This window comes from Lysinibacillus sp. C5.1, assembly GCF_016350185.1.
In the GTDB taxonomy this organism is placed as follows: domain Bacteria; phylum Bacillota; class Bacilli; order Bacillales_A; family Planococcaceae; genus Lysinibacillus; species Lysinibacillus sphaericus.
In genome coordinates this window covers 4447289-4504959 of record NZ_CP066226.1, presented here as the reverse complement: position 1 = coordinate 4504959, position 57671 = coordinate 4447289, and the positions used below count along the sequence as shown (strand labels likewise).

The window sequence follows — 57671 nt, the reverse complement described above, 5'->3', positions numbered from 1 at the left end:
CGCATTCACATATTTCTATGCATTCGTACAAGTGAATCCAGAAAATGTGGCAGACAACTTGAAAAAACAAGGTGCTTACATTCCAGGTATTCGCCCGGGTGAAAACACTCAAACGTATTTAACAAGCGTGTTATATCGACTTACATTTGTTGGTGCGATATTCTTAACTGTAATTGCTGTAATGCCGATTATATTCATCAACCTTATGAATCTACCTGCCTCAGTGCAAATCGGTGGTACTAGTATTATTATCGTAGTCGGCGTAGCGCTAGAAACGATGAAACAGCTAGAATCACAACTTGTTAAACGTCACTACAAAGGCTTTATGAAATAATGTTGATTTTTAGGGAACGTTCTTCGTTTCCTGAAATCAGCAAACCTTTTGTGGGAGGACTATTTCCGATGAATATCGTTTTAATGGGTCTGCCAGGTGCTGGTAAAGGTACACAGGCAGATAAAATTGTAGAGAAGTACGCAATTCCTCATATTTCTACAGGAGATATGTTCCGTGCCGCTATTAAAGACGGTACAGAGCTAGGCTTACAGGCGAAATCGTTTATGGATCAAGGTGCTCTAGTACCTGATGAAGTAACGATTGGTATTGTTCGTGAGCGACTTGCTAAAGCTGATTGTGATAAGGGTTTCCTATTAGACGGATTCCCACGTACAGTTCCTCAAGCGGAAGCGTTAGACAGCATTTTAGCTGATCTTGGTAAAGCTATTGAACATACGTTAAACATTCAAGTTGAAAAAGATGAGCTAATTGCTCGTTTATCAGGTCGTCGTATTTGTAAAACTTGCGGTACATCATATCATTTAATTTTCAATCCACCAGCTGTGGAAGGTAAATGTGATAAAGATGGCGGCGAATTATACACACGTGCGGATGATAATCCTGAAACGGTTGCAAACCGTCTTGAAGTAAATATGAATCAAGCACAACCTTTATTGGACTTCTATGAAGCAAAAGGTGTGTTAACAAATATTGATGGACAGCAAGATATTAATAAAGTGTTTGCTGATCTTGATGCTCTTTTACAGGGCAGCCGCAGCTGATACCCGGCTCCGGGCGCAGAATACTGCTTCCGCGGGAGGCATGCGGGAGCAACACCGAAACATAATTTTTTTGAGAGTTGCAAAAGCATATTGTGCCCGGTATATATTTCTTTTAAAAAGTGCAACATGACTTTTGAGAGAGTATAATGGGTTTCGTGGAAGCATCTGTGTAACGGGTATGAATATCTCATCAAAGACATTTCCGGTATTCGTGTAAACATGGGAGATTCAGTGCCCATACTGGTCCTGTATATTCCGTGGATTGTGTGAAGCGAAACCAGACGAGCGTCTTTCAAACATCTCTCATACAATCCAAACATATGTTGAAACGAGGTTGCTTCTATAGTTGCAGCAGATATCCGTTTGATGTAACGATGAGAACTTTAATTTGCATATAGAGAGGAGAGACAGAGTAGATGGCGAAAGATGATGTAATTGAAGTCGAAGGGACAGTTGTTGAGACTTTGCCAAACGCGATGTTTAAGGTAGAATTAGAAAATGGACATGTGATTTTAGCACACGTTTCTGGTAAGATTCGTATGCACTTTATCCGTATTCTACCTGGAGATAAGGTTACTATCGAGTTATCTCCTTATGATTTAACTCGCGGTCGTATCACATACCGTTTTAAATAATCTTTTGCGCTCCGGACTATTAAGGAGGTTAGGTTAGATGAAAGTGAGACCATCTGTGAAACCGATCTGCGAAAAATGTAAAGTAATTCGCCGACGCGGTAAAGTAATGGTAATCTGTGAAAATCCTAAACACAAACAAAAACAAGGTTGATTCTAAAGGAGGTGCACAACGTACATGGCACGTATTGCTGGTGTTGACATTCCTCGCGACAAACGCGTGGTAATTTCATTAACTTACATTTACGGTATTGGTAAAACTACAGCTCAGAAAGTATTAGCTGGCGCAGGTATTTCAGAAGATACACGCGTACGCGACTTAACTGAAGATCAGTTAAACCTAATCCGTGAACAATTAGATTCTTACAAACTTGAAGGTGACTTACGTCGCGAAACTTCATTAAACATTAAACGTCTGATGGAAATCGGTTCATTCCGTGGTATCCGTCACCGTCGTGGTTTACCTGTTCGTGGTCAAAATACGAAGAACAATGCGCGTACGCGTAAAGGTCCTCGTAAAACAGTTGCGAACAAGAAAAAATAATACGTAAAGGAGGTTCCTTCTTAACATGGCTCGTAAACAACAAACTCGTAAACGTCGTGTGAAAAAGAATATCGAATCTGGTATTGCACACATTCGTTCTACATTTAACAATACAATTGTAACGATTACAGATATGCAAGGTAACGCTGTATCTTGGTCAAGTGCTGGTGCTCTTGGTTTCCGTGGTTCACGTAAATCTACACCATTCGCTGCTCAAATGGCTGCAGAAACTGCTGCTAAAACATCCCTTGAACATGGTCTGAAAACGTTGGAAGTAACTGTTAAAGGTCCTGGTGCTGGTCGTGAAGCTGCAATTCGTGCACTTCAAGCTGCTGGTTTAGAAGTAACTGCTATTAAAGACGTTACTCCAGTTCCTCACAATGGTTGCCGTCCGCCAAAACGTCGTCGCGTGTAATGGGTGCTTCTCATAGTGTATGAGAACATCATTTTTTGTACAGACTGTCTTGTGCAGATAATAAACGATACGTCAATGACGATCGAATCTATGATGGAAAGAACCTATACATTCGATGTTTTGAAGGAGGGTAAATGAAATGATCGAAATTGAAAAACCAAAGATTGAAACGGTGGAGATCAGCGAAGATTCCAAATATGGAAAGTTTGTTGTAGAACCGCTTGAACGCGGATATGGAAACACTTTGGGTAATTCTTTACGTCGTATCCTTCTGTCTTCATTACCAGGAGCTGCTGTCACTTCAATCCAAATTGATGGCGTTCTTCACGAATTCTCAACTGTAGAAGGCGTTGTGGAAGATGTAGCTTCAATTATTTTGAACGTGAAAAAGCTTGCTCTTAAAATCTACTCTGACGAAGAAAAAGTTATTGAGATTGATGTAAAGGGCGATGGAACAGTTACGGCTGCTGACATTACACATGACAGTGACGTAGAAATTTTAAACCCAGATCTATATATTGCAACAATCGCTAAAAACGGTCATTTACGTATGCGTATGTACGCTCAACGCGGCCGTGGTTACACTCCTGCTGATCAAAACAAACGTGAGGATCTTCCTATCGGCGTGATCCCGATCGACTCTATTTACACTCCAGTATCACGCGTCAATTTCCAAGTGGAAAATACTCGTGTAGGTCAGTCTTCTGACTACGACAAACTTTCTCTTGATGTGTGGACAGATGGTAGCATCGGTCCGAAAGAGGCGATTTCGCTCGGAGCAAAAATTTTAACCGAGCATCTAAACATCTTCGTTGGCATGACAGATGAGGCTCAAACTGCTGAAATCATGGTCGAAAAAGAAGAAGATCAAAAAGAAAAAGTTTTAGAGATGACTATCGAAGAACTTGATCTTTCTGTTCGTTCTTACAACTGCTTAAAACGCGCTGGTATTAATACAGTACTAGAACTTGCGAATAAGTCAGAAGACGATATGATGAAAGTTCGTAACCTTGGACGTAAGTCATTAGAAGAGGTAAAAGCGAAGTTAGAAGAGCTTGGTTTAGGGTTACGCAAAGAAGACTAAGCGATTTAAACAAAACTTATAAGATCAGATATTTTTTATAAAGGAGGGAAACATCCATGGGTTACAGAAAACTTGGTCGTACAAGTTCTCAACGTAAAGCGATGTTACGTGACTTAGCTACTGATTTAATCATCAACGAGCGTATCGAAACTACTGAGGCTCGCGCTAAAGAAGTACGTAAAGCTGTTGAAAAAATGATTACTTTAGGTAAACGCGGAGATTTACACGCACGCCGTCAAGCTGCTGCATTCATCCGTCGTGAACTAGTAACAACTACTGACGAAGAAGGTAACGAAACAACTTCATTTGCGCTACAAAAGCTATTTGATGATGTTGCACCACGTTACGCAGAACGTCAAGGTGGTTACACTCGTATTCTTAAAGTAGGTCCTCGTCGTGGTGACGGTGCACCTGTTGTTGTGATTGAATTAGTTTAATCATAAGAGAAAACAAGTGGTGAAGAGGGTGGAACCACCACCCTCTTTCTTTATAAACGATTTATACGACAAATAATTAAGCTGAGCGTTATGATGAGCGGACACTGTTGTGTGGCGTCTCGTTTAGCTCTCCGCACCTCATTCAAAAGAGGCAAGGGCTTGAGCACCCGTGTTTCTTGTAAATGTAACGACTAGCGCATTTCTATCGAATGAGGTGCGCGCTTTTTTATTATTTTAATGAACAACGAAACAGCGCCAATTGATGGTGCTTTTTTTAATATAAAAGAAAAAGCGCGTAGGCATTTTTCTTATACCGACATATTGATTGTAGTAGAATTCATACATAAAAAAGTGTAAGTTAGTTAGTATAGCTGAGCATGTAGAGAGGAGTGCTAGAAATGCCCGAAATTTTATCGTTAAATAATGTGACATTTTCATATACACCTGAAAATCAAGAGCTGCGAAATGCTGTTGAAAATGTAAGCTTTGCCGTCCAAGAAGGTGAGTGGATTGCCATCGTTGGCCATAATGGTTCTGGGAAATCGACGATCGCCAAATTAATGAATGGTTTATTATTCCCGCAACAAGGAGACGTTCGTATATTACGTGAAGTATTAAATGAAGACAACCTATGGGCATGTCGCTCACAGATGGGCATGGTGTTTCAAAATCCAGACAATCAATTTGTAGGGGCAACCGTACAAGATGATGTTGCCTTTGCGCTTGAAAATAACGGCATAGCGTTTGAAGAAATGGTAAAACGTGTACATTCCGCGTTGGAACAAGTGAAGATGAGTAACTTTGTGGATCATGAGCCACATCATTTATCGGGTGGACAGAAGCAACGTGTTGCGATTGCAGGGGCATTAGCACTGAAGCCAAAGTTGCTTATTTTAGATGAAGCCACATCTATGTTAGACCCACAAGGACGTGTTGAAGTATTACAAACTGTCCAAACATTACGTGCAGAAACAGGGTTAACGGTGATATCGATTACCCATGATTTAGAAGAGGCCATGTTGGCTGATCGTATACTATTTATGAACGATGGTAAAAAGTTTGCGGAAGGATCACCTGCTGAAATTTTTTCACTGGGGGACAAGTTAACGGAGCTAGGGCTTGATTTACCATTTGCCATGAAGTTATCAAAGCTATTGCAAAAGGAAGGTGTTCCGTTAATGGGACAACATATGACAGAAGAAGAGTTGGTGAATGATTTATGGACATCAAACTTCAACAAGTAAGCTATGCCTATTCTCAAGGCACACCTTTTGAAAAACGGGCATTATTCGATGTCAATTTTGAAATTCCATCCCATACGTACCAAGCAATTATTGGACATACGGGTTCCGGTAAATCGACCATTCTTCAACATTTTAATGCACTGTTAAAGCCAACAACGGGCATTGTGCAATTAGGCGATCGCATAGTGGAGGCAGGTAAAAAAGCAAAGGATTTAAAAGCAGTTCGCCAACGTGTGGGTATTGTATTTCAATTTCCAGAGCATCAGTTGTTTGAAGAAACGGTATTAAAGGATATTATGTTCGGGCCAATGAACTTTGGTGTATCTGCAACAGAGGCTGAGGCGCGTGCTAGAGAACTTGTCCGTCTAGTTGGCTTACCTGAAAATGTGCTGGAAAAGTCACCATTTGATTTATCTGGCGGACAAATGCGACGTGTGGCCATAGCGGGTGTTTTAGCAATGGAGCCAGAAGTTATTGTTTTAGATGAACCAACAGCTGGGCTAGACCCCCGTGGTCAAAAGGAAATTATGGATATGTTTTATACATTACATCAAGAGCGTAATTTAACAACAATTCTTGTGACACACAGTATGGAAGATGCAGCTCGTTATGCGGACAATCTTATCATTATGCATGAGGGCAAAAATGTACTGAGTGGAACACCGCGAGAGATTTTTAAGGATATTGAGACATTGAAACAATTTCGTTTAGAGCCGCCTCGGATTGTGCGCTTTCAACAAAAAGTTGAAAAGATGATTAATACATCTTTGGCAAAGGTCTGTTTAACTGAAGAGGAGCTAGCGATTGAAATGGCTCGATTATTGAGAGAGGAGCGTGCAGAGTCATGATGGAGAAAATGATATTCGGGCGCTTCCTGCCAGGAGATTCTCCTGTTCATAAGCTTGACCCACGTTCGAAACTCGTTTTCGTATTTGCATTTATCATTATCGTATTTTTAGCGAATAATACGATAACATATGCAATGCTCTTAGCTTTTACGTTATTCATTGTTTTAGTATCGCGTATACGCTTGTATTTTTTAATAAATGGACTAAAGCCGGTGCTGTTTTTAATGGCTTTTACATTTTTACTGCATATTTTTATGACCAAGGAAGGCGACCTACTATTTCATTGGAAGTTTATCTCCATCTATGAGGGCGGTGTTCGCCAAGGGATTTATATTTCCACACGTTTCCTTGTACTAGTGTTTATGACATCCATTTTAACGCTGACAACATCACCAATTTCCATTACAGATGGGATTGAAGTATTGCTCAATCCATTGAAAAAAATCAAGGTTCCTGTCCACGAGCTAGCATTAATGATGTCCATTTCACTGCGCTTTATTCCAACGTTGATGGATGAGACAGATAAAATTATGAAGGCGCAAATGGCGCGTGGTTCGGATTTATCTTCCGGCCCAATAAAAGACCGTATTAAAGCCGTTGTTCCATTGTTAGTACCGCTCTTTGTAAGTGCCTTTAAACGTGCAGAGGACTTAGCAACCGCGATGGAGGTACGAGGATATCGAGGCGGCGAAGGTCGTACGCGTTATCGTCAACTCAAGTGGGATATGGGCGATACATTTGCGCTTGCCTTACTGGCGGCAATGGCGGTTTTATTATTTTTCTATAGAAGTTAAAGGAGTAGCTTGATGCGACGATTAAAAGCAATTATTAGTTATGATGGAACGCAATTTTCTGGTTATCAAGTGCAACCAGGAGAGCGTACAGTACAAGCTGAAGTAGAGCGTGTACTTGCCGTTATGCATAAAGGTAACAAGGTCAAAGTAACAGCAAGTGGTCGCACGGACGCAAGAGTACATGCAACTGGACAAACACTGCATTTTGATACGCCGCTTACAATACCGGTAGAAAAATACATGAAAGCGTTAAATGTACAGCTTCCTAGAGATATTCGTGTCTTATCCATTGAGGAAGTGGCAGCTGACTTTCATGCGCGTTATAGTGTAACAGGAAAACGCTATCGCTATATATGGTCGTGTGAGCCTGTACAAAGCCCGTTTCGTCGATATTACGCAGTAGAGACCAATGGGGTTAAACCAGACGTTACAGCGATGCAGGAGGCGGCTAAGGCGATTATCGGGACACATGATTTCTCATGCTTCTGTGCAGCGAATACAAGTGTCCAAGATAAAGTGCGAACTGTTCATAAGCTCGATTTTGAATGGCATGGTGAAGAGCTACATATGGTCATTGAAGGTAGTGGCTTCTTATACAATATGGTACGCATTATTGCCGGAACTTTATGGGAAGTGGGCATAGGACGTCGAGAAGTGCAAAATGTCGAGCTAGTCGTTGCTTCAATGAATCGCGATAAGGCTGGCAAAACGGCGCCACCACAAGGTTTATACCTTGAAAAAGTGTTTTATTAAGGTCGATTGTTTAATAGAATACGGTATGTTTTATAGAAGCGGCAATTCGCTTTAAAGAGAAAAAATATTAGGTGGAAAGGGACAATGCAAATGCCAAACGTTACCCTGTACAACTTCACCAGGTGTTTAATGAAATTACTTGACTTTAAAAGTCATTCATTATATGATAACAGATGGTATTTTCATTACCACCACAAATAAGCCCCGAAACTTATAGTGTAGACTAATGAAAAATAACGGTAATCGAATCGATTAGGAGGATATATACATGCGTACAACATTCATGGCTAAAGGTCACGAAGTAGACCGTAAATGGTTAGTAGTTGATGCAGAAGGCCAAACTCTTGGACGTTTAGCTTCTGAAGTAGCTGCAATCTTACGTGGTAAACATAAACCAACATTCACACCAAACGTTGACACAGGTGATCACGTAATCATCATCAACGCTGACAAAATCCATTTAACTGGTAACAAATTAGAGGGTAAACTTTACCGTCACCACACTCAATTTGCGGGTGGTTTAAAAACTCGTACTGCTGGCGAAATGTTAGAAAAGTACCCAACACGTATGATCGAATTAGCTGTAAAAGGGATGCTTCCTAAAAACTCTTTAGGTCGTAAAATGTTCGGTAAACTTAACGTTTACACTGGAACTGAGCACCCACATGCTGCACAAAAACCAGAAGCATATGAGCTTCGCGGATAATATAAATTAAGAGGAGGATATTACTTTGGCACAAGTTCAATACATCGGCACTGGTCGCCGTAAAAGCTCTGTAGCTCGCGTACGTTTAGTACCAGGTACAGGTAAAATTGTTATCAACAAACGTGAAATCGAAGAATACGTACCATTCGCTGCATTACGTGAAGTAATTAAACAACCATTAGTAGCTACTGAAACTACAGGAAGCTATGATATCCACGTAAACGTTAACGGTGGTGGATACACTGGTCAAGCTGGAGCTGTACGTCATGGTATCGCTCGTGCTCTACTTCAAGTAGACCCAGATTTCCGTGCTGCACTTAAATCAGCTGGATTACTTACTCGTGATTCACGCATGAAAGAACGTAAAAAACCAGGTCTACGCGGCGCTCGTCGTGCACCTCAGTTCTCAAAACGTTAATCAACCGATTCTATACGTTTTCAAAACCCTTTCCCACTTTTGTGGGGAGGGTTTTTTGTGTTTAGAAAATTGTATACAAAATTGAATTATTAAAAATATTGAAAAATATTAGCTACCTTTAGTAAAATCTCTAAAAAAGAATAGTAGATGCTAAGCATTTAGGGATTTAAAAATTACATAGACAAAGGATGTGGAAACATTCTTATGAATATGGAAAAGAAGCAAGACCTAGCTTTAAAGTTTATTCTCGCCTACTTTATCGTTTTCATTATCTTAAAAGAAATATTTACTTTTTCAAGGCTGGTTAATTATTCCGTACCCATCATTGGAGTCCTCATCGCAGCATTTTTACGTTATAAATTGAAAGGTAAAAAATCGGACTAACTTATATAAAAGTACAAAAACCATCTTTCAAAACTTTTTTAGTGTTTGAGGGGTGGTTTTTGGTGTTTACATTACTTGTAATAGCGTTGAGACAAACAACTATTATCTGAAATATATTCAAAATGTATTAATGAAAATTTTTTCATACAATTCTAATTATTGAAAATTATTTCTTTTTATATTATTTTAATTTTGAAAGTACTTTTATGTAATGAATGTTTAGATAGGGGGTGTATACATATGAATCTTTTGGATAGAATGCGAGATCAATTTCATTCCTTTACGGAAAAAGAACAAGTTATTGCGAGTTACATCATTCAGAGAACAAGCATACAGAATGAAAATATAACTGTATTGGCAAAAGAATTGAATACTTCACCTGCAACTATAACTCGCTTTTGTAAAAAGGTTGGTTGTAAAAGTTTTATTGAGATGAAGATGGAGTTAGAAAGAGGAGCTGCTATACACAAAAGTTTAAACAATCAACGAACATAAAAATGTATCTTAATTTGTATGGAACTTTGGCTTGGGCATTTTTCATCCGTAAATTTATGGGCATATGGTGTGCAACAATTGTTGATGAAAGCGTTTTAATCGTCTTAAATAATACTACGAAAAAGTGAGGTTAAGCAAAATGAAAAAAATATTATTCTGCTCAATACTACTTATTTCAATTATTATAGCAGCGGGCTGTAAATCTAAAAGTGAAAGTGAAGCGACAGAATCCTCTGAAGAAGCATCAGTAGAATCCTCCGAAGAATTATCAGGAGATATTGTGATGTGGCATTCATTTACACAAGGACCTAGACTAGAAAGCATACAAAAAACAGCAGATCAATTTATGAAGGATCATCCAAAAGTAAACATAAAAATTGAAACATTTTCATGGAATGATTTTTATACAAAATGGACAACAGGTTTAAACTCAGGAAATGTACCGGACATAAGCACAGCGCTACCTAATCAAGTTATAGAGATGGTAAATTCAGATGCTTTAATCCCGCTCAACGATACGATTGACAAAATAGGTAAAGAAAAATTCAGTAGCAATGCATTAGATGAAGCAAAAGTGCAAGACAACTACTTTTCAATACCACTGTACTCACATGCACAAGTAATGTGGGTTAGAACTGACTTATTGGAAAAATATAATTTAGAAGTGCCCAAAACTTGGGATCAATTATATGAAGCAAGTAAGAAAATGAAGGAAGACGGAGTTTATGGAGTATCTGTTCCGATGGGGACGAATGATTTTATGGCGACAAGATTCCTCAACTTTTATGTAAGAAGTGCTGGCGGAAGCTTACTAACGAAAGATTATAAAGCTGATTTAACAAGTAAGATTGCACAGGACGGTATTAAATACTGGATCAAAATGTATGAAGAAATATCCCCGAAAGACTCCTTAAACTTCAATGTTTTACAACAAGCTACGTTATTTTACCAAGGAAAAACAGCATTTGATTTCAACTCAGGTTTCCATATTGGTGGCGTTCAAGCTAATAGCCCACAATTGTTAAATTCTATTGATGCGTACCCTATTCCAAAAGTAAATGAAGCTGATCCTGATTACGGGATTGAAACATCCAACGTACCTTTGGTTATTTGGAAAAACTCAAAGCACGCTGATGTCGCGAAAGCATTTTTAGAAAAGCTATTTGAAGAGGGCAACTATCTTGAGTTTTTAGATGCAACACCTGTCGGCATGTTACCAACGATTGATAATATTACAGATAATCCTGCTTATAAAGAAAATGAAATAAGAAAGCAATTTGAACATGCTGAAGAAGTAATTACTAAAGCTGTGAAAGAAGGAACAGCTATTGGCTATGAGAATGGTCCAAGTATTCAAGCGGGTATTATGACGAACCGACATATTATTGAAGAAATGTTCCAAGATATTATTTCAAATGGCACAGATTCGATGGAAGCAGCAAAAAAAGCGGAAATGAAGCTCAATGATCTATTCGAAACAGTAGCTGTAAATTAGAGGGAAGTATAAGAAGGCGACGACTCAAGTGGGACAAGCAAGGAAAGAAAATCTGCGGCTAAGTTAGCAAGAAAGTGGCTCTGCTTGCCCACAATCGTCTGCCGATTTCCAATAGACATGTTGGAAAGAAAAATGGAGTTGAATGTTCGTTGGACATAGTAGTCACGCAAAAGTAAAAAGGCGTTTCACTTTTTGCTTTAAAAGAAAGGAGTCAACATGCTAATAAAGAAATTTGATTACGCCCGCTGGCTATTTGTAATGCCAGCAATAATAATTGTCGGTTTACTATTTGTTTACCCATTTTTATCTAGTATTTATTTCAGCTTTACAACGAAAAATTTATTATCACCGAACTATCAATTTGTCGGTCTTGAGAATTATAGAAAAGTATTAGGTGACCCAGATTTTTGGAACTCATTTTTTAATTCATTAAAATGGACTTTCTTTTCTTTAGTCGGTCAAGTTTTAGTTGGCTTTATTTTAGCTCTAGCTATACATAGAATAAAGCGATTTAAATGGTTATATCGAACACTGCTTATTATACCTTGGGCATTTCCAACGATAGTTATCGCCTTTTCATGGCAATGGATATTAAACGGAGTGTACGGTTATTTGCCAAATTTAATCGTCAAATTAGGATTGATGAATAATCCACCTGCATTTTTTACTGATAGTACGTGGGCGTTTGTTTGTTTAGTAGGAATCAATATTTGGTTTGGTGCACCTTTAATCATGGTGAATGTATTATCGGCATTACAAACCGTTCCTCAAGAACAATTTGAAGCGGCTAGAATTGATGGTGCTTCCTCTTGGCAAGTATTTAGGTTTATCACGTTACCCCATATTCGGGTAGTCATTGGCTTATTAGTCGTATTAAGAACAATATGGATTTTTAACAACTTCGATATTGTGTACTTACTAACAGGAGGGGGACCTTCAAATGCCACAACGACACTCCCTATCTTTGCCTATAACCTTGGTTGGGGAACACAGCTATTAGGACGTTCCTCTGCAGTAACAGTATTGCTATTTTTATTCCTTTTAACAATTTGTTTACTTTATTTCTATATTATTAGGAAATGGGAAAAGGAGTCGAAATAAAATGGTTAAAAATAAAAAAACAATTGTAAGTTCATTTCTGTCTCATGCTTTGCTAATAATAGCTACTATTCTTGCCGTATTCCCTTTAGTATGGATTTTCCTCTCCTCGGTTAAAGGCAAAGGTGAGTTAACGCAATTCCCAACAAGATTTTTTCCAAAGGACTTTACATTAGAGTATTTTATCCACGTAATTAGAGATTTACATTTTATAGATAATATCAAAAATAGTTTGTTAATCTCCTTAAGTACAACGGTCATTGCTATTATTATTTCCTCAACCGCAGCGTATGGAATAGTGAGATTTTTTCCGAAATTGGGTTCGATTATGTCGAAATTATTAATCACTACCTATATATTCCCACCTATATTATTAGCCATTCCATACTCTTTAGTAATGGCAACCATTGGTCTAAGTAATAGTCTAATTGGTTTAATTATCGTTTATCTATCATTTAGTGTCCCGTATGCGGTATGGCTATTAGTTGGGTTTTTTCAAACAGTACCCATTGGCATAGAAGAGTCTGCCCAGATTGATGGAGCAAATAAATTTACTATATTTTTTAGAGTTGTGTTACCTATCGTAGCTCCTGGGATTGTTGCTACTGCCATTTATACGTTTATCAATGCATGGAATGAATTTTTGTATGCCTTAATCTTAATTAATGATACTAGCAAAATGACCGTTGCAGTTGCTTTAAGATCATTAAACGGTTCGGAAATTTTGGATTGGGGAGATATGATGGCAGCTTCTGTCATCGTTGTGTTGCCATCGATTATCTTTTTCATTTTTATTCAAAATAAAATTGCAAGTGGGCTTTCGGAAGGTGCCGTTAAATAATTAGATGGAGGTGTTATTTTAATGTTTTAAGTCGGAACATTTAAAATAATGATTATCGTATTATTTTTCGTTTTTAGTACTTTAGGAAGTGCTCCAGTATATGCGAAAGATAGTTCAAATCCTGCTAAATTAGTTTATCAGACAGATAATGGGATATGAGAAATATGATTCTTGGTCGCGCAATGAGCTGCATTTAAAGAACGTTTTAAAGTTTGAAATATTAACATTGGAAGATATATATCAATAATAATTAGGAGGGAATACTCGTGGTGAATTATGCAATAGTGGGTACTGGATACTTTGGTGCGGAATTCGGAAGGTCCATTCTAAAAAACAAGGATGCTAACATTGTTGCCATTTATGATCCTGAGAATGCTAAAGAGGTAAGTGTAGAGTTAAAGGCAGAGGTTTCAACCTCCTTGGATGACTTAGTAACAAGAGAAGATGTGGATTGTGTTGTTGTAGCTTCGCCAAATTATTTGCATAAGGTGCCGGTTGTGAAGGCTGCTGAAAATGGCAAACATGTATTTTGTGAAAAACCTATCGCTTTATGCTATGAAGATTGTAAAGACATGGTGGAAGCTTGTAAAAAGAATAACGTGATATTTTTTGCTGGTCATATTATGAATTTCTTCAATGGTGTGCAGTATGCAAAGAAACTAATCAATGATGGAGAAATCGGGGATATTTTGTTTTGTCATGCGGCAAGAAATGGTTGGGAAGAAAAGCAGCCGGAAGTGTCTTGGAAAAAAATAAGAGAGAAATCAGGTGGGCATTTATATCATCATATTCACGAATTAGATTGTATTCAATTTATTATGGGGGGGCTCCCTCAAAAAGCAACAATGATTGGCGGAAACGTTGCTCATAGAGGTGAGCATTTTGGAAATGAAGATGATATGATTTTTGTCAATTTAGAATTTGAGAATAAAAAGTTTGCGCTACTAGAATGGGGTTCAGCATTTCGATATGGCGAACATTATGTTTTAATCCAAGGAACAAAGGGATACATAAAATTGGATATGTACAATGTAAAAGGAACGTTAAAGGTGGATGGCAAAGAGAAGCATTTTCTTATCCATGAAACACAAGAAGAAGATGACGATCGGACAAGAATTTATAATAGTTCCGAAATGGATGGTGCTATCCAATATGGGAAACCAGGGAAAAGAACGCCTTTATGGCTTTCTTCTGTAATAGACAAAGAAATGAAGTACTTACATCAAGTGCTACAAGGAGCGGAAGTAGGCGAGGAGTTTCAAAAACTTTTAAACGGACAAGCCGCTTTAGAAGCCATTGCAACAGCGGATGCTTGTACACTTTCAATCCTCGAAGATCGAAAAGTAGACCTTTCAGAAATTGTAAAGTAGACAGAAAGCCTGTGATGTCCAGCACAGGCTTTTAGTGAAATACTTGGCAGGTGTTTTTGGAAATAGAATTAACACGGGAAAGGATGTGGAAGTTTCCTATGACTATGCAGAAGAGAAAGATTGCTACAAAGTATTTGCTCGCAGGCTTCATTATTTTTTATGTCATAAAAAGGATTATAAAGTAGGGAGATACTATGACAAGAGAAAAAATATTTAAAGAAATAGAATCACTTTTATTTACAGAAGCTGAGTTTGGAGCACTTTTTGATATTCAAATCGATTATTTAAAGGAAACTGTAAGATTAGATGTGCTTAGTACAAGTAGAAAACGTATTAAAAAGACCATTCTATTATTTGAACAAGTACTTTCTTTGTACGTGTGTAAGTCTGAGGATGCAGGGGGCTTTCGTTTAAACGAGCTAAATGATACAGACGATGCATTATTATCAGAAATCAGCTACCACCCATATGGCTTTGGGAAAATAAATGTGGAAACCATAAATGCCAAATTAAAGGGTATTAAAGAAATTACTTCAAATACTAATTTTTATTTTCAAGTAAACAATAAAGATTATTTCTTTATAGAAGCGAATCGTTTAGTTTTTGAGGGCAAGGTTTTTAAAGATTTAATTGCTCCAGAAAATAAGCTGAAATGGGAAGATGAAAGTTAATTGTCTATAGAAAGATGCGATTGTACGCTGTAATGCAAGAAGCGCATTAGAGGCCTTCATTAATTAAATAAAAAATTTTCAAACTCTCAAGCCAATTGCTTGGGAGTTTTTTGTTTACTTTCTAGCATAGTTCCAACACGAACTTCGTACACTATAACTAAAGGGTGGTGGATATGGGTGAAGCGCTGGCTTGCACTAGGAGTAATTATGCTAATGAGTATAGTGGTCGTGGCATATGAAACGAATGCTTCGGACCGCAACTTCTTCTTACCTGACCCACTTGGTGGCACGAAAATTGTCATTGATGCGGGACATGGTGGTCAGGATGGAGGTGCTTCAAAGGGCGAAGTAATTGAAAAGGACATTACACTTGCAATTGCTCAGCACGTGGAGAAGCAATTAAAGAAGAAGGGCGCAACAGTCGTGATGACGCGTACACAGGATGGAGATGTTATTGATGAACACGCGCCATCAGAAAAATTTGGCACACTAAGGGAACGCAAAAAGCAAGATATCTTTTTAAGGAAGGATATTGTTGCAAAAGAACAGCCGAATATTTTTATTACGATTCATGCCAATGCAATTCCAGAGACAAAATGGCGTGGAGCACAGGTGTTTTATCATAAAGACGGACATGCTGATGGGGAATTGCTAGCCAATAGCATTCAGCAATCGATTCGTACGAAATTACAAAATACAGATCGGGAAGCGTTGGCAATTAAACAAATCTACTTGCTGAAGAAAGCGGAAGTACCTGCCGCATTAGTTGAGACTGGATTTATCAGTAATGATGAGGAACGTGCGCTATTAGTCGATAAAAAATATCAAGAAAAAATGGCAGATGCTATCGTTGAAGGTATTGAAGACTACTTACTTGGGAAAATTGAATAGAGCAACAGCTACTATGTAAATCAAAGCATTATGATATACTAACATTGACAGAAAATAAGGGGAGTGTTCGTCGTGATAACAGAACAACAAGTGCGAGAAATACTGGGACAACTACAAGATCCATTTTTACATAAATCATTAGCAGAAACTGACGGTATTACAAATGTGGCAATTAAAGAAGAAAAAAACCATGTCAGTGTAAAAATTGCGATTGCTAAAACAAATACACCGGAGCAAATGCAACTTCAAATGAAGATTGTAGATGTATTAAAAGAAGCGGGAGCTAACACGGTTGGTATTCGCTTTGAAGAATTATCAGCAGAAAAATTACAAAGTTTCCGTGGCACAGCAACAGAAGCTGAAGCGCAAGATATTTTATCACCACTAAGTACAGTACAAGTGATTTCAATTGCTTCCGGGAAAGGTGGCGTAGGGAAATCTACAGTATCTGTTAACTTAGCGGTAGCGCTAGCCCGTCTAGGAAAAAAAGTAGGTTTAATTGATGCTGATATTTATGGATTCAGTGTACCTGACATGATGGGTGTTACAGATATGCCAAAGGTAGTAGACAATCGTATTTTCCCAGTTGACCGTTTTGGTGTAAAAGTGATCTCAATGGGATTCTTCGTTGAAAATAATGCACCAATCGTTTGGCGTGGACCAATGCTAGGGAAAGTATTAGATCAATTCTTCCGCGATGTAGAATGGGGCGAGCTGGACTATCTTCTATTAGACTTACCACCAGGAACAGGTGATGTAGCTTTAGACATTCATCAAATGTTACCTTCTTCAAAAGAAATTGTTGTAACTACGCCTCACCCAACAGCAGCATTTGTTGCCGCTCGTGCAGGGGCAATGGCTCTACAAACTGACCATGAAATTCTAGGTGTTATTGAAAATATGGCATGGTTTGAGTCGAAATCAGGGGAACGTGAATTTGTATTTGGTCAAGGTGGCGGTGCAAAGTTAACAGAAGAGCTACGTACAGAGCTACTTGGACAAATTCCACTTGGTCAGCCAGATTGGACGGATGAGGAATTTGCGCCTTCCGTATATGCAGAAAAGCATCCAACAGGACAAACGTATATCAATATTGCGACGAAAATCATTCAAAAATTAAATAAATAAACAAAAAAGATTTCCTCAAATTGCTGAGGAAATCTTTTTTGTTTTGTGAAGTTATTGGCCGCTCTGCTTTTTTTCTTTATCTGAGCTGCCGCCACCGTCAGCGCTAGCCTCTTTTTTGTTGCCGCTCTCAGATGAAGTACTCTCACCACTTTTTTTGATAAGCTCCAGCCATTTCGCCTGCATTAGTGGACTTTCAATCGTTTCCTTTACGACTTCCTCCATTTGCTTGCGCAAAGTAGAGGATTTTAAAATCGTCTCCATTTGCTTTTGCATATCAGGCTGACCAAAGAATGATTCCAAATCCTTTTGGTAAGTAGGATCTTTCATGAGTTCCTTCATAATATCCTGTTGTTGCTTTTGCATACTTTTGGCTACAGTTTCTTTGAATTTTGGATCTTCAAAAGTCTTTTTCCAAAAATCCTCTGCTTCTTTTGAAAGCAATGTTTCCTCTGTCGCCTTTTTTACTTCGTCATGTTCTAATATCAATAATTCACGAAAACTCGGCTCCTCTAAAAGCTGTCGCAACGCCTTTTTACCATCCTCTGTTTGTAGAGAGTCAATCATAATTTTTTTTATCTCATCATAAGACATGGTAGAGGTTTTATCTTGTGAACAGGCAGCAAGAAAAAGCGTTAAAATCAGTAATAAAGTCAATTTTCGCATGTAACATCAGCCCTTTCTATAGATAGACTCTTTCAATTATTGTTCACATTTATGATGACTTTATGTATTGCTTGCGAAGAGAAATAGCTTTTTTAACAATGCATTGTTAAAATGATTACAGATATATGAAGAAATTGGGGGACTTTGAGTTGTGACGATACGAAATTGGGCAAAGTTTTTCTTCTTTGCAATGCTCGTTGGTGGCGTAGTCAACGGAATTTTTAGTTTATTTATTCGATGGAGCTTCTTTCAACCATATGTAGCAAATGGTCAATGGGGTGAATTTTTCGCAGGGCTTTTATGGATGGTATTCCTAGGGTTTACAATGAGTGTAATTGCCCAAGCAGGGTTTTTCGCCTATCTAACACTGCATCAAGTAGGTGTTAACATTTTTAGAACGCTAACGCTATGGAATTGGGTACAGCTATTATTGATTGCTGTTACCATCTTTGATATTGTGTTCTTCCGTTTTGTACCGGGTGTTAAAGATGGACAAAGCTGGGTATTCTATTTGGGACTTTTAATCGTTTTAATTTTTGCATCAGTAGCAACAGCCATGCAAAAAGTGAAAATGACTGGAAAAAAACATGTTTTAGTGTCCGCATTATTTTTTATGATTGTTATTACAACATTAGAGTGGACAATCGCATTAATGGGACGTGATGAAAATATTAACGAATATGTTGCCTTATTATTATTCCCATTACTAGCTGTAAATGCATATCAATTATTAGTATTACCAAAATACAATGCAAAATCTGACGAAGATCGCCGAAAATTAGAAGAGCGTCGAAAAGCGCGCCTTAATCAAGCAAAAAATGCATAATGAATAAAAAATTGAGTAGCCTCAAAGATAGATGAGGCTACTTTTTTATGGGGTTTTTTTAGATTGAACTGAGTAACCGAATATATTTTCTTCAATAGACATAAATTTATTTTGCTGCAATAAAGTATTTAATGCTTTAAAAGAAACATTACTGTCTTGATGCAATGAAGTAAATAAGAAATCTCCTTTCTGTAATTGAGGCGTTTTTTCTCCTTGCCAAATGAGGGATGGCGACAGAATGTTTACTTGTTTTTGAAATAAGCTCTTTTGCAATTCCTGAGAATATTGATGATTTCTTGTGGCAAACCAAAGTGGTGTAGCCTTTAAATATTTTTCATAAGTTTCAACATCCTTTTGTATTAAGGCAATATCTATTGGTTTTTCTACTGAATCTTCAGGACCTAATAATCCTGTAGGTAGTTTCCTCTCTTGTATCACTTTAATATGCTCTGGTGAGCGTTCAATCCATGCAGCATCTAAAAGTAGAAGCGGATAAGGTGCTTTTACGTTTTTTAACCAATCTAACAACGCGTCATCAGAAAAAGAAATTTCGACAATAAGAGAAGTACCATAATGTCCTTTTGTTACAACAGTTGGTGCATTAGCGATATTAAATACAGAAATCATCGTAGAATTTAGCGGTTTGATAAAGACAAATAATATTACTATTAAACCCAGTGATATCAACGTTTTACGAATCATATTAAAGACCCCATTTCTATATTTTTAAAACGACAAAATAACCTCTTTAAAAAAACTTATGATTTTATGTTGACTTTCATGATTAATCGATGTTATTATGTATAAGTCGCCAAGAGATGACGCGACAAACGAAACAAAATGAACCTTGAAAACTGAACAAGCAAAACGTAATCAATATAGTTTTTATTAGCTATCTTATGTTAGTGAACGAAACAAAATTTTGGACATCAAAATTGATGCCAGCAAAACAATTTGAGCTAATCAAATTTCTTTTATGGAGAGTTTGATCCTGGCTCAGGACGAACGCTGGCGGCGTGCCTAATACATGCAAGTCGAGCGAACAGAGAAGGAGCTTGCTCCTTTGACGTTAGCGGCGGACGGGTGAGTAACACGTGGGCAACCTACCCTATAGTTTGGGATAACTCCGGGAAACCGGGGCTAATACCGAATAATCTATTGTCCCTCATGGGACAATACTGAAAGACGGTCTCGGCTGTCGCTATAGGATGGGCCCGCGGCGCATTAGCTAGTTGGTGAGGTAACGGCTCACCAAGGCAACGATGCGTAGCCGACCTGAGAGGGTGATCGGCCACACTGGGACTGAGACACGGCCCAGACTCCTACGGGAGGCAGCAGTAGGGAATCTTCCACAATGGGCGAAAGCCTGATGGAGCAACGCCGCGTGAGTGAAGAAGGATTTCGGTTCGTAAAACTCTGTTGTAAGGGAAGAACAAGTACAGTAGTAACTGGCTGTACCTTGACGGTACCTTATTAGAAAGCCACGGCTAACTACGTGCCAGCAGCCGCGGTAATACGTAGGTGGCAAGCGTTGTCCGGAATTATTGGGCGTAAAGCGCGCGCAGGTGGTTTCTTAAGTCTGATGTGAAAGCCCACGGCTCAACCGTGGAGGGTCATTGGAAACTGGGAGACTTGAGTGCAGAAGAGGATAGTGGAATTCCAAGTGTAGCGGTGAAATGCGTAGAGATTTGGAGGAACACCAGTGGCGAAGGCGACTATCTGGTCTGTAACTGACACTGAGGCGCGAAAGCGTGGGGAGCAAACAGGATTAGATACCCTGGTAGTCCACGCCGTAAACGATGAGTGCTAAGTGTTAGGGGGTTTCCGCCCCTTAGTGCTGCAGCTAACGCATTAAGCACTCCGCCTGGGGAGTACGGTCGCAAGACTGAAACTCAAAGGAATTGACGGGGGCCCGCACAAGCGGTGGAGCATGTGGTTTAATTCGAAGCAACGCGAAGAACCTTACCAGGTCTTGACATCCCGTTGACCACTGTAGAGATATAGTTTTCCCTTCGGGGACAACGGTGACAGGTGGTGCATGGTTGTCGTCAGCTCGTGTCGTGAGATGTTGGGTTAAGTCCCGCAACGAGCGCAACCCTTGATCTTAGTTGCCATCATTTAGTTGGGCACTCTAAGGTGACTGCCGGTGACAAACCGGAGGAAGGTGGGGATGACGTCAAATCATCATGCCCCTTATGACCTGGGCTACACACGTGCTACAATGGACGATACAAACGGTTGCCAACTCGCGAGAGGGAGCTAATCCGATAAAGTCGTTCTCAGTTCGGATTGTAGGCTGCAACTCGCCTACATGAAGCCGGAATCGCTAGTAATCGCGGATCAGCATGCCGCGGTGAATACGTTCCCGGGCCTTGTACACACCGCCCGTCACACCACGAGAGTTTGTAACACCCGAAGTCGGTGAGGTAACCTTTTGGAGCCAGCCGCCGAAGGTGGGATAGATGATTGGGGTGAAGTCGTAACAAGGTAGCCGTATCGGAAGGTGCGGCTGGATCACCTCCTTTCTAAGGATTTTAACGGAATGTTTCGTTTAGAACGAAACAATGATTACGTTTTTGCTGTTCAGTTTTGAAGGTTCATTCTTCTGAATGAAACACTTCAAAATTTGTTCTTTGAAAACTGGATAAAACGACATTGAAATTGTAACAAACACATTTATTTTTTTAAGTTTTTTATAGGCTTAATAACGAAATAGGGTTTCAAGACACAAGCAGTTCTAGGAAGCGAACGAGTGAGTGAAGGAGCGTACTTACGTACGTGACTGATTGAACGAGAGAAGCTGACAACGAAATGCGCAGTGGATTGGAAGCCGATAGGTTAAGTTATTAAGGGCGCACGGCGAATGCCTTGGCACTAGGAGCCGAAGAAGGACGGCACTAACACCGATATGCTTCGGGGAGCTGTAAGTGAGTTTTGATCCGGAGATTTCCGAATGGGGGAACCCACTACGTTTAATCGCGTAGTATCTTGACGTGAATACATAGCGTCTTGAAGGCAGACCCAGGGAACTGAAACATCTAAGTACCTGGAGGAAGAGAAAGAAAAATCGATTCCCTGAGTAGCGGCGAGCGAAACGGGAAGAGCCCAAACCAAGAGGCTTGCCTCTTGGGGTTGTAGGACACTCTATACGGAGTTACAAAGGAATGAGTTAGATGAAGCGACTTGGAAAGGTCCGCCAGAGCAGGTAAAAGCCCTGTAGTCGAAAGTTCGTTCCCTCCAGAGTGGATCCTGAGTACGGCGGAACACGTGAAATTCCGTCGGAATCCGGGAGGACCATCTCCCAAGGCTAAATACTACCTAGTGACCGATAGTGAACCAGTACCGTGAGGGAAAGGTGAAAAGCACCCCGGAAGGGGAGTGAAAGAGATCCTGAAACCGTGTGCCTACAAGTAGTTAGAGCCCGTTAATGGGTGATAGCGTGCCTTTTGTAGAATGAACCGGCGAGTTACGATTACGTGCGAGGTTAAGCTTTAGAAGGCGGAGCCGCAGCGAAAGCGAGTCTGAATAGGGCGAATTAGTACGTGGTCGTAGACCCGAAACCAGGTGATCTACCCATGTCCAGGGTGAAGGTGAGGTAACACTTACTGGAGGCCCGAACCCACGCACGTTGAAAAGTGCGGGGATGAGGTGTGGGTAGCGGAGAAATTCCAATCGAACTTGGAGATAGCTGGTTCTCTCCGAAATAGCTTTAGGGCTAGCCTCGTGATGAGAATACTGGAGGTAGAGCACTGTTTGGACTAGGGGGCCATCCCGGTTTACCGAATTCAGACAAACTCCGAATGCCAGATATTTATACACGGGAGTCAGACTGCGAGTGATAAGATCCGTAGTCAAAAGGGAAACAGCCCAGACCACCAGCTAAGGTCCCAAAGTAATCGTTAAGTGGAAAAGGATGTGGCGTTGCACAGACAACCAGGATGTTGGCTTAGAAGCAGCCATCATTTAAAGAGTGCGTAATAGCTCACTGGTCGAGTGACGCTGCGCCGAAAATGTATCGGGGCTAAACGATTCACCGAAGCTGTGGATTGACATCTACGATGTCAGTGGTAGGAGAGCGTTCTAAGTGCGTTGAAGTCAGACCGGAAGGACTGGTGGAGCGCTTAGAAGTGAGAATGCCGGTATGAGTAGCGAAAGACGGGTGAGAATCCCGTCCACCGTATGACTAAGGTTTCCTGAGGAAGGCTCGTCCGCTCAGGGTTAGTCGGGACCTAAGCCGAGGCCGATAGGCGTAGGCGATGGACAACAGGTTGATATTCCTGTACCACCTCCTCACCGTTTGAGAAATGGGGGGACGCAGTAGGATAGGGTAAGCGCGCCGTTGGTTGTGCGCGTCCAAGCAGTAAGGCGTGTGTGTAGGCAAATCCGCACACTGTAACGTTGAGCTGTGATGGCGAGTCCGTATGGACGAAGTTCCTGATTTCACACTGCCAAGAAAAGCCTCTATCGAGGTGAGAGGTGCCCGTACCGCAAACCGACACAGGTAGTCGAGGAGAGAATCCTAAGGTGTGCGAGAGAACTCTCGTTAAGGAACTCGGCAAAATGACCCCGTAACTTCGGGAGAAGGGGTGCTCTTGAGCGTGCAAGCGCATGAGAGCCGCAGTGAATAGGCCCAGGCGACTGTTTAGCAAAAACACAGGTCTCTGCAAAACCGTAAGGTGACGTATAGGGGCTGACGCCTGCCCGGTGCTGGAAGGTTAAGAGGAGTGGTTAGCGCAAGCGAAGCTGCGAATTGAAGCCCCAGTAAACGGCGGCCGTAACTATAACGGTCCTAAGGTAGCGAAATTCCTTGTCGGGTAAGTTCCGACCCGCACGAAAGGCGTAACGATCTGGGCACTGTCTCAACGAGAGACTCGGTGAAATTATAGTACCTGTGAAGATGCAGGTTACCCGCGACAGGACGGAAAGACCCCGTGGAGCTTTACTGTAGCCTGATATTGAATTTTGGTACAACTTGTACAGGATAGGTAGGAGCCAGAGATCTCGGAGCGCCAGCTTCGAAGGAGGCGTCGGTGGGATACTACCCTGGTTGTATTGAAATTCTAACCCATGCCCCTTAGCGGGGCAGGAGACAGTGTCAGGCGGACAGTTTGACTGGGGCGGTCGCCTCCTAAAAGGTAACGGAGGCGCCCAAAGGTTCCCTCAGAATGGTTGGAAATCATTCGTAGAGTGTAAAGGCACAAGGGAGCTTGACTGCGAGACCTACAAGTCGAGCAGGGTCGAAAGACGGGCTTAGTGATCCGGTGGTTCCGCATGGAAGGGCCATCGCTCAACGGATAAAAGCTACCCCGGGGATAACAGGCTTATCTCCCCCAAGAGTCCACATCGACGGGGAGGTTTGGCACCTCGATGTCGGCTCATCGCATCCTGGGGCTGTAGTCGGTCCCAAGGGTTGGGCTGTTCGCCCATTAAAGCGGTACGCGAGCTGGGTTCAGAACGTCGTGAGACAGTTCGGTCCCTATCCGTCGTGGGCGTAGGAAATTTGAGAGGAGCTGTCCTTAGTACGAGAGGACCGGGATGGACACACCGCTGGTGTACCAGTTGTCTTGCCAAAGGCATCGCTGGGTAGCTATGTGTGGACGGGATAAGTGCTGAAAGCATCTAAGCATGAAGCCCCCCTCAAGATGAGATTTCCCATTACGCAAGTAAGTAAGATCCCTCAAAGACGATGAGGTAGATAGGTTCGAGGTGGAAGTGTGGTGACACATGGAGCTGACGAATACTAATCGATCGAGGACTTAACCAAAAAGTTTGAAACATTCAATGCACCGTTTATCCAGTTTTGAAAGAACAACCTTTCAATTAAATACTGTCTAGTGATGATGGCAAAGAGGTCACACCCGTTCCCATACCGAACACGGAAGTTAAGCTCTTTAGCGCCGATGGTAGTTGGGGGCTTCCCCCTGTGAGAGTAGGACGTCGCTAGGCGCAAAAAGTCGCTGCTGATACACTCAGTAGTGGCTTTTTTTAATTTCTTTCATTATGTGAAATATGACTATAGAGAGGCCATTAAACATGGCAAACTGTAAATTCATTTAAAAAGAATGGAGACATTTCACCATAATGCGTGAAATGTCTCCAAAATTGTTTTTTAAACAGTAGTCGCACGTAATTCAATACGACGAATTTTGCCCGATGTGGTCTTAGGAAGCTCATCTAAAAAGACAATACTACGAGGGTATTTATATGGTGCTGTTAGCGCTTTAACATGCTCTTGAAGTTCTTTTATTAATTCGTCCTCATCACGTCCTCTAAAGCTCTCACGTAAGATTACAAACGCTTTTACTATATGCCCTCTAATTTCATCTGGTGCAGCAACAACTGCACATTCTTGTACAGCCTCGTGTTTGTTTAAAGCATCTTCCACTTCAAATGGTCCAATTGTGTAGCCTGATGAGATAATAATGTCATCTCCACGTCCTTCAAACCAGAAGTATCCATCCTCATCACATTTTGCTTGGTCACCTGTAATATACCACTCACCTCTAAAGGCAGCTTGCGTGCGTTCAGGCTCACGGTAATATTCCTTGAATAAGGCAGGCGATGATTTATGGACAGCGATGTCTCCGACTTCTCCTACGGGTGCTTCATTACCTTCATGGTCTATAATACGTACAATATTTCCTGGTGTAGGAACACCCATAGAACCAGGTCGTAACTCTGTGTTTTCAAGCGTACCTATTAATAATGTATTTTCTGTTTGTCCATAACCATCTCGTACTTTCAGACCGAAATTGTTCATAAATGTTTCAATAACTGGACGATTTAATGGCTCACCTGCAGAAACAGCACTTCTTAATGAAGCTAAGTTGTAATCTTTAAGATTATCAATCTTTGCCATAATACGATATTCTGTCGGGGTGCAACATAGCACATTGACTTTTTCGTCCTGTAGGAGTTGAAGATACGTATGAGGTTCAAAACTACCATGATAGACAAAAGCCGTTGCTCCTAACATAATTGTCGATAAAAATGGACTCCAAATCCATTTTTGCCAGCCTGGTGCTGCAGTAGCCCAGACTAAGTCCCCTTCACGTACACAAAGCCATTTGGAAGCTGCTGTTCGAATATGCGCATAGCCCCAGCCATGAGAGTGAACCACCCCTTTAGGTTTACCCGTTGTGCCTGAAGTATAAGATAGGAATGCCATATCATCGCGTTTTGTCGCAACAGCTGTAAAGCTTGTAGGTTGCTTTTCAGCTAATGCATCTAAAGAAATCCAATTGTTCATAGCGTTGCCAATTACTAATTTATTATCCAATGCTGCAACGGAAGAAGTAATTTTATCTACTTCACTAGTGAAAGCCTCGTAGGCAATAACAGCAGTTGCAGAAGAGTGTTCCATACGATATTCTAAATCACTTGCGCGTAACATCTCTGAACAAGAGATCGGAACAATACCTGCTTTTAAACAGCCAAGGAAAACAAAATAAGCTTCTGGTAGGCGGGGAATAATGACTAAAACACGATCCCCTTTTTGTAATCCTCTCTCCGTAAAAGCATTCGCGTATTGATTCATTTTTTGAATAAGATCGGCATAAGAAATTGTACGTCGGTTTTGTTGTGCATCCAACCATCTTATAGCTTGGCGATCACTATCTTGGGAGAATTTCTCTAATTCCTCCGTGATGTTGTAAAGCTCTGGTGCAATTAAATCCTTTGTTACCATATGAACATTCCTCCCCAAAACAAATTTAATAGAAAATTCGTAAAACTATTTTTATTTTAACAATTACAATAATATACAGCAAGAATATTTGATACATTAAATAGAAATATTAGATTTAATAGAGAACTATTGAGGTTTGATATACGTCAATTCGAAAATTATGCAATAAATTAAATAATTTTGTTGAAAAAGTATTGCATAATTTAGAATGCTTGCTATAATAATAAATGTACTTAAGAGGTTGTCAAAACCAAATTAAATAGTATTGTTCCGAAGTAGCTCAGTTGGTAGTAGCACCTGACTGTTAATCAGGTTGTCGCAGGTTCGAGTCCTGCCTTCGGAGCCATTTTTTTGCACTTTTTTAACTAATTTATAATTTAAAAAAGAAATTTTTAAAAAATACTTGCATCAAAATGAAAATGATGTTAATATAAATCTTGTCTTGTTTGAGACATAATAAATGGCCCCTTGGTCAAGCGGTTAAGACACCGCCCTTTCACGGCGGTAACACGGGTTCGAATCCCGTAGGGGTCACCATTTTCAAAACATCGTAGTAATGCATAGGCTTAAAAAGATAAATAAACTGTGAAGAAATAACACCTGTTTCTATGGAGGATTAGCTCAGCTGGGAGAGCATCTGCCTTACAAGCAGAGGGTCGGCGGTTCGAGCCCGTCATCCTCCACCATATAGTGTTTTTTCGGAGGGGTAGCGAAGTGGCTAAACGCGGCGGACTGTAAATCCGCTCCTTAGGGTTCGGCGGTTCGAATCCGTCCCCCTCCACCAGTTTTATTTATTTAAATGATTGGGGTATAGCCAAGCGGTAAGGCAACGGATTTTGATTCCGTCATGCCTAGGTTCGAATCCTAGTACCCCAGCCATTTTTTCTTTTATGAGCCATTAGCTCAGTTGGTAGAGCATCTGACTTTTAATCAGAGGGTCGAAGGTTCGAGTCCTTCATGGCTCACTTTTCTATATATTAAATTCAAAAGTGTAACATTAACTACAGATACTAATCTCTTGCTGAAAACAGCAGGAGATTTTTTTTACGTATTAAATGAATAAATATACAATTTATTGTTGGGTTGAGCCAAGTGTATTGTAGGCTTTACAATAGTCTTATCACCAAAAGGGGGTATAAAAATATGAATAAACAACAAGTATCAATTATTGGAGTACCAACAGATTACGGACAAACACGAAGAGGGGTTGACATGGGACCAAGTGCAATTCGATATGCGGGCGTTGTAGAGCGATTAGAGGCAATCGGACACGAGGTACATGATCAGGGAGATATACTTGTTAGTCAAAAGCATGATAGTAAAGAAGTTGATAAACAGCTATTAAATTTAGAGGAAGTTATAGATATCAGTACCACATTAGCTAACCAAGTACATGAAGTGTTAGAACAAAAAAAATTTCCGCTTGTATTTGGCGGTGATCATAGTATTGCAATCGGTACGCTTGCAGGACTTGGAGAGCACTTCCAAAACTTAGGTATTATCTGGTTTGATGCACATGCCGATCTGAATACACCTGAAACAACACCATCTGGTAATATTCACGGTATGCCACTTGCGGTTAGTATTGGATTGGGTCATGAACGTCTTGTACAAATTCGAAACTATGCACCAAAGGTTAAGCCTGAAAATGTCATTATTATCGGTGCACGTTCAGTAGATCCGGGGGAACGTGAGCTAATTCGCCAACAAGGTATTAAGGTCTATACAATGCATGAAATTGATCGACTTGGTATGACGCGTGTGATGGAAGATGCAATCGCTTACTTACAAGAACGTAAAGTAGACGGTTTACATTTATCGTTAGATTTAGATGGTCTAGACCCGCTTTATACACCAGGAGTGGGAACGCCGGTGCCTGGCGGTATATCGTATCGTGAAAGTCATTTAGCAATGGAAATGCTACAAGAATCAGGGATGTTAACATCTGCTGAATTTGTTGAGGTGAATCCTATACTAGACGAGAAAAATAAAACGGCAGATGTGGCAGTAGCATTAATAGGTTCTTTGTTTGGTGAGACACTAGTTTAATGTAAATTGTGAAAAAAATGTTTATCGCCACATCGTTTAAAAAACTTTTGTTATAATTGAATATAAATTGAAACTTTTCTTATAGTCGGGTCGTATAGTATAAGACAGTTGTAAAGGTGGAGAAGTAAACACAATGGATGCGTTAGTAAATAAGAGAATAAAACAAGTGCTTAAAGGCGATCAAAACGCATTTGCCGATATTGTGAGTCTCTATCAGCACAAACTGTACCAAGTATGCTACCGAATGTTAGGAAACAAGCAAGAATCTGAGGATATTGCACAAGAAGCATTTGTTCGCGCTTATATGAACTTGCATACTTTTGATCAAAAAAGAAAATTTTCGACGTGGCTTTATCGCATTGCGACGAACCTCTGCATAGACCGTATTAGAAAGAAAAAGCCGGATTATTATTTAGATGCGGAGGTAGCTGGTACAGAAGGGCTCGATATGTATTCGCAGATTGCAGCAGATGACCAACTACCAGAGGAACAGTTAGAGCAGATGGAGCTACAAGATCGTATTCAATATGAGATTGGACGATTGCCGGATAAATATCGTTCAGTTATAGTATTGAAATATATCGAAGAATTATCGTTACAGGAAATCAGTGAAATTTTGGATATGCCTCTTGGGACAGTGAAAACGAGAATTCACCGCGGACGTGAAGCATTACGAAAGCAATTAAACAATCTGTAGGAGGGGGAGCGTCATGAATATTTGTCCAGAGCATATTATTGATTATATGCATGATTATTTAGACGGTGACATTAGTCGTGAGCATGAGCAAGAGTTGAAACAACATTTGCAATCATGCGGTGATTGCAAGCAATTGATGCAAGAATTGAGTGAAACGATCGCCTTTGTGAAGAGTGCTTCCCATATTACAGCACCTCCGGATTTCGAAGCTGCGGTGATGGCACGTTTACCGAAACCCAAAAGTCGTGTAGGTATGCAAAAATGGATTCGTCGTCATCCGTTCTTTGTGGCAGCAGCAGTTTTCTGTTTATTTATGAGTGCTACTTTATTAGGTAGTTTCATGGATGATCAAAACTTCTCGGTCTCCAAACAACCAAACCTTGTTGTAGAAGGACAAACGGTTATTGTTCCAGAAGGAGAGGTCGTAAAAGGCGATATCGTCGTCAAAAATGGCGACTTACTTGTTGAGGGTGAAGTAGATGGCAATGTAACGATTATTAACGGTCAGTATATGGCATCTTCAGCAGTCGTTTCAGGCAATATCGAGGAAATTGACGAAGCATTCGAATGGTTATGGTATACTATCAAAAATTCCGTCAAGGCAGCAATGACATTTGAGGAAAAAGAAACTAAATAGAACTCTATACGTCCTACATGGTAGTGCACGGTAGAGGATGAAAAGTCTACTCATATGGGTAGACTTTTCATTTGAAAAAAGTTACATTTGAAAAGAATGTGCTATACTTAAATGTGTATGGATTCGCAATGAAAAGTGGGGGATGCCACGTGCAAATTATCGAACAATTCACGGATTTAACACCAGTGAATATTGCTATTAACTTCATAGATGTACTGCTCGTTTGGTACGTTGTTTATAAAATTTTAACCCTCATTAAAGGGACGAAAGCTGTCCAACTATTGAAAGGCATTTTCGTCATAATTATTGCACGTATCGCAACAGACTTTTTAGGGTTAGAAACTTTGGGGTGGATGCTAAAGCAAGTAATCGAGTTTGGTTTCTTGGCCATCATTATCATCTTCCAACCGGAAATACGACGAGGTCTAGAACAAATTGGACGAGGAAAGCTTTTCCAACGTTCGACAAGTCAAGAAGAAGAAGAGCAAACAAGACTGATTGAGGCCATGAAGAAGTCGGTTAGCTATATGGCAAAACGCCGAATTGGTGCATTAATTTCTATAGAAAAAGACACAGGCTTGAATGAATATATTGAAACGGGAATAGGTCTAAATGCAGAAGTTTCTTCTGAATTGCTTATTAACATTTTTATACCGAATACACCATTACATGATGGTGCAGTCATTATGCAGAAAGATAAGGTTACAGCAGCAGCTTGCTATTTACCACTTTCGGAAAGTCCGTTTATTTCAAAGGAACTTGGCACACGACATCGTGCAGCTCTTGGGCTTAGTGAAGTAACAGATGCGATTACGATTATCGTATCAGAGGAAACGGGAGCTATTAGTATTACGTTAAATGGAAATCTACATCGCAATCTTTCTCTAGAGGAATTCGAAACACTGTTACGCAAAATGTGGTTCGGATCAGCACAAGAATCGAATGCAGCCTCTAAGTTGACTTGGAGGGGGAAAAAGAATGGATAAAATGATGGATAGCCCATGGGTATTGCGAATCATTGCGCTTTTTCTAGCGTGCTTACTATTTTTCTCTGTTCGGACCGAGTTAGCTTCTACAGATAAAACTGCGATGACTGAACAGGTTGAAGTCATTCGAGATGTACCCGTAGAAGTTTATTATGATGATGATAGTCTCATCGTGACGGGTATTCCAAAAACAGTGAATGTCACGGTAAGGGGACCAAAACAAATCGCCTTACAAGCAAAATTAGTGAAAGATTTCTCAGTATTTGTAAATTTAAATGATTTATTAATTGGTGAGCATAGCGTTGAACTACAATACGAAAATATTTCTGATAAGTTGCAAGTGACGCTAGACCCAGCAAAAGTGAATGTAAATATAGAGGAAAAAGTCACACAAGAGTTCCGTGTAGATCCGGAAATGAATAATCGTTTAATAGATGAAGGATATTACTTAAAAGGAATGTCTGCTAACCCAGCAACTGTGTTTGTAACAGGGGCAAAAAGTGCTATTGAAAGCATTAGCTATGTGAAAGCGACTGTTACGGGTGAACAAGGCTTGAAACAACCTTTCTCTCAAGCGGCGGCTGTTAAAGTATTAGATCGCGATTTAAATAAATTAGATGTGATAATAGAACCAGAACAGGTTAAGGTACGGGTAGATATTGCTGAATATAGCAAAGAACTTCCTGTTACGATAAAGGAAACGGGCAAAGCAGCAGAAGGGATTACCATTAATCAATTAACCCTTGATACTACTAGCTTAAGGCTATTTGGCAAGAAATCCATTATTGATGTTTTAACCGAAGTACCTGTTGAAGTGGATTTATCAAAAATCACGGAATCGAAAACGTATGAATTTGATGTGAAATTACCAGAGGGTGCGACTAAAGTATCTCAACAGAAAGTTAAAATTAAAGCGAATGTTACAAAGGCAGAGAAAGCCGAAAAGGTAGATCAGGTGGATCCAGTAGAACCGGTGGAAAAGGAAACGATTGCTAATCCTACAGAGACAAATCCTGAACCTGTGACAGAAGATATTGATTCTTAAACAATAACTGACTATAATTTTAACTTGATTCATATATGAGATTTCCTGTCTCTATAAATTGTGTGATCCAGCAAAGCGATAATGCTGATGAACATAATGGCTCAAGTTAGCACTTGTATAATTCCGTTATAGTGAATGTGCGACACTTGAGTACTGACATCTTTTTGCCTTAGAGCCTCTGAAAGTGATTTAAAGAGGCCTAAATACTAGTAGATAAATAAAAAATAGACTTTTCCAAAAGTAAGCAGACGAGCCGTCCGATTGTCCGCAGGAAATAAGCATGATGCGGTCGTCTTGCATTGAAGGAGAGAACAATTAGAATGGGTAAATATTTTGGAACAGATGGCGTCCGTGGCGTCGCGAATAGTGAATTAACACCGGAGTTTGCATTTAAACTAGGCCGTGTAGGTGGCTATGTTTTAACAAAGGATGCAACAGGGCGTCCAAAGGTATTAATTGGTCGTGACACACGTATTTCAGGCGAAATGCTTGAAGGTGCACTAGTAGCTGGGCTTTTATCAATTGGCGTAGAGGTAATGCGTCTTGGTGTAATTTCTACACCGGGTGTTGCTTATCTTTCCCGAATTATGAGTGCAGATGCAGGCGTCATGATTTCAGCTTCACATAACCCAGTTGCCGACAATGGCATTAAATTTTTTGGTCCCGATGGTTTCAAGTTAACTGATGCTCAAGAAGCAGAAATTGAAGCAATTCTTGATGCTCAAGAAGATACATTACCACGTCCAATCGGTGCAGATCTAGGCATTGTAAGTGACTATTTCGAAGGTGGACAAAAGTATATTCAATACCTAAAGCAAACGGTAGATGAAGAATTTGATGGTATTCATGTAGCGCTAGATTGCGCACATGGTGCAACATCATCATTGGCAACTCATTTATTTGCCGACTTAGAAGCAGACATTTCAACAATGGGTGCTTCCCCAACAGGTCTGAACATTAATGACGGTGTTGGTTCAACACATCCAGAAGGTCTTGCTGCATTTGTGACTGAAAAAGGTGCAGATGTTGGTTTAGCATTCGATGGAGATGGCGATCGTCTTATTGCAGTAGACGAAAAAGGTAAAATTGTTGACGGTGACCAAATTATGTTTATCATTGGTAAACACTTAAATGCAGTTGGTCGTTTGAAAAAGCAAACAATTGTCTCAACAGTGATGAGTAATATGGGCTTCTACAAGGCTGTTGAAGAAAACGGCATGCATAGCGTACAAACGGCTGTAGGCGATCGTTACGTTGTGGAAGAAATGCGTGCTAATGAATACAATCTTGGCGGAGAGCAATCTGGTCATATTGTGTTCTTAGACTTTAATACAACGGGTGATGGCTTGCTAACAGGTATTCAACTCGTTAGTATTATGAAAGCTACTGGCAAAAAGTTATCAGAGCTTGCAGCAGAAATGACAATCTTCCCGCAACGTTTAGTCAATGTACGTGTAACAGACAAGCATGCAGTGACGGAAAATGCTAAGGTTGCAGCTGTAATAGCAGAAGTTGAATCAGATATGGCTGGAAACGGTCGTATTTTAGTACGTCCTTCTGGCACTGAGCCACTTGTTCGTGTAATGGTGGAAGCTGCTACAGAAACGGATTGCGAAATTTATGTAGAACGTATTGCCAATGTAGTACGTACGGAAATGGGTTTAACATAATAATTATAAATTACGCGATCTCCCACTATTGGGAGGTCGTTTTTTATGTTTGAAATTTTTGAAGGAGGGAAGTATAAAACAGAGTCACAATAAACAAGGGGTGTTTAATTTATATGGCTAAAATTGCAACAGTAATAACAGATATGTTTGAAGACGTGGAGTATACAAGTCCAAAGGCAGCATTAGAGGCTGCCGGGCATGAGGTCATTACAATTGACATTGAAGCAGGAAAAGAAGTTGAAGGTAAACATGGTGAAAAAGTGAAAATTGATAAGGGAATCGAGGAAGTTCATGCTTCAGAGTTTGATGCACTGTTTATTCCAGGTGGCTTTTCACCGGATATTTTACGTGCAGATGATCGCATTGTAGCCTTCGTCAAAACGTTTATGGATGACATGAAGCCAACCTTTGCAATTTGTCACGGGCCACAGCTACTGATTACAGCCAAAACATTAAATGGACGTGATGCAACAGGCTATAAATCCATACAAGTAGACTTGGAAAATGCAGGTGCTATTTTCCATGACGAAGAAGTATTTGTTTGTCAAAAACAATTAGTAACAAGTCGTACACCTAAAGATTTACCAGCTTTTAACCGAGAAATTGTGAAATTACTTGCAAGCAAAGAGAGCTAAGCGTCGTTCCTTTTTTAGAGGCCGGAATATAACCTTAAAATATTAAATAGTGGTACATTAGTGTTGATAAATTTTCGCTAATAAATAATAAATAAAAAAGAAAAACTAGTTGTTGGTAGCAAAGGCGGTGACTCCTGCTCAGAACGCACACAGCGTAAGATGCGGTATTCAAGGTTGCGGCTTACTGTGCTGAGCGGAAAGCACCGCCGAAGCGGACAACAACGACACAGTAAAAAAGTGTTAGATTGGTGGCGGTCAATCTAACACTTTTTCACTTTTGTCCCAGCCATTTTGCTATTGTTATACAATCATGCTGGCATTTCTCATCTTACACTTTGATAGTTTGTCACAAAAAAAGTAGCTAAGGGTTATTTTTAATAACGAAAATTTGACGAATAGCATATGATTGAGTATTATGGAGAAGCTGACGGCTTGGGTGACCTTGTCCGCTTAGCAAGTGCTAAAGGAGGAAAGGAAGCACAAAAATCGGAAAACAATTATAGCGCCTGAGCTGAAGAAATTGGACGAAGACATCTTCAGCAGACGAGGTGGAGGTTTATCGAAAATTCGGCGGATGCCTCCCGATCGACATACCCGATTGTCATTTTTCATTTTGAAAGCATTTGAGTGATTGAATGTACAGAAAATGGAGAAGGTATAAGTAGAGCAATAGATAAATAGGAAAACTTCACGTATCGAGCAAAGCACTATTTTAGATAGCTGAAATAGTCTGAGGACGTGCGCGCATAAGTATGTTTATTTTCGTTTTGAAAATAAGCGGTACTGTTTACGCCCACCGAAAAATTTCGATAGGCTGAGGTCTAGTTTGTCATTGCGTTAATATGACAATATCGGAGGAAATATAATATGTGTGGAATTGTAGGATATATTGGTGAATCAGATGCTAAGGAAATTTTATTAAAAGGTTTAGAGAAGCTAGAGTACCGTGGCTATGACTCAGCAGGTATCGCTGTACGCAACGAAGAAGGCGTAACAATCTTCAAGGAAAAAGGTCGTATCGCTGATTTACGTGGAGCAGTAGACGAGGATGTAGCGGCTAAAGTAGGGATCGGTCATACACGTTGGGCAACGCACGGAGTACCTAACCGTTTAAACGCGCACCCTCATCAAAGCGCATCAGGTCGTTTTACGATTGTGCATAATGGTGTAATTGAAAACTATCATTTATTACAAAAAACATACTTAAAAGGCATCCCAATGAAATCTGACACGGATACAGAAGTAATCGTGCAGTTAGTAGAGCTATTTGTGAAAGATGGACTGCAAACAGCAGAGGCGTTCCGTAAAACATTATCTCTACTACACGGCTCTTATGCACTTGCATTATTAGATGCTGAAGCGGCTGATACAATTTTTGTGGCGAAAAACAAATCACCACTTCTTGTAGGTGTAGGCGATGGTTTCAATGTAGTTGCATCAGATGCGATGGCAATGCTACAAGTAACTGATCAATTTGTGGAATTACACGATAAAGAAGTCGTTATCGTGCACAAAGGTAGTGTGCAAATTACAAAATTAGATGGCACAGTAGTGGAGCGTGCACCTTACACAGCAGAGCTTGATATGAGCGATATTGAAAAAGGTACGTACCCTCACTATATGTTAAAAGAGATGGATGAACAGCCAACAGTTATCCGTAAAATCATTCAAGCGTACGAAGGCGAAAATGGCGATTTAACAATTGATACAGCGATATTACAAGCATTGCAAGCTGCCGATCGATTATACATTATTGCTGCCGGCACAAGTTACCATGCAGGTTTAATCGGTAAACAATATTTCGAGAAAATGGCTGGTATTCCGGTAGAAGTGCATATTTCAAGTGAGTTTGGTTATAACATGCCACTACTTTCAGAAAAACCGCTATTTATCTTTATTACCCAATCAGGTGAAACAGCGGATAGCCGCCAAGTACTTGTGAAAATTAAAGAGCTTGGGTATCCAACATTAACGATTACAAACGTACCAGGTTCAACGCTATCACGTGAAGCAGATTATACATTATTATTACATGCAGGTCCTGAAATCGCTGTAGCTTCAACAAAAGCATATGTAGCGCAGGTGGCGGTACTTGCACTAGCAGCATATGTGACAGCAAAAGCAAGCGGTAAAGGCTTAGAATTTGATTTAAAACAAGAGCTTGCAATTGCGGCTAACGGTATTCAAACAATTATTGATGCAAAAGATGTATTAGAAGACATCGCAGAGGACTACTTAAAAATTGCACGCAACGCTTTCTTCATTGGTCGAAATATCGACTTCTGTGTAAGTCTTGAAGGTGCTTTAAAACTAAAAGAAATTTCATATATTCAAGCGGAAGGTTTTGCAGGTGGCGAACTAAAACATGGTACGATTGCTTTAATTGAAGAAGGCACACCAGTTTTCGCCCTTGTCACACAAGAATCGGTAGCCTTAAATATTCGCGGCAATGTCAAAGAGGTAGCTGCACGTGGAGCATACCCATGCATTATCGCTATGGCTGGCGTAGACGAAGACGGCGACCGTCTAGTGATTCCGCATGTCAACGAATACTTAACACCACTTGTTTCAGTTGTGCCATTACAGCTAATTAGCTACTATGCGGCACTCCATCGTCGTTGTGACGTTGATAAACCTCGTAACTTAGCTAAATCAGTGACTGTGGAGTAGGGCTTAGAGCTGTGGTGTTAATATTTGTAGATTTGAAATAAAGTCGCGATGTTTATAAAAAAGATGCGATGTTTAAAATAAAGTCGCGACGATTGTAAAAAAGTTGCGAAGCTTTACCCCTTTGGTTATTATTTAGCCAAAGGGGTGTTTTTTATGTCTAAAAGAACTAGAACATCTAAAGTTGAAAAGTGGATTAAAGAAGGTCGTGGCTCGGGAATTGGTGCCGATTATAAACCGTGGTTAAATATTCAAGATGTTTCCTCATTGGGAAGATCAACTCGTTTAAAAGGGATTAAAACAAAAAGGCAGCACGAATTTTTATCAGATTTGGAACGAAACTACTTTTATTTAACCGAATATTCGGATTTTGTTGTTGATATTCGAGAACAATTTCCTTTATTGCCGTTGGAAGAAACAATTGTCATTGCAGATGAATTAGGTCTTAAACATCCTACAGACCCAAAAACAAATGAGCCAGTTGTTATGACAACGGATTTTTTATTAACGGTAGAAAAAGGAAAAGGGTTAGTAGAGCTTGCACGAACAATAAAAATGAAAGATGAGCTACTAAAACAACGAGTTATTGAAAAGTTTGAGATTGAACGAGTTTATTGGGAGCGAAGGCAAATTGATTGGGGCATTGTAACAGAATTGGAGATTCCTAAAGAAATGGCTCGGAATATTAGCTATATTCATGATTATTATGATATTCAACAATATGATGCATTTCAAAATGTGAATCGACAACATATTGAAGATTTAGCAATGGCACTGTTACAGAGAATTTTATGTGAAAGCAAAAGCATTAGAGAAGTTACAAATATATTTGATAAAGAGACACATATGCCTTTAGGAAGTGGTATGACTCTATTTTATCATTTACTGGCACAGAAAATCATTCGGGTAGACATGTTAGAGCCGTTAATCGTGGAACAAATAGTTGTTATTCAATCAATAGATGAAAGCAAGTTGAAGAAGGTGAAATACGGATGATTTATATTAATCAAGTACTTCAATATACAGCAGATTCACAACGCATTCGTATTATTGAAATTGAAGAATCGTACGCCTATGTAGTTAATATCGATACGACTAGTGCTATGCCTAAAAGGGAGCTATATAGCCATTTAGAGATTGAGCTTGAGCAAGGTGAATTATTGAGAATAAGCGATCCTTTTGCATAAGCAATTCCAGATGATGAATTAACGTCTGTTCAAATCAGCAAACGAGATAAGGACTGGGCAACTGTAGAAAATTTTATCCTCCCTAATATGAAAGAGCTACTAAAGAAAAAGGGACGTGAAGTAAAAATAGTAGAGATTACCGCCGAGAGTGGACTAGGCAAAACAAAGGTGAAAAAACTGCTAAGTCGTTATTGGCAACGTGGCATGAACAAAAATGCTATGTTACCCGATTACGCAAACTCGGGTGGTCGAGGGAAGACTAAAAATCTTAGCCATGATAAGGTTGGTCGCCCACGTAGAGTAACTGTAAATGGTGAATATCGAAGTGGCATTAATATAACTGAGGAGATTAAGACGCAATTTGAACATGCCATTAATAAATACTACCGCAAAGCCAATAACTATTCGTTAAAAGATGTGTACCATTTTATTTTGCGTGATTTTTATGCAGACCGTTATAAAGAAGATGGAGAAATTCAATATCGTATTTGGGAAGCAAATCGTATTCCTTCATATCATCAATTTTACTACTGGTTTAAAAAGCTTGAAGACCCTAAAAAAGATATTGAATTTCGTAAAAGTGCTAAGGAATACGAGTTAAAACATCGTCCTATTTTAAGCAATTCTAAAATTGAAACAAACGGACCTGGCACACGCTTTCAAATCGATGCAACGATTGCGGATATTTATTTGGTCAGCTCTTTTGATATAAATCGAATTATAGGTAGGCCTGTTGTTTATGCAATTATTGACGTATATTCACGTATCGTTACAGGGATATATGTAGGATTGGAAGGCCCGTCTTGGCTAGGAGCAATGATGGCTTTAGATAATATGGTTGCTGATAAGGTTGAATTTTGTAAGCAATATGAAATTGAGATTACTGATGAGCAATGGCCAACGTATCATTTACCCGAAATAATTATCGCTGACAGAGGCGAATTTGAAGGCTATGCAGTAGCTGGTCTTATAAATAATTTAAATATCAAAATCGAAAATACAACTGCATATCGTGGGGATTTAAAAGGTATCGTTGAGCGTAAATTCCGTACAATTAATGGCAAAGTGAAACAAAAAGCGCCTGGTGCTATTCAAAAAGAATATCGAGAGCGTGGAGATAGGGATTATAGGCTCGATGCTACGCTGAATTTAAAAGAGTTTACGGCATTAATCATTACGATGATGTTGCAGCATAACCATAAAATCATTGATAAGTATCCAATGGAAAAAGCGATGATTACAGATGGCATTGTGCCAACTCCTATAAATTTATGGAACTGGGGTATTCAAAATAGGAAAGGTCGTCTTCGAACAGTAGATAGGGATATTTTACGTTTAAATGTGTTGCCTCGTGGTAAAGCCACAATTTCACGAGCAGGTATCAAATTCAAAAGTTTATTATATGGATCAAAGCGAGCAATCGAAGAACAATGGTATGCAAAGCTGAAAAACAAAAGTATTGATATTGTGTATGATCCACGTCATTTAGACAAAATTTATATCCCGAATGATAACGGAATGGATTATGAATCGTGCATTTTATTAGAGCCTAGCCAGCAATATAAATTGGACTTTTTAGAAGAAGTTGTTTTCCAGCAACAACTACGAAATGAATTAGAGGAAGAGGAACGCTCTAAGCAAGTGCAACTGACAATTAATACAGATACGATGATGGATCAAATTATTAAGGCAGCAGAGCAAAAGAAAAAACAAGCCCTACATCAACCAACAAGTAAAAAAGAAAAACTAGCTGCGATTCGAGATAATAAAGCGAATGAAAAACAAGCTAATCGCGAGGAAGAAAAATTTGATTTGTCACCCACTTTAGCTGAACAATCAACAGAAATCATAGATTTTACATCAAGAATAAAGCTAGAAGAGCAACCACAAAAGAAGTCACCTTCACGTCTTATGGAAAAATTAAAGAGAAAGCGAGATGAGGAATTTGGAAAAGATGAATAATGTCGTCTTAAAAGGAGATATGGAAGAAGCAAGTTATAAGACTCAAATGCTTGCTGAATATGCTCATAATCCTTTTATTGAAGCCCTACCGCCAATTTTTGATGAAGATGATGTGTTGGATCGTTTTATGGTGACGCCACGTATTAGTGAACAAGATAAGAAGAGTGCAGCGAATATTCGTTATCATGTTTTAAAACGTGTGAAAAACTTCATTCAGCCGTTGCCAATCCACTTTGAAGTAGAGCGTCGGTTATCGACTTTGATTCGTCGTGGTTATTTAGCCCGAAATCCGTTAGATAAATCATTCCTTGAACGGATTCGAATATTGCATCACCTACGTGAGGATGAAGAACAGGCACATCAATATATTGATGAACGCTTAAACCATATTCGTTCAACAGCAGATAGTCTATCGATTATTGGCATCTCAGGTATCGGTAAGACGACTGCTATTGAACGTTTGTTGTTAATGTATCCGCAAGTCATTAAGCATGAATTGTATGAAGGACAGTCTTTTAATCGCACTCAAATCGTTTGGCTTAAAATAGATTGTCCATATGACGGTAGTTTATCGACCTTATGTAAAAGTTTTTTCAAAGCAATTGATGATTTATTAGGTACACGTTATTTAGAGAAGTTCGGTTATTTAAATCGTGTTACCTCAACAATGTTATTACACATGACATCATTAGCCAGTATGTACGGGATTGGCGTACTTGTCATTGATGAAATTCAGCATTTGTTATATTCAAAAAATGACCAGGAAGAAATGCTAAATTTCTTTGTGACTTTATCAAACACAGTAGGCATACCAACAGTATTAATTGGTACCTCGAAAGCACAACAACTTTTTAAAGGGAACTTCCGACAAGCTCGTCGTGCAGCAAGTGATGGTTCAATTATATGGGATCGTATGGTAGAGGATAGTGAGGAGTGGCAATTCTTCTTAGAAACTCTATGGGCATTTCAATGTTTAAAGATTCATTCGGAACTAACAGAAGAGTTGAAAAAAACATTTTATGAGGAATGCCAAGGAATTACTTCGGTAGCAGTTAACTTGTTCATTTTAGCTCAAGAAAGAGCTTTATTTGATGAAGAAAATGGAGAAGAAAAAATTACACCTAAAGTAATAAAGAAAACAGCAAGAGAAGATATGAAAATTATCCAACCAATGATGAATGCATTACGTACAAATGACTTGAAGGCAATGTATAAGTATGAGGATATTATGATTAATCTAGATGATCTTATGATTAATCATAAGAAGAATACTGAATATGAGGGTAAAGTCAAGGAAGCTATGACAGAGCGTCAAAATACTCTTCAGTACAGACGACTAGAGATAACTGAAAATCTTAGTTATGAGATTGCTTCATTAGGAATTTTCGATACCTTAAATCCTAACGATATAAAAAAGTTAGTTTCCAAAGTTGTAGATAACCAGCCAATTGAAAGTGAATATAACAATTTAAAGTTAGAAGCTATACAGAATGCAATGACTTTAAATCAAAAGAAAAAAGACCAGAAATTAAATCATACAAATAAAGATGAACTGTTACCTTTAGTAAGGTTAAGAGTAAAAGCGTTAGAAAGAAAAAAGCATCCGTATGAATTATTAAAAATAAATGGATATATAAAACCGTTTTTAGAGGAATTTATATTAAATGATTTATAATACTTTCTCTTAACTAATGGTACATCTTATGTCTGAAAAGCTAGCTATATCGGCATTATAGAAATAAGTCGAGTATTCCTAGGAGGACATTAGATGTTACCGTTTTTTACAAATCCTTATCCAAATGAATTAATATATTCAGCAATTGCCCGGTATCATTTTTATAGTGGCAATATTGATTGTAAAGATACTTTGGAAGAGTTGTTTGACAATCGTTCTGTGATACCGAGTGTAGGGATTGGTAGCTATTTTTCTGTTTTGACAGAGAAACTAGGTGCTCAATATTCTGTAGAATCGCTATTGGCTAACCACACAATTTATCCTTACTATGCTTCATTTCTGTCGAAGCAACGACAACAAGAAATATTAAACGATGTAAAAGAAGATGGTAAGGCACTTTATACAAGGCTAGGAATGGTGGCGGGAAGCATTTGTATTAAAAACGGTATCTATTATTGTGCTATTTGTGCAAAATCAGATACAGAGCAATATGGAGAACCGTATATTCATCGAGAGCATCAACTACAAGGAATAGATTATTGTCCCCACCATGAAGTTCTATTAAGAGAATACCCCATAACCAAAGATAGTCGAATTGAGTATATTCGATTTGAATTAAGATATATGAATTTATCAGACATAGATGAGATTGATCCACATAAAGAAGTGTCAGTTTATTTAGCAAAGCAAGCATACAAATTACTTCAATTACCGTTGCATTCACTTTCAAGAGAAACCATCAGTTCAAAATACAAGGTATTATTGCAAGAATATAAACTAATAACAGCTGCGAATCGAGTTCGTCAGTATGAGTTGTATAAAGCTATTAAAAATAAATTTCCTCATGACTTTTTAAAATACTATGATAGCGAATTAAATGAGAAAGATGAATATAATTGGTTAAAGATATTAACTCGCAATATGAAACGTCATGTACATCCGTTTCGTCATTTACTTTTCCTTTATTTTTTACAACAAGATGTAGATAGTCTTATTGATCAGAGCGATGACACAGGAGCTTTTGGAAAAGGTCCATTTCCTTGTTTAAATATGGCTGCGTCTCATTACAAGCAATTAGTTATTCCAAATGTAGGAGTAAAAAGAGATTATAAATCGAAAAATTTGATTGGTACATTTACCTGTTCATGTGGTTTTATTTATGCAAGAAAGCATACAAAAGATATGTTTGAAATAGGTCGAGTAAAAGTATTTGGTGAGGTATGGATAAAAAAATTAGAAGCTCTTGAAAAAGAAAAATGGAGTATCAGAGCGATGGCGAAAATTTTAGGTGTAGATTCTAAAACAATTAAAAGGTATTTAAATGGAAATGTCGAATTAAAACAAGTAGAAAGTCATAAATATGATCTTAATAAATTAGGACAATATAAACAAGAATTGCTAAAAGAAATTAAACAGAATCCAAACCTATCTCGTACAGCTTTGCGAAAAAAATTCTCAAAACAGTATATGCATTTATATCATTATGACCGAAGTTATTTAGAAAGCGTGCTACCTAAAGTACAGCTAAGGAATAAACCAACAATATATGTAGATTGGTCGAAGCGAGATCAGCAATATGTGCAGCAGATAAAAAGATTATATCTACAACTAATACAAGAACCTAAACCCATTAGAATAACAAAATCCGTTTTAGGCAGACGGTTGGGTATATTAGCTAATTTAGAGCGTCATTTAGATAAGCTACCAAAAACAAAAAAGTTGTTGCACGATATTACGGAGTCTGTCCAAGAATTTCAATTACGCCGTTGTTATAAGATTATTGATGAATCATTACAGCAGAACAGCAAAATTGATTTATGGCGAATTCAGCGAGTTGCAGCAATTAAATCACATCATTTTCATGCAATAAAACCTCGATTAAAACGTTATATTGAAATGCAGCAGGAAGTGAACAACAATGAGCGTACAACAAGTTAAACTAAAAAATTGGCCATTTAAAGAGGGAGAGCAAGCACAATTAATTTGGATTAGCTCGCCCTTCCACTATGAAAAGAAAGTAATGATGTATGCTTACTTTAGAGCAGGTGGAAAAACAGAAAAATTATCAGTTGATTGGGGAACACTTCCAGTGCTAGCCATTCAACATTATTATATTGATGGTGATATTAGAAAAAGTACGCCCCCTGTAGAAACAGAGGAAGTAGAAATCACCATTCATCCAAACAATGTTTCTATTTATGAAAAGGAATGGCGTGTACAAGGGACTAATGATAAAGATGTTTCAAGGAGCTTTATTGTAAAGCAAAGGAATCAGAGTTATATCTTGCCCTTAATTGAAGTTGTTCGTAGCATTTTAGCACCGAATCGTTTTTTATTATATAGGCTCTTTGAGGCGAATTCCTTTCCTCAATACTTTATAGAGAACTATGAGAGTAATAAAATTCATTTGTATTTTTCATCGCAATATCACCCAAAATATACGCATTCAAATTTTCTGTACCAGCTTGTATGGCTGCTCACAAATCAAGATTTAAGAAATGTATTTGAGAATGTAGCATATACATTTAACAAAACTGGGATTATAAAGTTTGATTGGTCATTTAAACAGCCAATTACTATTAAAGCGATAGTGAAACCTAATGTTAACGGTGGCACAATTTTACGTGTTGTAAGTGTGAAGAATAAACATATTCCCTATAATGAAATCTCATTTGAGCATCCCGAAGTAGTTCAAACTGAAAAATCAAGTGAGCCTAAGAAATATACATTACATAATAAGAAAAAGTTAAGTAGTCCACAAGATGAATTATTATTAGATGAAGAAATGCAGGGAGCAAGCGAGGACTTTGACATTGTCGAAATGGATAATCAAAAGCATGAATATATTCAAATGCCTAAAATAACTAAGCTTCGTAAAAAATTGAATAAGAAACGTGATGTTGAGGATGAGCATACTAAGAAACGCTTTATTAACGACTCATTAAAACGATCAACAGCTGATGTTGGTGGCAATCAAGTTACAAAAGGATTAGAGCAGCAAGCGTTATCGGATATACAGATTATTGGTGAATTGGGTGAGTTTATTAAAGTAATGAGAGTATTGCAGGATTTTCCTGAAGTACAGTCCATTAATGTTATTCAAGGTAGCTTAAAAGAGTTTTCTGGCACGAAACGTTTTGTATATTTGAGTGATGGTGTGACTGAGAGGAAGTATGTGATTGCTGAGGTTAGGCCGTTTTCCAATAAGAAAGTTAGTTTAATTGAAGTAGAGCGTGAAGATAGAGCATTATCCAGTTTAATATGTTTGATAAATAATGAGCAAGACAGAAGTTATTACTATCAAAAAATTTTAAAGAGGTTAATTCATAGTAGTGGAACTTGGGATAAGAAACAATTGTTTGTTGATAATATCATATTTTTAACTTTGAGACATGGCAGAAAAGAGCAAGAGTATAGAGCAAGAAAAATTTATGAAAAAATAATTTCTTTGGAAGGATGATTAGTTGTAGATGTAAAAAGGCTTAAATATTTGTATTCATATTAGGTGGAGTTAAAAGGTGATTGAGTTTATCAATAATATATAGTTTTCTTTTTATTTCAGAAATAAGAAGGCTGAAGTATAATTTTAATTATACAAGGTTTATTAACTAGTTGGATATATAAATGTTTAATATGTATGTCGGAATATTATAGAGCAAGCAGGAGATTAAAGTGAATAAAAAATGCCAAGTGTTTACGCCACCTAATATAGTGAGTGAGATGTTAGATAAAGTAGGATATGTATCGAATTTGTATGGAAAAAAAGTTATTGATAATGCTTGTGGTGATGGTAATATTTTGAAAGAAGTTGTAAGGAGATATATAGAGGTATGTTTACTTGAAAATATTTCATTAGAGGGAATAAAAGCTGGATTAGAGACGGATATATATGGTGCAGAAATAGACGAGGGGTATCATGGTGAATGTTTAGAGAATTTAGATAGTTTAGCGTCGATGTATGGTATATACAATATATCCTGGAATATCTTAAATGGTGACATATTAAAAGCCGGATTAGATGTCAAGTTTGACTTTATTGTTGGAAATCCACCATACATCACATATAGAGACTTAGATGAGGAAATAAGGCTATATGTAAAGAATAATTTCCAATCTTGTGCCCATGGTAAGTTTGATTATTGTTATGCTTTTATAGAAATCAGCTTAAATAGTTTAAGTAATCAGGGGAAATTAGTATATCTTATTCCTAACAGTATATTTAAAAACGTTTTTGCACAGAGATTAAGAGAAATGATGCTTCCATATCTCTCTAAGATTTATGATTATACTACAAAAAAACTTTTTGATGATGCATTAACTTCTTCTGCTATTATAATTTGTGATAAAGAGAATTTGTCAGATAATATTGAATATGTCGATATTGCAAATGAGAATTCATTTGAAATTAGTAAAAGAAATTTAAATGAGAAATGGAAATTTGTACGTCAAAAAGAAGTTACGCTTTCAGAAAAATGTAGATTCGGTGATTATTTTAATGCTTCTATAAGTGTGGCTACTTTACTAAATAAAGCCTTTATAGTAGATGATTTTAAGTTAACGGAAGAGTATGTACATGTGAAGGACTTTAAAATAGAGCGATCCATAGTGAGAGAAACTTCAAGTCCAAGGGCGTTAAATTATAATAAAAAAGAATTGATAATCTTTCCGTATTTTTATGTAGATGGAACGGTTAATAAGTATTCAGTTAAATTCTTTGAAACAAAATTCCCAGAAGCAACAAAATATTTGTCACAATTCAAAGAAGAATTAGAACAAAGAAAATCAGACAAGAGTAGTAAGTGGTTTGAATATGGTAGATCACAAGCGATTTCTCACCTAAATCAAGAGAAACTGTTAATGTCAACAATAGTTACTACTAAAGTAAAGATATATGAATTGAATAAGGATAATATTCCTTACTCTGGTATATATATTACGTCAAAAGGAATATTACCATTGGAAAAAGCGAAAGAATTGTTAATGAGCGAAGTTTTTTATGATTATTTAAGGACGATTGGCATTAATGCAAATGGTAGTTCTATAAGGATTACTGTAAAAGATATTAATAACTTTGAGTTTAGTGAAAAATAAAGTACATACCGATACATTAAAAAACGAATAAAGTTTGAAATGGGGAGTGAGTATGAAAAAAGTTCCGTTTACAGTTTCAGCTAGAACTGCAAAGTTACTGGGTAGGGAAAATGTAAGTAATGCTGAAGGGGCCATTATTGAATTAATTAAAAATAGCTATGATGCTGAAGCAAAAGTCGGAATAATTATCTTTGAGAATGAAGAAGGTACAGAAAATATTGGTAATATATATATTATTGATAATGGTCTGGGAATGACAGAAGACACGATAGAGAAGTACTGGATGACAATAGGATATTCGCATAAACAAAAAGAGTTTGTGGGTCAAGATGGTAGAATTAAATCTGGAGCTAAAGGAATAGGGAGATTGTCTCTAGATAGACTAGGAAATAGAACGGAAATGGTATCTTCATCTAGATGTGGAGGGAAATCTGCGAAATGGAGTGTGGAATGGAGCGATTTTGAAGATGAAGATGGAGATATAGGTAATGTATATGCTGAATTAGATAACATTGAAAATTTTAATCATAAAGAATATGTCGAGTCAATTTTATCAAATCATAAGTTAGCCCAATTATCGAAACGATATGATTTTACAAAAGGTACAGTAATAAAAATCATGGGATTAAGAGATAATTGGGAGGAAGCATATGTTAATAAAGTTTTTTCTAATCTTTCTAATATAGTTCCACCTAGTGAAGCACCTGTTTTTGATATATATATGTTTGATTTTCGTGACATAGAAAAGTATGGTCATGTACCTTCGATATTGAATGAGGACTATGATTATAAATTACATGCTTCTTTAGGAGTAGATAAACGTCTCAAAATTACGGTTAATAGAAATGAATTTGATTGGAATCTTATAGATATGGATCTATTTTCAATTGATACAATGAAAAAATTTCCGTATGATATTGATACTTTTGAAAAAGGGAGTTATGAAATAGAACTTGGATTAAATGAGCTATTAGCTGGTTTTGAAGAAAAGCGTAAACAAGAAATATATGATTTAATTGGTCCTTTTGAAATGACGTTGTATTTTTTAAAGAATACTTATTCAAAGAGAGATAGAGATAGGTTTTACTATAGGAATTTTAATATTGCAGATAGAGCAAGATGGTTACAAACATATTCGGGAGTAAAACTTTATAGAGATAATTTTAGAGTAAGACCATATGGCGAGATAGGTGGTACAGCATATGATTGGTTAATGTTGGGGGATAGAATGGCTAAAAGTCCAGCAGCTCCAACACATAAAACAGGTTTATGGAGAGTGCGACCAAATCAAATCTCTGGGAGTATATCTATTTCACGATTGACTAATTTGAATTTTGAAGATAAATCAAATAGGGAAGGATTACAAGAAAATCAGCCATTCCATTTATTTAGAGAACTGATAGGGAAGATAATTGGTTTACTTGAAAAAGATAGACAAACAGTAATGAGGGCATTAGCTTCTTTATTGAGAATAAAAAATGAAGAAGAATTTGAAAAAGATGAAGCGAATAAAATTGCAAAGAAAATAGTTGATATGTCTACGAAACAGTCTTTGCAAGAGATGTCGCAAGAAGAGTTAAATGAGGTTATTAAGCCTGAAAACATTAGCGTTCTAGCAAAATCTTTTTTGGCATCAATTCAAGAGAATAAAGATTTAATTTCTGAGAATCAATTACTTAGAGCGATGGCCAGCACAGGTCTTACTATAACTACTTTTGCACATGAACTAAAAAATATAAGTGCCAAAATACTGAACAGAAATTCTAATTTGTCTAAGATACTAAATATTTGGATTAATCCTGAAGAACTCGAGAATTCGCCATCTTTTAAAAACCCATATATATTAATTGATGACATGACAAAAACAGACGAACGTATCAAAAAGTGGTTAGATATTTCTCTAAGTGCTATAAAAAAAGATAAACGAAATAGAAAGATGTTGGAGTTATATTCTGTAATGGAAGAATATCAAAGGGAATGGTCTTCGGTTCTAGAGTATAATCATGTAGAGTTAATAGTGCCAAGTGTTAAAGATAAGAAGAGCTTATATAGAATGTTTGAAATAGATATTGACACAATATTCAATAACTTAATTTCTAATTCTTTAACAGCATTTAGAAGAAATGACGCTAGCGAAGAAAGAAAAATAATTATTGATCTTTCTTCAAATAATAATGAATTAATAATAACTTATACAGATACGGGTCCAGGCCTTTCTAAGGACATTATGGATGCTAATAAAATTTTAGAACCGCTTTATACTACAAAAAGAGATGAGCTTGGTCAAGAGATTGGAACGGGTCTGGGAATGTGGATTGTTCAATCTACTGTTGAGGAATATAAAGGAACTATCAAAATTTCAAAATCAAGACCAGGGTTTAAACTTTCAATGTATTTTCCATTGAAGTCAGGGGAAGGGATATATGATGTATAGAATTGCTTATATTGATGATGAAGAAGACTTAGTGCGACAATTTCAAATAAATACTATGGAAGATTTTGATGTAATAGAGTTAGAATTAAGAAGCGATATAACAGAAATGCAAGAGTGTATAATTTCATCTGATATATCTGCATTGGTGGTAGATTTTTTATTAAATGATACTAAGCCGGAGATTCATTATAACGGTGTTGAATTAGTTGAAAAGATTATTGGGTTAAGAGAAGATTTCCCTATTTTTATTTTGACTTCGCATGAAATAGAAGCTGAAAATACTAGTATTAATCCTGATGTAGTATATTCCAAGGCATTAGTAAATCAAGATCCAAATAGATTTAACAGAAAAATTAAAAGAAAAATTGAGAATCATAATAAAGAAATTGAAGATGCACGATCTGAATTATTAGAATTGATTGCAAAATCAGCGGACTTAACGTTGACAGAAGAAGAACGATTAATAGAATTAGATGGTTTTTTAGAGAAGAGTTCTAATAAAATTACGGCTATACCTGAGCATGCAAAGGAATTGTCGTACAATAAACGGCTAACTGAATTAATAGATAAAACAGAACAATTATTAAAAGCTATAAAGGAATCATGAAATGGAACAAAAATATTCGATTAGATCTGTAACGCCTAATAGAACGTGTGAGAAAGTCTATAAGAATTATAGAAGTTATAAAAAATATTTAGCATCAGATTTCAATAATAGATGTGGCTATTGTGATGATTACGATGGTTGGCAAGGGGGAGTAGCTACTTACCATGTAGATCATTTTGCACCTAAAAAAAAGTTTGAAGCTCTTGAAAATGATTATAATAATTTGATTTATTCATGTTCTTATTGTAATAGGTTTAAAAGCGATGATTGGCCTTCAGGTAATCCGAAAATTAATATAGTAGGTAATCAAGGGTATATAGATCCTTGTGAAGATGATTATCAGAAGCACTTTTATAGAGATTCAACAGGAAATATTAAATTTAAAACTGCAGTAGGTGAATATATATATAATAAATTACAGCTATATTTAATGAGACATAGTGTATTGTGGAATTTAACAAGATTACAAATGTTGAAAAATCAACTATTAGAAGTTATTGAAGGGCAAGATGTTAGTGAAGAACAATCTGATGAATTGTATAGAAATTATATAGAATTAAGCATTGAGTTTGACAAATATTTTCGCTATATTTTAGGGGATATTAATATAAAAAAATAGTATAAATTATATCTCATAAAGTTAAAATCGTGTTTTAATTCATTTTTTAGTTCTTTTAAATTCAAGTTCGAGTATATCTATCATGTTTTTTAATCTTGAATTATTTATCCAATAGGCTTTGTAGAATTCTAAAAAATCTGTATCATTTAGAAAAATTTCCTGAGATTTTAGTAATTCTAAGTTTTGGACATAGATGGATTTTAAAATCTCAATTATTTTTTCATCAGTCTTCATACATATCACCCTTTTTAATTTATAGTGTATTTTTAGCATTTACTCTTTATGAAGAAAATAATCAGTATATTTCATATTTAAAAATGTATATTTTAATCAAACTTTTTTATAAAAAATAACTTGATATTAAAACAAAATCTACACAGTTTGATTAAACTTTTTTCGAAATGTGTAGGTTTTCTTTATTATAAAATCAGCGTTTGCAGCACACTTTTAATCAAACTTTATTCCAAACCTACAATATTGCCTTTAGATAATAAAGTTGTTTGATTATAATCGTATTTAAGGTAATTGTTACCTTAAATACGATTTTTTATTTTACAAAAATGGGGTTGTTTATGTATGGCCATAAAGAGTGGCTAGGAGCAAATTCTCCAGAGATTAAAAAAACATTTAAAGGTAAGAAGAAGGAATATTCTTTAGAGGTAGATCGTGATTTACTAAAGAAAACACAAAAAATCATTTCAACATGGTCAGAGATTGAAAAAGAACGAAGCAAGTTTTTATAAGAACTACCACCATTGAAGCTGTATCCTTCATATCACGAAAATTGTAATGTTCTTGCTTTGTACGTATCATTCGCGTTAAACCATAAAGTTGTACCAATTGGATTAGTACCTGTATTTCCTGCAATAGATAAACTATCTTTCCAAGTTGTAGTACCAGTTGAATGACAACGCGCGGATGAAGTTGTCATTCCTGCAAATTCTCCTGCTTTAAGTATTACTCCTCATAAGTGCTACCACCGAATTCATTTAGGTTCTTACTCATTCTATTTTTTCACAACATGTGCAACACCACGTTTTCCTTCTAAATTAAACGTGCTAATAAATCAGTGCTAGTAAGACCATCAAATTCCGTCAACCCCGTTTTATCACTTAAACAAGCTCCCTCACCCGCAAGTATTTGAACTTCATCATTAATTGGCTCCACTATTAGTTCGTTATCAACCTCACTTGCAAATACAGAAGAAGTCATACCTAAAATTATTACAAATACAAATAATGTAATTTTTTAACAATAATCCTCTTTATGTACTTTTTAATATATTATCTTTAATGTGGTAAATATCCTTTATATTTTTAAGAATATTATCAAAAAGATAAACCCCTTTATTCTTGTCCCTATCAGATGTACACATTGACATTTTGAATTTAAAGTAGAGAAAGCTACAAGTACCATTAAGGATAGGGATTCCTTAATGGTATTTTTTATGTATTTGTTAAAAGAAAACAAAGCAAAACTTTATTACTTAGCCGAATTGTAAAATAACCTTTTCAGTAAACAACTTTATTAGTACTTTCTTAATCATTTAGTTCAAAAATTAGGGTTTTACTCATTATTAGTAAAGAACTTTATTGTCATTCAACCAATGTTGTCCTTATACTGTTGAGTTACAAAAAAAGTGTATACTGGACAAAAAAGTTATATACCAGGTAAGAGTTTAAAATCGTATTTAAAAGGATAAAATATCCTTTTAAATACGATTTTTTATTTTACTTTAGGGGAGACAATAGTGGTTAAAAGAAAAAATAGGGGACAGAACAAAAAATTAAAAAATACGTAAAAGCGGGTAGAGGACAAGGCGAACTTCTGAATACATACCTTGGTTGAAGATTCAAGATGTTTCTAGTGATGGGAACGTATCTCGTCTTATAGGATGGAAGACAAATAGGTAGCATGAATTCCTATCTAATCTTGAAAGAGATTATATTTTTCAATTGGAATGGAAAGATAATCAATTGTATTTGAAGTAGATATTTAAAGATGATATGGATAGATGGACATATACAACTGACAATGTACCTAACTCCCCAATTTTTAAGGGAAGTTTTAATGATAGTTATCGTAGATCCCTTAGCGATTTCTCTACCCCCGAAAATAATACGAGTATAAATCTGTCATTTATAGTTTCTAGGTGGCATAAAAGAGGTGAACTTTCGGGCAGTTTACCGTGGATCCAAAGTGCTTTGCAAGAACGTCCAAACAGTGGCGGACATGATCTTAACTTCGAGTTTGAAGATGCTGGTGATGGCGATTACAATGATATGCATGTAACAGTAGATATTGTAGATTAGTTACCACACCTGATATGATATATAGAAGTTCGTCCTTATCCCCTCAAGTTAAAACATTTGGATACTTCCTAACAGAAAAAAACTCTATTCTTTTTGTAGAATTTACAGAAAGAATGGCGTTTTTTTTATGAGTACTTCTTACTTAAAATTGACTTAAAGTAAAGGGGCTTATCTTGAATAGATTTAAACAATAATATTAAATAATCTTGAACAACATAGCTGGGAAATGTTCATACTTTTTATAAAAATCTCATACTTATCGTTCGTTTTATTTGATTTTAATTAGGAACCACGAAACTCAAAGTCCGTGTTTAGTAATGGGAAATTGAATTATGAAATTAATTCAAATAATATATTAATGAAATATTTTGTATTTATTATACTATTATGGTAATATTTTGTATGAAGGAAATAAAATCTGAGAGGAATTGATAAAATGAAAAAGGTAATATTAACAGCTTTTGCTACTACACTAATCGTTACTAGTGGCCTTAGTGGAGCGCAAGCAAATGAAAATGCTCAAAACAGTGGAGGTTGGAGTGAATCACAAGGATACTTTATCAATGATGGTTTTACAACTACATATAGTGCAAATTTTGAGGACTTAGTTTCCCCACCATCTGATAATCCAGGATTTGCTGCAGCTGCTAGTTCTACTCCTGATTCTCATGAAGGTAGTGTACTAAGAAAAACAATTGCCTCAGGGAATGAAGACGTCCATGCTGTTTATGGTAAAACAGTGTGGAAAAATCAACCTCACTATACAACAGCTCAATGGGAGAAGACTGATGGTACAGTAATATCTACCTCCGGAAGAAAATTCTGGAAATCATCTACCAGTACATCTGAAGCTACTTCTCCATATATCTCGTTAAAGACATTTCGAAATGAAGAAGCTAGAACTTATTATTCCGTAGACTAAATTAAAGTTAAGCCTAATTGTAATTTTTATTATAGTTAGGCTTTTATATCTTTAAAAATTTATATTAACAAAGTAAGAGAGGAAACCTGTGAATAAAAAACAAAAAAGAACTATTTTTATTAGTATTTTTACGCTTCTAATTTTCTTTTCTTTTGTTTTAACTATATATAACCTAAAACAGAAGGAAATTAATGAACTATCGAATCAATATTACACTTCAAATCATTTTAGACTAATAGATAAAGAACCTAATTTGAATAAATGGCGAGAAGTGCTAGACTCCCAATATGATTACAGAATATTTATAGAATACAACAATGTTTTTCGTCACTTTATTGATTTTAATACTTCTTGGTCACCTCCTATGCAATCGGGTGTGTTTTTTAAAGAAAATGAACAAAGAAATACTGCTGTTATCGGTAAAGAAATGAAAGATTATGTATACTCCCATAATGGTTTAAAGTATGTTGATTTTGAAGGCACCCCTTATGAAGTGATAGGTGTAACAGGAGCCTCTTACGCTAGTTACTCAGATTATTTAATCCTCCTAAATTCTAGAGATATTCCTATGAAAGATGATGCCAAAATAGTTATAGATGGTCCGAAGAAATCAACGCTAAATAAAATTAAGAATAAGATATTAGAAGAATACTCCTCTGTAGAAACAGTTGATATTGAAAATAGAGGACTAACCGAAACGGTTAATTCTACATCATTTGGTAAAATGTTTAGTATTAGTTCTATTACTTTAATCATTTTCAGTTCAATTCTTTATTTGTATTTTTGGCATGTGCAAGAAAAGCAAAAATTGAATATCTGTATTATTCTGGGAGTAAGAAAAATCAATATTATAAAAGATTATATGAAAACAATATTAATAAATTTATCAATATCAATATTAATTGCTTTATTGTTGTTAACTATCTTCGGGAGAATAATGAACGTTTTTCAAATGATATCAATTGAAATAATAATGATTTGCTTATTGTTTCTATGCTCAGCAATGATGGTAATTTTTATTTTTGTTTATATGGAGTTTTTGAGTAAGGGGAGGAAAATATAAGTGTTATTAAAAGAATTATGGTTCTATTTTAAAAAACATAAAGTAATTACACTTGGAATCTGTATAGCGATGTCTAGCTTGCTTATTATTCTAGGCACGTTCTTTTCTTTCTCTTCTCATTTAAAAAATGAAATAAATGACTTAGGTATAATCTATCAGGATAAAAAAATTTATCAGTTAATAGATGGATATTATGAACCTCAAGATTTTCAAAATTTCTTTCGTTCTGAAAATTCTTTGGAGTCACTAAAAAAATTTTATAACGGATTAAATGAGAATAAGAATTTTCAATATTTAGCTATGTTTGACCAACATATACTTGCAGAGGTTGACACTAAAGATTTATCAGATAAACTCCAAAATAATCTTGGCATTGAAAGCGGGATGTTAGAAGGAAGAGAGTTTCTAACTATACCGTCTATACAATTAAATGAACAAGCTATGAAATATTTTAATGTAGAAGTTATAGAAGGTCATGCATTCACAACTGAAGATTTTAACAATGATAAAGAATATATGAATATATTATTGGGGAGTAAATATCAAGGTTATTATAAACTTGGGGATGAATTATGGATTGATTTTTATGGGAAATATATGAAAGTGAAAGTTAAGGGCTTCCTTAGCACTGATAGTAGAATATTTTATCAAAATGAAACAGAATTTTATTTGAAAGATTTTTTTGTACTCCCATATTTGAATTATAGTAATCCAATAAATGAAGAAGATGCTATCTTTCAAAAAAGAGTATATTTCTCAATGATTAATGGGTACATAGTTACAGGAGATACTGGAAATCAAGAAAAAAATATGATGGACCATGTAGAAATTTTATCGAAAGAATCTGGGGTAGAGGAATATAAGTTTATAGGATTAAATCCTCATTTCCAGAAATACAATGGGTTAATGAAAAGTATGGAAGCAAATGCTGAATTAGTAGGAATCGTATTACTGTTAACAATTGTCATTACAATTGTTATTATTAATTTAATCCTTCTGATTCAACAGAATAAGAGATTGAAAAAATTTGCGGTTCATTTATTAAATGGAGCAACGAAAAAGCAAATAATTCAACAGTTTTTAGTTGAAATAAGTATTATAACTTTTATTTCATATATAATGAGTAACCTGATTCTTCAGTATTATTTAAGGATTGGTGGAATTAATATCTATATTTATCTATTCGTAATGTCCTGCTTATTACTAATATTATCATCTATCTATCCAATCTATCGCTTAAACAGATTTGGAATTACTAACTTTTTACGATACGAGACCCATGAAGAGGGGAAATAAATATGCTTCTTACACTATCTAATGTAAAGAAAACTTATTGGAACGGGAATAAACAATCAATAATTTTAAAAAATGTGAATTTGCAAATAAAAAATGGAGAAGTTATAGCAATTAAGGGACGAAGTGGTTCAGGAAAAACATCTTTGTTAAATATAATTGCAGGGTTAACAAAATGCGATAGTGGACAAATTCATTTTAATTATAATGATATTACCAACCTATCATTTGATGAGCAATTAGAATATAGAAGAAAAAATATTAGTATTATTACTCAACAATTTAATTTACTTGATGATCGAAGTGTTTTTGAGAATATTGCTTTGCCTTTAAATTATGAAAAGGTTAAAAAAGATGAAAAGAAGAAAAAAGTACAAGAAGTTCTAAATTCCGTAGGTATGAAAGATTTCGCATATCAAAAAACCTTAAATCTTTCAGGTGGAGAAAGACAAAGAATTGCTATAGCTAGGGCATTAGTAAAGGAACCATTGTTACTAATTGCAGATGAACCTACAGGATCTTTAGATGTAGAAACAGAAAAGGAAATACTTGGGATTATTGATGATTTGAAGAACAAAGGGGTTACAATTATTATTGTTACCCACGATGATAATGTAGCTAATATTTGTGATACTGTTTATGAATTGGTTAATGGTGAGTTACATGTTATTTCATCGAGTATTAAATAATATTTTTACACTCGTGTCGTTTAACCAATTTCAATCAGTAATTTTTAATTGAAGTTCTAGTATGATGAGTGAGATAAAAGAATAGTCACAACCGCCAGCAGTGACGGTTTCTTTAAACCTTAAACTCCACACTGTCGGGTAGACAGTAGTAATTATATAAATGCGTTAAGCGGTTTGAGCTCTGAATCTAAGGGGCTTAGGCCGTTTAATCGTCTCTGGCAACGATCATAAATAAAAATGGATATAGTCATTAATACTTTTTTACTCTTGTACTTATGTAGATAAACTTCTCACACTTCAATGTGCTCAAAATACTTTAATAGAACCATTTAAAGATGTTTCATGGTATGAAGAATCTCCTGTTGAAGTAGCTTTTTTACGCTGCGTCCACAATCCTTCAAATGGTCAGGTCACACAATTTTATCATTTGTTCTGTCTTTGATTTAGTGGTCTTTATCGGTACTTAGGTATACATTTTTATTATATATTTACAGTTAATCCTTGTGTGTACACAACTTAATTGTACCCTAGTTTAAAGTTAGTATCTAATTTATGTAGGGCTGGGATATAAAATCAGTTGATTTAAGGCTTAAAAAGCGAGTGCCTTCCTTTATGCAAAAGAGGAAGGCACTTTTAAATTATGGCTCTTTTAAAAAAATTTTACTGTTCAATTAGTAAGGCAGAGTTAATCTACAAACGTTTATAGATTAACTCTTTTTTGTTTTGATGTGTTTTTTTATTTATTGATATATACATTATAAATCCTTGTTGCACTAGTGTACCACGTTAGTTAATTAATAATATATTTTTCCACTAAATAATGGTAAAGAGAAAAAATTATGAAATGCATGCAACAACACAACCGACCATAATGAACCTGTCTTTTTATAGACAAAACAAAAAGTAAACCTATTGCAAAAACATATATATGGGTCCCAGCTATTAAGAAAT

Annotated in this window: 51 protein-coding genes, 6 tRNA genes, 3 rRNA genes and 3 pseudogenes (2 of these 63 running past the window's edge); 56 read left to right on the top strand and 7 right to left on the bottom strand. The window is 36.9% G+C overall.

The window, feature by feature from the left end; translation table 11 throughout:
- From secY to I5435_RS22065, 23 genes and pseudogenes are all read left to right on the top strand, one after another.
- A protein-coding gene (secY, locus tag I5435_RS22175; protein ID WP_024364359.1) for a preprotein translocase subunit SecY crosses the window boundary here: on the top strand, positions 1 to 334 show its 3' portion. The gene continues 962 nt to the left of window position 1, outside the view; only the last 334 of its 1296 coding nucleotides appear in the window; its start codon lies off the left edge, out of view; its stop codon occupies positions 332 to 334.
- A 68-nt stretch (positions 335 to 402) separates the two neighbouring features.
- On the top strand, positions 403 to 1056 hold the full coding sequence (locus I5435_RS22170; protein WP_069514342.1) for an adenylate kinase: 654 nt from the start codon (positions 403 to 405) through the stop codon (positions 1054 to 1056).
- A 250-nt stretch (positions 1057 to 1306) separates the two neighbouring features.
- Positions 1307 to 1384 (top strand): annotated as a pseudogene (locus tag I5435_RS22165) (type I methionyl aminopeptidase); the annotation flags it as partial.
- Positions 1385 to 1472: 88 nt separating this feature from the next.
- Entirely contained in the window at positions 1473 to 1691 is a 219-nt protein-coding gene (gene infA / locus I5435_RS22160; RefSeq protein ID WP_004233690.1) for a translation initiation factor IF-1, read from the top strand.
- 37 nt (positions 1692 to 1728) lie between these two features.
- Entirely contained in the window at positions 1729 to 1842 is a 114-nt protein-coding gene (rpmJ, locus tag I5435_RS22155) for a 50S ribosomal protein L36 (protein WP_000868344.1), read from the top strand.
- Positions 1843 to 1866: 24 nt separating this feature from the next.
- The gene (gene rpsM / locus I5435_RS22150; protein WP_024364357.1) at positions 1867 to 2232 is read left to right on the top strand and encodes a 30S ribosomal protein S13; all 366 of its coding nucleotides are present in this window, start codon (positions 1867 to 1869) and stop codon (positions 2230 to 2232) included.
- A gap of 25 nt (positions 2233 to 2257) precedes the next feature.
- Positions 2258 to 2647 (top strand): 30S ribosomal protein S11, encoded by a 390-nt coding sequence (rpsK, locus tag I5435_RS22145; RefSeq protein ID WP_004233731.1) that lies wholly within the window; start codon positions 2258 to 2260, stop codon positions 2645 to 2647.
- A 139-nt stretch (positions 2648 to 2786) separates the two neighbouring features.
- Positions 2787 to 3731 (top strand): DNA-directed RNA polymerase subunit alpha, encoded by a 945-nt coding sequence (locus I5435_RS22140; protein WP_004233733.1) that lies wholly within the window; start codon positions 2787 to 2789, stop codon positions 3729 to 3731.
- Positions 3732 to 3787: 56 nt separating this feature from the next.
- Positions 3788 to 4168 carry a 50S ribosomal protein L17 gene (gene rplQ, locus I5435_RS22135; protein WP_010860588.1) on the top strand — a complete coding sequence of 127 codons (381 nt, stop codon included), beginning with the start codon at positions 3788 to 3790 and terminating at the stop codon, positions 4166 to 4168.
- 398 nt (positions 4169 to 4566) lie between these two features.
- A complete protein-coding gene (locus tag I5435_RS22130; RefSeq protein ID WP_337982996.1) occupies positions 4567 to 5412 on the top strand; it encodes an energy-coupling factor ABC transporter ATP-binding protein in 846 nt (281 codons plus the stop codon).
- Positions 5388 to 6260, top strand: a complete 873-nt coding sequence (locus I5435_RS22125; RefSeq protein ID WP_025220837.1) for an energy-coupling factor ABC transporter ATP-binding protein — start codon at positions 5388 to 5390, stop codon at positions 6258 to 6260. Before I5435_RS22130 ends, I5435_RS22125 begins: the two co-directional genes overlap by 25 nt.
- Complete coding sequence (locus I5435_RS22120) at positions 6257 to 7054, top strand: energy-coupling factor transporter transmembrane component T family protein (protein WP_025220836.1); 798 nt, start codon at positions 6257 to 6259, stop codon at positions 7052 to 7054. Before I5435_RS22125 ends, I5435_RS22120 begins: the two co-directional genes overlap by 4 nt.
- A 12-nt stretch (positions 7055 to 7066) precedes the next feature.
- The gene (gene truA, locus I5435_RS22115; protein WP_337982995.1) at positions 7067 to 7807 is read left to right on the top strand and encodes a tRNA pseudouridine(38-40) synthase TruA; all 741 of its coding nucleotides are present in this window, start codon (positions 7067 to 7069) and stop codon (positions 7805 to 7807) included.
- Between the two features lie 268 nt (positions 7808 to 8075).
- Positions 8076 to 8513, top strand: coding sequence for a 50S ribosomal protein L13 (gene rplM / locus I5435_RS22110; RefSeq protein ID WP_024364352.1), 438 nt, complete (start codon positions 8076 to 8078; stop codon positions 8511 to 8513).
- A 25-nt stretch (positions 8514 to 8538) separates the two neighbouring features.
- The gene (gene rpsI / locus I5435_RS22105) at positions 8539 to 8931 is read left to right on the top strand and encodes a 30S ribosomal protein S9 (protein ID WP_004233744.1); all 393 of its coding nucleotides are present in this window, start codon (positions 8539 to 8541) and stop codon (positions 8929 to 8931) included.
- Positions 8932 to 9555: 624 nt separating this feature from the next.
- Complete coding sequence (locus I5435_RS22100) at positions 9556 to 9810, top strand: MurR/RpiR family transcriptional regulator (RefSeq protein WP_024364349.1); 255 nt, start codon at positions 9556 to 9558, stop codon at positions 9808 to 9810.
- 139 nt (positions 9811 to 9949) lie between these two features.
- Positions 9950 to 11305: an ABC transporter substrate-binding protein gene (locus I5435_RS22095; RefSeq protein ID WP_337982994.1), complete on the top strand. Its 1356-nt coding sequence runs from the start codon at positions 9950 to 9952 to the stop codon at positions 11303 to 11305.
- A gap of 216 nt (positions 11306 to 11521) precedes the next feature.
- Positions 11522 to 12406 carry a carbohydrate ABC transporter permease gene (locus tag I5435_RS22090; RefSeq protein ID WP_337982993.1) on the top strand — a complete coding sequence of 295 codons (885 nt, stop codon included), beginning with the start codon at positions 11522 to 11524 and terminating at the stop codon, positions 12404 to 12406.
- A 1-nt stretch (position 12407) separates the two neighbouring features.
- Complete coding sequence (locus I5435_RS22085) at positions 12408 to 13244, top strand: carbohydrate ABC transporter permease (RefSeq protein WP_337982992.1); 837 nt, start codon at positions 12408 to 12410, stop codon at positions 13242 to 13244.
- 266 nt (positions 13245 to 13510) lie between these two features.
- Positions 13511 to 14614, top strand: coding sequence for a Gfo/Idh/MocA family protein (locus I5435_RS22080; RefSeq protein ID WP_337982991.1), 1104 nt, complete (start codon positions 13511 to 13513; stop codon positions 14612 to 14614).
- Between the two features lie 194 nt (positions 14615 to 14808).
- Positions 14809 to 15285 carry a YxiG family protein gene (locus I5435_RS22075; RefSeq protein WP_337982990.1) on the top strand — a complete coding sequence of 159 codons (477 nt, stop codon included), beginning with the start codon at positions 14809 to 14811 and terminating at the stop codon, positions 15283 to 15285.
- 177 nt (positions 15286 to 15462) lie between these two features.
- Positions 15463 to 16176, top strand: coding sequence for an N-acetylmuramoyl-L-alanine amidase (locus I5435_RS22070; protein WP_024364341.1), 714 nt, complete (start codon positions 15463 to 15465; stop codon positions 16174 to 16176).
- A 72-nt stretch (positions 16177 to 16248) separates the two neighbouring features.
- Complete coding sequence (locus tag I5435_RS22065) at positions 16249 to 17304, top strand: P-loop NTPase (protein WP_024364340.1); 1056 nt, start codon at positions 16249 to 16251, stop codon at positions 17302 to 17304.
- A 51-nt stretch (positions 17305 to 17355) separates the two neighbouring features.
- Here I5435_RS22065 and gerD read toward each other — a convergent pair whose 3' ends face one another.
- Complete coding sequence (gerD, locus tag I5435_RS22060) at positions 17356 to 17967, bottom strand: spore germination lipoprotein GerD (RefSeq protein WP_024364339.1); 612 nt, start codon at positions 17965 to 17967, stop codon at positions 17356 to 17358.
- A gap of 151 nt (positions 17968 to 18118) precedes the next feature.
- On the opposite strand from gerD, the gene I5435_RS22055 reads away from it, so the two are divergent.
- Entirely contained in the window at positions 18119 to 18793 is a 675-nt protein-coding gene (locus tag I5435_RS22055; RefSeq protein WP_024364338.1) for a KinB-signaling pathway activation protein, read from the top strand.
- 45 nt (positions 18794 to 18838) lie between these two features.
- Here I5435_RS22055 and I5435_RS22050 read toward each other — a convergent pair whose 3' ends face one another.
- The gene (locus I5435_RS22050) at positions 18839 to 19495 is read right to left on the bottom strand and encodes a hypothetical protein (protein WP_108031052.1); all 657 of its coding nucleotides are present in this window, start codon (positions 19493 to 19495) and stop codon (positions 18839 to 18841) included.
- Between the two features lie 271 nt (positions 19496 to 19766).
- Here I5435_RS22050 and I5435_RS22045 point away from each other — a divergent pair.
- From I5435_RS22045 to rrf, 3 genes are all read left to right on the top strand, one after another.
- Positions 19767 to 21318 (top strand): 16S ribosomal RNA (locus tag I5435_RS22045).
- 311 nt (positions 21319 to 21629) lie between these two features.
- A 23S ribosomal RNA gene (locus tag I5435_RS22040) occupies positions 21630 to 24557 on the top strand.
- A 66-nt stretch (positions 24558 to 24623) separates the two neighbouring features.
- Positions 24624 to 24739: ribosomal RNA gene (gene rrf / locus I5435_RS22035) — 5S ribosomal RNA — on the top strand.
- Together the 16S, 23S and 5S rRNA genes form the textbook arrangement of a ribosomal RNA operon.
- 163 nt (positions 24740 to 24902) lie before the next feature.
- On the opposite strand, the gene mbcS is transcribed toward rrf, so the two are convergent.
- Complete coding sequence (gene mbcS, locus I5435_RS22030) at positions 24903 to 26480, bottom strand: acyl-CoA synthetase MbcS (protein WP_337982989.1); 1578 nt, start codon at positions 26478 to 26480, stop codon at positions 24903 to 24905.
- Positions 26481 to 26749: 269 nt separating this feature from the next.
- On the opposite strand from mbcS, the gene I5435_RS22025 reads away from it, so the two are divergent.
- The 23 genes and pseudogenes from I5435_RS22025 (at position 26750) to I5435_RS21915 (ending at position 50441) form a co-directional block, all read left to right on the top strand.
- A tRNA-Asn gene (locus tag I5435_RS22025) sits at positions 26750 to 26826 on the top strand.
- Between the two features lie 116 nt (positions 26827 to 26942).
- A tRNA-Glu gene (locus I5435_RS22020) sits at positions 26943 to 27017 on the top strand.
- Between the two features lie 73 nt (positions 27018 to 27090).
- Positions 27091 to 27166 (top strand) — tRNA-Val (locus I5435_RS22015).
- Positions 27167 to 27180: 14 nt separating this feature from the next.
- A tRNA-Tyr gene (locus I5435_RS22010) sits at positions 27181 to 27264 on the top strand.
- Positions 27265 to 27284: 20 nt separating this feature from the next.
- A tRNA-Gln gene (locus tag I5435_RS22005) sits at positions 27285 to 27359 on the top strand.
- Between the two features lie 13 nt (positions 27360 to 27372).
- Positions 27373 to 27445, top strand: a tRNA-Lys gene (locus I5435_RS22000).
- Between the two features lie 178 nt (positions 27446 to 27623).
- Positions 27624 to 28529 (top strand): arginase, encoded by a 906-nt coding sequence (gene rocF, locus I5435_RS21995; RefSeq protein WP_337982988.1) that lies wholly within the window; start codon positions 27624 to 27626, stop codon positions 28527 to 28529.
- A gap of 133 nt (positions 28530 to 28662) precedes the next feature.
- Complete coding sequence (gene sigW / locus I5435_RS21990) at positions 28663 to 29226, top strand: RNA polymerase sigma factor SigW (protein ID WP_004225410.1); 564 nt, start codon at positions 28663 to 28665, stop codon at positions 29224 to 29226.
- Between the two features lie 13 nt (positions 29227 to 29239).
- The gene (locus tag I5435_RS21985; RefSeq protein ID WP_024364063.1) at positions 29240 to 29863 is read left to right on the top strand and encodes an anti-sigma factor family protein; all 624 of its coding nucleotides are present in this window, start codon (positions 29240 to 29242) and stop codon (positions 29861 to 29863) included.
- Between the two features lie 149 nt (positions 29864 to 30012).
- On the top strand, positions 30013 to 30849 hold the full coding sequence (cdaA, locus tag I5435_RS21980) for a diadenylate cyclase CdaA (protein ID WP_024364062.1): 837 nt from the start codon (positions 30013 to 30015) through the stop codon (positions 30847 to 30849).
- Positions 30842 to 31894 (top strand): CdaR family protein, encoded by a 1053-nt coding sequence (locus I5435_RS21975; protein ID WP_025220828.1) that lies wholly within the window; start codon positions 30842 to 30844, stop codon positions 31892 to 31894. Before cdaA ends, I5435_RS21975 begins: the two co-directional genes overlap by 8 nt.
- A 320-nt stretch (positions 31895 to 32214) precedes the next feature.
- The gene (gene glmM / locus I5435_RS21970) at positions 32215 to 33564 is read left to right on the top strand and encodes a phosphoglucosamine mutase (RefSeq protein WP_108030732.1); all 1350 of its coding nucleotides are present in this window, start codon (positions 32215 to 32217) and stop codon (positions 33562 to 33564) included.
- Between the two features lie 113 nt (positions 33565 to 33677).
- A complete protein-coding gene (locus tag I5435_RS21965) occupies positions 33678 to 34199 on the top strand; it encodes a type 1 glutamine amidotransferase domain-containing protein (protein ID WP_025220827.1) in 522 nt (173 codons plus the stop codon).
- An 867-nt stretch (positions 34200 to 35066) separates the two neighbouring features.
- A complete protein-coding gene (gene glmS, locus I5435_RS21960) occupies positions 35067 to 36869 on the top strand; it encodes a glutamine--fructose-6-phosphate transaminase (isomerizing) (RefSeq protein WP_108030733.1) in 1803 nt (600 codons plus the stop codon).
- Between the two features lie 153 nt (positions 36870 to 37022).
- Entirely contained in the window at positions 37023 to 37862 is an 840-nt protein-coding gene (locus tag I5435_RS21955; RefSeq protein ID WP_337982987.1) for a TnsA endonuclease N-terminal domain-containing protein, read from the top strand.
- A pseudogene (locus I5435_RS21950) lies at positions 37859 to 40015 on the top strand (Mu transposase C-terminal domain-containing protein). Before I5435_RS21955 ends, I5435_RS21950 begins: the two are co-directional and overlap by 4 nt.
- Entirely contained in the window at positions 39990 to 41690 is a 1701-nt protein-coding gene (locus tag I5435_RS21945) for an ATP-binding protein (RefSeq protein WP_337982986.1), read from the top strand. The pseudogene I5435_RS21950 and the gene I5435_RS21945 overlap by 26 nt, the downstream one beginning before the upstream one ends.
- Positions 41691 to 41783: 93 nt before the next feature.
- Positions 41784 to 43628, top strand: a complete 1845-nt coding sequence (locus tag I5435_RS21940; RefSeq protein WP_337982985.1) for a TnsD family Tn7-like transposition protein — start codon at positions 41784 to 41786, stop codon at positions 43626 to 43628.
- Positions 43609 to 45150 carry a Tn7-like element transposition protein TnsE gene (locus tag I5435_RS21935; protein WP_337982984.1) on the top strand — a complete coding sequence of 514 codons (1542 nt, stop codon included), beginning with the start codon at positions 43609 to 43611 and terminating at the stop codon, positions 45148 to 45150. The genes I5435_RS21940 and I5435_RS21935 overlap by 20 nt, the downstream gene beginning before the upstream one ends.
- Before the next feature lie 212 nt (positions 45151 to 45362).
- Positions 45363 to 46781 carry an Eco57I restriction-modification methylase domain-containing protein gene (locus I5435_RS21930; RefSeq protein WP_337982983.1) on the top strand — a complete coding sequence of 473 codons (1419 nt, stop codon included), beginning with the start codon at positions 45363 to 45365 and terminating at the stop codon, positions 46779 to 46781.
- Between the two features lie 52 nt (positions 46782 to 46833).
- A complete protein-coding gene (locus I5435_RS21925) occupies positions 46834 to 49215 on the top strand; it encodes a sensor histidine kinase (protein ID WP_337982982.1) in 2382 nt (793 codons plus the stop codon).
- Positions 49205 to 49822, top strand: coding sequence for a hypothetical protein (locus I5435_RS21920; RefSeq protein WP_337982981.1), 618 nt, complete (start codon positions 49205 to 49207; stop codon positions 49820 to 49822). The genes I5435_RS21925 and I5435_RS21920 overlap by 11 nt, the downstream gene beginning before the upstream one ends.
- Before the next feature lies 1 nt (position 49823).
- Positions 49824 to 50441 (top strand): HNH endonuclease, encoded by a 618-nt coding sequence (locus I5435_RS21915; protein ID WP_337982980.1) that lies wholly within the window; start codon positions 49824 to 49826, stop codon positions 50439 to 50441.
- Positions 50442 to 50480: 39 nt separating this feature from the next.
- Here I5435_RS21915 and I5435_RS21910 read toward each other — a convergent pair whose 3' ends face one another.
- Positions 50481 to 50675: a hypothetical protein gene (locus I5435_RS21910; RefSeq protein WP_337982979.1), complete on the bottom strand. Its 195-nt coding sequence runs from the start codon at positions 50673 to 50675 to the stop codon at positions 50481 to 50483.
- A gap of 338 nt (positions 50676 to 51013) precedes the next feature.
- Here I5435_RS21910 and I5435_RS21905 point away from each other — a divergent pair, with 338 nt between their 5' ends.
- The gene (locus I5435_RS21905; protein ID WP_337982978.1) at positions 51014 to 51184 is read left to right on the top strand and encodes a hypothetical protein; all 171 of its coding nucleotides are present in this window, start codon (positions 51014 to 51016) and stop codon (positions 51182 to 51184) included.
- Positions 51185 to 51216: 32 nt separating this feature from the next.
- Here the strand turns inward: I5435_RS21905 and I5435_RS21900 are convergent, their stop codons facing one another.
- Together I5435_RS21900 and I5435_RS21895 are read right to left on the bottom strand one after the other, a co-directional pair.
- A complete protein-coding gene (locus tag I5435_RS21900) occupies positions 51217 to 51372 on the bottom strand; it encodes a hypothetical protein (protein ID WP_337982977.1) in 156 nt (51 codons plus the stop codon).
- A 113-nt stretch (positions 51373 to 51485) separates the two neighbouring features.
- On the bottom strand, positions 51486 to 51653 hold the full coding sequence (locus tag I5435_RS21895) for a hypothetical protein (RefSeq protein ID WP_167492697.1): 168 nt from the start codon (positions 51651 to 51653) through the stop codon (positions 51486 to 51488).
- A gap of 538 nt (positions 51654 to 52191) precedes the next feature.
- Here I5435_RS21895 and I5435_RS23210 point away from each other — a divergent pair.
- The 5 genes and pseudogenes from I5435_RS23210 to I5435_RS21875 form a co-directional block, all read left to right on the top strand.
- A pseudogene (locus tag I5435_RS23210) lies at positions 52192 to 52351 on the top strand (heteromeric transposase endonuclease subunit TnsA); the annotation flags it as partial.
- 838 nt (positions 52352 to 53189) lie between these two features.
- Positions 53190 to 53675, top strand: coding sequence for a hypothetical protein (locus tag I5435_RS21890; protein ID WP_108030745.1), 486 nt, complete (start codon positions 53190 to 53192; stop codon positions 53673 to 53675).
- 88 nt (positions 53676 to 53763) lie between these two features.
- Positions 53764 to 54738, top strand: coding sequence for an ABC transporter permease (locus I5435_RS21885; RefSeq protein ID WP_108030746.1), 975 nt, complete (start codon positions 53764 to 53766; stop codon positions 54736 to 54738).
- The gene (locus I5435_RS21880) at positions 54739 to 56034 is read left to right on the top strand and encodes an ABC transporter permease (protein ID WP_337982976.1); all 1296 of its coding nucleotides are present in this window, start codon (positions 54739 to 54741) and stop codon (positions 56032 to 56034) included.
- 2 nt (positions 56035 to 56036) lie between these two features.
- The gene (locus I5435_RS21875) at positions 56037 to 56720 is read left to right on the top strand and encodes an ABC transporter ATP-binding protein (protein ID WP_337982975.1); all 684 of its coding nucleotides are present in this window, start codon (positions 56037 to 56039) and stop codon (positions 56718 to 56720) included.
- A gap of 790 nt (positions 56721 to 57510) precedes the next feature.
- Here I5435_RS21875 and I5435_RS21870 read toward each other — a convergent pair.
- A protein-coding gene (locus tag I5435_RS21870; RefSeq protein WP_337982974.1) for a CPBP family intramembrane glutamic endopeptidase crosses the window boundary here: on the bottom strand, positions 57511 to 57671 show its end. It continues 544 nt past the right edge of the window; 161 of the gene's 705 nt are visible here — the last part of the coding sequence; the start codon falls outside the window, past its right edge — the gene reads right to left on this strand; the stop codon is at positions 57511 to 57513.

Excerpts from the sequence above, each read along its gene's own strand:
- I5435_RS22170 (WP_069514342.1), top strand. The coding sequence starts at position 403 with ATGAATATCGTTTTAATGGGTCTGCCAGGTGCTGGTAAAGGTACACAG.
- infA (WP_004233690.1), top strand. The coding sequence starts at position 1,473 with ATGGCGAAAGATGATGTAATTGAAGTCGAAGGGACAGTTGTTGAGACT.
- rpmJ (WP_000868344.1), top strand. The coding sequence starts at position 1,729 with ATGAAAGTGAGACCATCTGTGAAACCGATCTGCGAAAAATGTAAAGTA.
- rpsM (WP_024364357.1), top strand. The coding sequence starts at position 1,867 with ATGGCACGTATTGCTGGTGTTGACATTCCTCGCGACAAACGCGTGGTA.
- rpsK (WP_004233731.1), top strand. The coding sequence starts at position 2,258 with ATGGCTCGTAAACAACAAACTCGTAAACGTCGTGTGAAAAAGAATATC.
- I5435_RS22140 (WP_004233733.1), top strand. The coding sequence starts at position 2,787 with ATGATCGAAATTGAAAAACCAAAGATTGAAACGGTGGAGATCAGCGAA.
- rplQ (WP_010860588.1), top strand. The coding sequence starts at position 3,788 with ATGGGTTACAGAAAACTTGGTCGTACAAGTTCTCAACGTAAAGCGATG.
- I5435_RS22130 (WP_337982996.1), top strand. The coding sequence starts at position 4,567 with ATGCCCGAAATTTTATCGTTAAATAATGTGACATTTTCATATACACCT.
- I5435_RS22125 (WP_025220837.1), top strand. The coding sequence starts at position 5,388 with ATGGACATCAAACTTCAACAAGTAAGCTATGCCTATTCTCAAGGCACA.
- I5435_RS22120 (WP_025220836.1), top strand. The coding sequence starts at position 6,257 with ATGATGGAGAAAATGATATTCGGGCGCTTCCTGCCAGGAGATTCTCCT.
- truA (WP_337982995.1), top strand. The coding sequence starts at position 7,067 with ATGCGACGATTAAAAGCAATTATTAGTTATGATGGAACGCAATTTTCT.
- rplM (WP_024364352.1), top strand. The coding sequence starts at position 8,076 with ATGCGTACAACATTCATGGCTAAAGGTCACGAAGTAGACCGTAAATGG.
- I5435_RS22100 (WP_024364349.1), top strand. The coding sequence starts at position 9,556 with ATGAATCTTTTGGATAGAATGCGAGATCAATTTCATTCCTTTACGGAA.
- I5435_RS22095 (WP_337982994.1), top strand. The coding sequence starts at position 9,950 with ATGAAAAAAATATTATTCTGCTCAATACTACTTATTTCAATTATTATA.
- I5435_RS22090 (WP_337982993.1), top strand. The coding sequence starts at position 11,522 with ATGCTAATAAAGAAATTTGATTACGCCCGCTGGCTATTTGTAATGCCA.
- I5435_RS22085 (WP_337982992.1), top strand. The coding sequence starts at position 12,408 with ATGGTTAAAAATAAAAAAACAATTGTAAGTTCATTTCTGTCTCATGCT.
- I5435_RS22075 (WP_337982990.1), top strand. The coding sequence starts at position 14,809 with ATGACAAGAGAAAAAATATTTAAAGAAATAGAATCACTTTTATTTACA.
- gerD (WP_024364339.1), bottom strand. The coding sequence starts at position 17,967 with ATGCGAAAATTGACTTTATTACTGATTTTAACGCTTTTTCTTGCTGCC.
- I5435_RS22050 (WP_108031052.1), bottom strand. The coding sequence starts at position 19,495 with ATGATTCGTAAAACGTTGATATCACTGGGTTTAATAGTAATATTATTT.
- mbcS (WP_337982989.1), bottom strand. The coding sequence starts at position 26,480 with ATGGTAACAAAGGATTTAATTGCACCAGAGCTTTACAACATCACGGAG.
- rocF (WP_337982988.1), top strand. The coding sequence starts at position 27,624 with ATGAATAAACAACAAGTATCAATTATTGGAGTACCAACAGATTACGGA.
- sigW (WP_004225410.1), top strand. The coding sequence starts at position 28,663 with ATGGATGCGTTAGTAAATAAGAGAATAAAACAAGTGCTTAAAGGCGAT.
- I5435_RS21985 (WP_024364063.1), top strand. The coding sequence starts at position 29,240 with ATGAATATTTGTCCAGAGCATATTATTGATTATATGCATGATTATTTA.
- I5435_RS21975 (WP_025220828.1), top strand. The coding sequence starts at position 30,842 with ATGGATAAAATGATGGATAGCCCATGGGTATTGCGAATCATTGCGCTT.
- glmM (WP_108030732.1), top strand. The coding sequence starts at position 32,215 with ATGGGTAAATATTTTGGAACAGATGGCGTCCGTGGCGTCGCGAATAGT.
- I5435_RS21965 (WP_025220827.1), top strand. The coding sequence starts at position 33,678 with ATGGCTAAAATTGCAACAGTAATAACAGATATGTTTGAAGACGTGGAG.
- glmS (WP_108030733.1), top strand. The coding sequence starts at position 35,067 with ATGTGTGGAATTGTAGGATATATTGGTGAATCAGATGCTAAGGAAATT.
- I5435_RS21955 (WP_337982987.1), top strand. The coding sequence starts at position 37,023 with ATGTCTAAAAGAACTAGAACATCTAAAGTTGAAAAGTGGATTAAAGAA.
- I5435_RS21945 (WP_337982986.1), top strand. The coding sequence starts at position 39,990 with ATGAGGAATTTGGAAAAGATGAATAATGTCGTCTTAAAAGGAGATATG.
- I5435_RS21940 (WP_337982985.1), top strand. The coding sequence starts at position 41,784 with ATGTTACCGTTTTTTACAAATCCTTATCCAAATGAATTAATATATTCA.
- I5435_RS21935 (WP_337982984.1), top strand. The coding sequence starts at position 43,609 with ATGAGCGTACAACAAGTTAAACTAAAAAATTGGCCATTTAAAGAGGGA.
- I5435_RS21925 (WP_337982982.1), top strand. The coding sequence starts at position 46,834 with ATGAAAAAAGTTCCGTTTACAGTTTCAGCTAGAACTGCAAAGTTACTG.
- I5435_RS21920 (WP_337982981.1), top strand. The coding sequence starts at position 49,205 with ATGATGTATAGAATTGCTTATATTGATGATGAAGAAGACTTAGTGCGA.
- I5435_RS21915 (WP_337982980.1), top strand. The coding sequence starts at position 49,824 with ATGGAACAAAAATATTCGATTAGATCTGTAACGCCTAATAGAACGTGT.
- I5435_RS21910 (WP_337982979.1), bottom strand. The coding sequence starts at position 50,675 with ATGAAGACTGATGAAAAAATAATTGAGATTTTAAAATCCATCTATGTC.
- I5435_RS21905 (WP_337982978.1), top strand. The coding sequence starts at position 51,014 with ATGTATGGCCATAAAGAGTGGCTAGGAGCAAATTCTCCAGAGATTAAA.
- I5435_RS21900 (WP_337982977.1), bottom strand. The coding sequence starts at position 51,372 with ATGACAACTTCATCCGCGCGTTGTCATTCAACTGGTACTACAACTTGG.
- I5435_RS21895 (WP_167492697.1), bottom strand. The coding sequence starts at position 51,653 with ATGACTTCTTCTGTATTTGCAAGTGAGGTTGATAACGAACTAATAGTG.
- I5435_RS21890 (WP_108030745.1), top strand. The coding sequence starts at position 53,190 with ATGAAAAAGGTAATATTAACAGCTTTTGCTACTACACTAATCGTTACT.
- I5435_RS21875 (WP_337982975.1), top strand. The coding sequence starts at position 56,037 with ATGCTTCTTACACTATCTAATGTAAAGAAAACTTATTGGAACGGGAAT.